Source organism: Rhizobacter sp. P2_G4, assembly GCF_056403575.1.
The window spans coordinates 1-57,671 of record NZ_JBFUFG010000016.1; the positions used below are offsets into that span (position 1 = coordinate 1).

A 57,671-nucleotide genomic window follows, 5' to 3' on the forward strand; every position below is an offset into this window, starting at 1 on the left:
GCGCGAAGTCAGTTGTGGATGCGCGCTTGCGCGCGCGCCGCAAAGCCCTGTGCTGCTCAGCTCGTCCGAAGGGGGAGACGAACACCAGATTCGGCTCGCTGCGCATCGCACGAGGACGCATCGCTTCGCTCGCGCCCGATGCGAAGCGAGGTGGAGGGATGTTGCGAAGCAACGACCGCATTGCTCTTGGGCCCCGTGGGTGGCGTCGAGGAGCGCAGGGTTTTGGGGCCGCGCGCGTCAGCGCGCTTCGTCAACTGACTTCGCGCCGTTTGTCTGAGCGCAGCGGCCAAAGGCCGCGAAGCGAGTTTGGCGCGGGCCCCAAAACCCGAGCACCGCAGAGTAGTCGGCCACCGGCCGACCGCCACCGTCGGGTCGCCTTTTCTTTGGTGACTTTCTTTTGGCGAAGCAAAAGAAAGTTACTGCCCTGTCGGGGGCACATCCCGACACGGCCTCACGCCAGTGAACACGGTACGACAAAGCGAGACTTCAATACCTCCGTCCCGAGCGTGGGCACATGGCATCACAGAAGCAAAGACTCAAACATCATCATCAAACGGATACCGCTCAGCCCAAAAATCCCCCAATCTCGGATCCGCATCCACCCGACGCACCACCGCCGACATCTTCGGCGCCACCTCATAAAAGCGCGGCCGCCAAGGCCCAAACCGCGACACCACCGTCACATACAAATCCAGCACACTGAGCTCATCGCCCAGCAGGTAGCGACCAGGCTGCAGCTGCGCATCCATGTGCCCCCAGCAGAAAGCAATGCGCTCGTGCACCGCATCGACCACCGAATCCCGTAACGACGGCGGCGCGCCAATGCGCTGCACGTCCGGCTTGATCCAGAGCAGAGCGTAGATGGCCGATGACACGTACGACATCCACCGCAAATACTGACGCCGCCGACTGTCAGATGGAGCTGGCGCAAGCCCAGCCTGCGGATAAGCATCGGCGAGGTAGAGCAGGATCGCCGCGCTCTCGGTCATCACCTCGCCATCGGCGAACACGAGCGTGGGAATCTGGCGCATCGGGTTCTTCGGCGCCACCCGCTCGCGTGCCGAGGGCTCAGCCCAGGTCGCACCTTCGATCAAGGTGTACGGAATGCCGAGCAGCGTGAACGCCGCCTCCACGGCAATCGATCCCGAGCCTGCTGCGCCGTACAGCGTGAGCGGCATGTTCATCGGCGAGGCGGCCTGCGCTGTCATGGCTACAACTCGCCGGCGTAGCGCGCCAGCATCTCTTCGTGCGTTTCTGCCGGTGCCGGCGAACCTGTGTGGCTCTTGAGCATCTGGCCCATGGTGGGCAGCACCGAGCGCGGCACCTGGGCCGATGCGTCCCACAGGCGTGAGCGCATTAGTGCCTTGGCGCAGTGCAGGTAAGCCTCTGCCACCTCGACGGCGATCACCACCTTCGGCCGGTGTTTCTCTTCGGCAAACACCGCGAGGTGCGCATCCAGCACCGACAGCCTCGCCCCACCGTTGATGCGCAAGGTTTCGTCGACACCGGGGATCAGGAAGAGCAGGCCGAGCTTGCCGGTGGCGATGATGTTTTCCAGCGTGTCGAGCCGGTTGTTGCCGGGCGCATCGGGAATGAGCAGCGTGCGATCGTCGAGCACCTTCACGAAGCCGGGCATGCCGCCGCGTGGCGATGAGTCCATCGCGCCATCGGCATTGCAGCTCGCCAGCGTGATGAAGGGCGAGAGCGCGATGAAGCTGCGGCAGTGCGCGTCCAGGGCCGAGAGCTGCTTCTTCACCGACCGCTCTTTGGGTGCGGCATACAAGGCCCGAAGCTGTGCGAGTGTGTCGATGTTCATCGAAGGGGTGTCCTCAAAGCGCCTTGCGGTAGACCAGGAAGCCGGACTTGTCAGCCACCTTGTCGTACAGCGTCATGGCGACGGTGTTGGTCTCGTGCGTTTGCCAGTAGACGCGCGGTGAGCCCGCTGCGGCGGCCCGGTCGTAGACCGCGTTGATGAGCGCGCGGCCGACGCCCTTGCCGCGCCCGGCCGGCACGGTGAACAGGTCCTGCAGGTAGCAGACCGGCGCGATCAGCGTGGTGCTGCGGTGGTAGAGAAAGTGCACCAGCCCGAGCAGCTCGCCGTCGCTCTCGGCGACCAGGGCGTGCATCGGTTCGTAGGCATCGAAGAAGCGCGACCAGGTCATCTGCGTCACCTCGGCCGGTAGCGCGGTTTCGCCGTGGCGGCCGTAGAAGGTGTTGTAGCCGTCCCAGAGCGGCTTCCAGCGTGGGAAATCTTCCTTGACGAGGGCGCGAACGGTGAGGGCGGTGGACATGGGCAGCCTGTGTGATGTGTGTGCCCTACTGTGCCACCGCTCTACGTCCCCCGCAGTGATGACCTCTAGCGAACGAGCTTGAGTTCGCCGGTGATGGCGCTCAGCGCCTCCGCGCTGGCGGGGCCGATGCCGAGGCAGGTTTGCGTGCCCGCGGCAATCACCGTGCGGCCTGCATCCTGGATCAGCGCACAGGGCAACCCGGCCGCCTGCGCCTTGGCCTCGAGCGCCAGCAGCTCGGTGAGCGAATCGCTGGCGAGCACGATCTTCGGCATGCCGACCTCGAACCACGCGCGCTGCGAGGACGCATCGGCATGCAGCAGCGACGCGACGGCGGCGTGAGCCACCTGCGCCGCCAGCTTGCCGCGTGGCAGCCGCAGCGCTTCGTTGACGACGATCACCTGCTTCATGGCCGCGTCACTGGATCACCGTTGTGCCGCGCACGGCGGTGTTCGCTCTTCGGACGGACGGCAGCGTCATGCCGCCTGGCTGACGGCCACGTGCTTGTCGCGCAGCTCGCGCTTCAGCACCTTGCCAATCGCGCTGCGTGGCAGCTCGTCGATGTAGTGCAGGCTTGCCAGACGCTGTGTCTTGCCGACCCGCTGGTTGAACCAGCCGAGCAACTCGGTCTCGCTCAGCACGCTGCCGGGCTTGCGGACGACGTAGGCGACGGGCGTCTCGCCCCACGCTTCCGAAGGCACGCCGACCACGGCCACGTCGGCCACGGCGTCGTGGTGGCGCATCTCGGCTTCGAGGTCGCTCGGGTAGATGTTGAAGCCGCCGCTGATCACCATGTCTTTCTTGCGGTCGAACAGCGTGAGGAAGCCGTCTTCGTCGAAGCGGCCGACGTCACCGGTGCGGATGAAGCGCAGGCCCTCGGGGCTGGTCCACTCGGCGTCGCGTGTCTTGCCGGGTTGCTGGTGGTAGCCGGTCATCATCGAGGCCGAGCGGCCGACCACCTCGCCCATCTCGCCGCGCTTCACCTCCTTGCCGTCTTCGTCGATCAGGCGGATGTCGTGGCCCTCGGCGGGTTGCCCCACGGTGTGCAGCTTGTGCGGGTAGGTGTGCGCTTCCAGGATGCAGCTGCCGCCGCCTTCGGTCATGCCATAGAACTCGACCAGCCCGCCAGGCCAGCGCTTGAGCACGTCGGCCTTCAGCGCTGCATTGAAGGGCGCACTGGTGCTGAACTTGAACTGGTAGGACGAGAGGTCGAAGCTGTCGAACTCGGGCAGCGCCATCAGGCGCTGGTACTGCACCGGCACGAGCATGGTGTGCGTGACCTTGTGCTTCTGCGCCAGCTCGAGGTAACCCTTGGCGTCGAACTTGGGCATCAGCACCGCGGTGCCGCCCCAGGCAAGCGTGGGGAAGAAGACCACCAGTGTGGTGTTCGAGTACAGCGGCGTCGCGAGCAGGGTGGTGCCACTCGGGCCGTAGTTGAACGAGCCGCCACCGCGGCGCACGTGCGCCCAGCGCATGACGTGCGGCTGCACGATGCCCTTGGGCGTGCCGGTGGTGCCCGACGAATAGATGATGTTGAAGGCCCAGTCGGGCTTTGGCGTCACGGCCTTGAAGGGGGTGCCAAACGGCGCGACCCATTCTTCGAGCTGGATGCCGATGGGCGAGCCGTCGATCGAGATGCGCGTGACGTCGGCGGCCTGCGCGGCGCTGATTGCTTCGGCGGCGTTGGCGTCGGTGAACAGCAGTTTGGCGTCGGCGTCTTTCAGCATGCCGGCGAGCTGCTCGATCGTCGAACCGGGGGCGAGCGGTGCCACCACCACACCGGCACGCAGCGCGCCGAGAAAAACTGCGGCGTAGTGCACCGACGCGAGGCCGCAAATGGCGATGGCCTGTTGCGGCTTGATGCCATCGCGCTTCAGCGCGGCGGCCACGCGGTCCATCATCGCGTCGAGCTGGCCGTAGGTGACGCGGACGGTCTTGTCGATGATCGCGGTGTGCGCCGGGTCCCGCTGGGCGTGGCGGTGGATCAGCTCGGCGATGACGCCGAAATCTTTTTCGAAGGCGGAGGCAATGGAGTCCATGGTGCTGGCGTTGCGCTTCAAGTTTGAAACCGCCCTTCGACAGGCTCAGGGCGAACGGGGTGCGAAGGGCAGGGTAGAGAGGCAGATCGTAAGACGGGACTGAATGTGCGCGCTGTTCAGTAGCCGGCGTGGCGGTCCACCGCCAAGGGTTGCGGCAAGCCATCGCGGGCGCGGCGCAATGCATCCACGCACTGCTGCGCCACGGTGTCGAACGAGGCTTGCGCGGCGATGTGCGGTGTGGCCACCACCTTGGGATGCGACCACACCCAGTTGTCGGGCGGTGGTGGTTCGCGTTCGAACACGTCGAGTGCTGCACCTGCAAGGTAGCCGCCGTCGAGCAGCGCCTGCAGGTCGGGCTCGATGAGCTGCTCGCCGCGGCCCACGTTGATGAGAAAGGCGCCACGCGGCAGCTGCGCGAGCGTGTGGTGGTTCAGCAGCCCGCGCGTCTCTTCGGTCAGCGGCAAGGCGCACACGAGGATGTCGGCCTGCGACAGGAACTGCGGCAGTTCTTCATTGCCGGCAAAGGTGGCCACACCCGGCACCATGCGCGGGGTGCGGCTCCAGCCACCGACCGGATAGCCCAGCGGCAGGAAGGCGCGCGCAATCGCCTGGCCGACCGCCCCCAGCCCCATCACGCCGACGCGGCACTGCATGGCCGTGCGCACGCGGTGGCGTTCCCATTTGGCGCGCGACTGCTGCTCGGCGTAGAGCGCCATGTCGCGCGTGATGTGCAGCGTGTTGGCGACGACGTACTGCGCGATCTCCATGCCCTGCATCGGGTCGACCACGCGTGTGACCGGCACGTGCTCGGGCAGGTCGTCCACGCCGAGCAGCTTGTCGGCGCCGGCGCCGGTGGAGCACAGCACGCGCAGATTGGGGTACTGCGAAAGAATGCCCGACTTCATGCGCCACGCGAGGATGGCTTCGACCGCCTCGGGCGGCGGGTCGTCCTGCTCGGTCCAGACGGGAATGCCGTGGGCGGCTTGACGCAGGGCGGCGGCGAAAGGTGCCGACGGGAGAGGGTTCGACAGCACCAGGATGGCCATGGGGTCCTTGCTTCTTAAATGTCGTACCCAGGGTTGCGGCGGTCGAGCCGGCGCAGCAGGCCCGGCCACACGAGGTTGGCGCCCTTGCCCTTCATGGCGGCCTTGGCCTGCTCGCGGTTGAGGTCGATCATCGACTGTGGCAGCTGCACCAGCTCGCCGCCGCCCGACTGCGCGAGGATCTGCGTGCGGCACGCGGTCTCGAGCAGGTACATCGCCTGGAAGGCCTCGGCCACCGTGCGGCCGCAGGTCAGCAGGCCGTGGTTGCGCAGGATCAGGTAGCTGTTGCTGCCCAGGTTTTTCACGAGGCGTGGCTTCTCGTCGTCGCGCAGCGCCACGCCTTCGTAGTCGTGGTACGAGAGCGAGCTGAGCGGGAAGGTGGATGTCTGCGACAGTGCGAGCAGCCCGTTCTTCTGGGCCGACACCGCCGTGCCATGCAGCGTGTGGGTGTGCAGCACGCAGTTCACTTCAGGGCGGCCCTCATGCACCGCGCTGTGGATCACGAAGCCGGCGGGGTTCACGTCGAACTTCGTCTCCATCATCGGCGCGCCTTGCTCGTTCACCTTGACCAGGCTCGACGCGGTGATCTCGTCGAAGAACAAGCCGTAGGGATTGATCAGGAACTGGTCGTGGTGGCCGGGCACGCGCGCCGAGATGTGGGTGAAGACCAGGTCGTCCCACCCGAACAAGGAAACAAGCCGATAGGCGGCCGCGAGGTCCACGCGCACCTGCCATTCCTCGGGAGACACCTCGTGGCGGATCGAAGGGATGCTCAATGCAGGTGCGCTCATGGGTGTCTCCTTGAGGATGGGTGGCTTCACGTTACCCGTTCGCACCGAGCTTGTCGAAGTGCTTGTAGAGAGCCGTTGCTGGCTCGGCCGAACGGGCGTTCTCAGAGTGTCAGAGGGCCTTGACCAACTCGGGCACGGCCGTGAAGAGGTCGGCTTCCAAACTGTAGTCAGCCACCGCAAAGATCGGCGCCTCAGGGTCTTTGTTGATGGCGACGATGACCTTGGAGTCCTTCATGCCGGCCAGGTGCTGGATGGCCCCCGAGATGCCGGCCGCGATGTACAGCTGCGGTGCGACGATCTTGCCCGTCTGCCCGACCTGCCAGTCGTTGGGTGCGTAACCCGCATCCACCGCTGCCCGGCTGGCCCCGAGTGCCGCGCCCAGCTTGTCGGCCAGCGGCGTCAGCACCTCGTTGAACTTGTCGCTGGAGCCGAGTGCGCGTCCACCCGAGACGATGATCTTCGCGGCGGTCAGCTCGGGCCGGTCGTTCTTGGCGATCTCCGAGCCCTGGAAGCTGGACTTGCCGCTGTCGGCGACTGGGCTGGTCGTTTCCACCGCGGCGCTGCCACCGGTGGCCGCCGCCGGGTCGAAGCCGGTGGTGCGCACGGTGATGACCAAGACCCGGTCCTGGCTCTGCACGGTGGCAATCGCATTGCCGGCGTAGATCGGCCGCTCGAAGGTGTCGGGGCTGATCACCTTGGTGATGTCGCTGATCTGGCCGACGTCGAGCTTGGCGGCCACGCGCGGCGCGATGTTCTTGCCGGCGGCGGTGGCGGCGAACAGGATGTGGCTGTAGTTCTGGGCTCCATCACCCACGAGCGTGAGGATCTGCGCCGCGACGTTCTCGGCCAGGCCGTGGTCGAGGTGSGGTGCGTCGGCGTGGATCACCTTGCTGACGCCGGCCACCTGGGTGGCGGCTTKGGCAGCGTCGCCGGCACTGTTGCCGGCGATGAGGATGTGCACCTCACCGCCGAGGGCGGTGGCGGCGCTGACGGTGTTGAGGGTGCCGCCCTTGAGGGCGTGGTTGTCGTGTTCAGCRATGACGAGGGTGGTCATGGTGTTGTTCTCCTCACAGGACCTTGGCGGTGTTCTTGAGCTTGTCGACCAGGGTGGCGACGTCGGGCACCTTGATGCCGGCGCTGCGCTTGGGCGGCTCGCTGACCTTCAGGGTCTTGATGCGGGGAGCGACGTCGACGCCCAGGGCCTCGGGCTTGAGGACCTCGAGGGTCTTCTTCTTCGCCTTCATGATGTTGGGCAGGGTGACGTAGCGCGGCTCGTTCAGGCGCAGGTCGGTGGTCACCACGGCGGGCAGGCTGAGCTTCAAGGTCTCCAGGCCGCCGTCGACTTCGCGGGTGACGCTGATGCTGTCGGCGGTGAGCTCGACCTTGCTGGCGAAGGTGGCCTGCGGCAGGTCGGCGAGGGCGGCGAGCATCTGGCCGGTCTGGTTGCAGTCGTCGTCGATGGCTTGTTTGCCGAGGATGACGAGGCCGGGTTGTTCCTTGTCGACCAGGGCCTTGAGCAGCTTGGCGACGGCCAGGGGCTGCAGCTCGAGGTCAGCGGGGGTCTCGACGAGGATGGCGCGGTCGGCACCGATGGCCATGGCGGTGCGCAGGGTCTCCTGGCACTGGGTGACGCCGCAGCTGACGGCGATGACTTCGGTGACGAGGCCCTTCTCCTTCAGGCGAACCGCCTCTTCGACGGCAATCTCGTCGAAGGGGTTCATGCTCATCTTGACGTTGGCTATGTCCACCCCGCTGCCATCGCTCTTCACCCGCACCTTCACGTTGTAGTCAACCACTCGCTTGACGGCTACCAATGCTTTCATGGGAGTCTCTTTCTCGGTTAAACAAATTCGATGCAGGCACCCGGTTGACCGCGGCCTCCGGGGCCGCGTGTCATTCTCGGATGGCTGTTACTTGGCGGCCAACCCCAGGCGGTCGATCAGCAGCTTGTCCTTGGCGTAGGCGGCGATCGCCCACGACTTGTACTGCTCACCGGTGCGGTACCACATGTCCTGGTTCAGCGTGGCCAGGACTTCGAGGTGCTTGGGGTCGTCCATTGCCTTCTTGAACGCATCGTGCAGCGTCTTCACGATGGCAGGGTCCATGCCCTTGGGGCCAACGAGGCCGTAAGGCGACTGCGACACGATGCCGTAGCCCAAGTCCTTGGCGGTGGGCACCTGAGGCCAGCGCTTGGTGCGGTTTTCGCCGAAGGTCAGCAGCAGGCGCATCTGGCCGGCGTCGACGAATTTGTCCCAGCCGGTGGCGTCGCTGGCGGCCATCACGTGGCCACCCATCAGGGCTTGCATCTGGTCGGCATTGCCCTTGAACGGGATGTGGTTCAGCTGGACCTTGGCGTTGTCGGACAGCTCTTCCATCAGCAGGTGCGGGCTGGTGCCGATGCCGGTGGAGCCGTAGTCGATCTTGCCCGGCTCCTTGCGCGCCGCTTCGATGTATTCCTTGAAGGTCTTGTACGGCGAGTCCGACCTCACGACGAAGCCGAAGGTGTAGCCCGACACGCCGATGATGAAAGTGAAGTCGTTGATCGGGCTCCACTGCACCTTCTGCATGTGCGGGATGCGCAGCATGCCCATCGGGTACTGCGAGATGGTGTAGCCGTCAGGCTTGGCGGTCAGCGCCATGGTGCTGGGCCCCAGCGTGCCGCCCGCGCCGGGCTTGTTCTCGATGATGATGTTCTGGCCCAGGTACTTGCTGGCGATTTCGGCCAGCACGCGGTGGTGGCGGTCGGTGGACCCGCCGGCCGGCCACGGCACGATCAACGTGATGGGTCGGCTGGGGTAGGCGTCGGCTGCGTGCGTGCTGCCAAAGGGGGCCGCCAGCGCCGCGCCGGCCGCAGCGAGCAACAGCGCGCGGCGCAGTGTCGGCAGGGAAGAAGTTTTCAAGGCTTGTCTCCGTTGAGTGAATTTTCGGTGGAAATTGAACTGAGTTGATGAGGCCGAGGCGTCAGGTCGATGCGGGCGCTGTTCGAGCGGCTTCCTGCTCCTGGAGTTCACGCCATTGCACCTTGCCGCTGCCCGATTTGGGCAGCGAGGCGACGAACTCCACGATGCGCGGGCTCTTGTAGGCCGCCATGTGTTCGTGCGACCAGGCCATGATGTCTTGCTCGCTGACGCGGCCCTGGAATTCCGGCTTCAACACGACCAGCGCCTTGACGGTCTCGCCGCGCTTCGCATCTCGCGTGCCGATGACGCAGGCTTCGTGGATAGCGGGGTGGCGGTACATGAGCGCCTCGACCTCGGCCGGCCACACCTTGAAGCCCGACGCGTTGATCATCCGCTTCAAGCGGTCGACCATGAAGAAGTAGCCGTCTTCGTCGACCTGCGCGAGGTCACCGGTGCGCAGGAAGCGCTTGCCGTCGAGCTCGATGAAGCTGTCTCGCGTGGCCTGTTCGTTGTTCCAGTAGCCGGCCATGACCTGCGGGCCGTGCACGATGATCTCGCCGGTTTCGCCTTGCGCCACTTCCTGCATCGTGGCCGGGTCGACCACGCGCGCGTCGACGTCGAACACCGGGATGCCGAGGCACTGCTGCTTGGGCCGCTGCGGCGGGTTGATGTGAGTGGCGGCCATGGTCTCGCTCATGCCGTAGCCTTCCACATAGTCGAGGCCGATCTTCTCCTTCAGCTTTGCGGCGATGGCCTGGGGCATGGCCGCACCACCGCCGCGGATGCCCTGCAGGCTCGACAGGTCGTACTCGTCGAGCCGCGGGTTGGAGAGGAAGTCGATCATCATCGTGGAGATGACCTGCCACACCGTCACGCGGTAGCGCTGCATGCACTCGGCCGCGGCGTCGCGGTCCCAGCGCGGCAGGATCACGATGGTGGCGCCGATGTAGAGCGGCCCGTTCATGCTGCCGGCCATGCCGGTCACGTGGAAGTAGGGCAGCACCGACAGGAACACCGCGTCCTGCGTGCGGCTGAACCACTGCACGCCCCCGACCAGCGTGCTCATCACGCTGCGGTGCGTGTGCATGCAGCCCTTCGGGTGGCCGGTGGTGCCCGAGGTGTAGGGCATCACGCACAGGTCGTCGGGGCCGGCGGTCAGCGGGCCGGGGCGCAGGTTCTTTGCCAGCACCTGGCTCCACAGGTGCGCGCCGGCATCGGTGATGTCGTCGCGCGGTGCGGCCACGAACTCCGGCAGCTTGAAGTCGGTGGGGCGTTTGATGTAGTCGCTGTAGGCCGCGACGATCAGGTGCTCAAGGCCTTCGCCGACCGAATTGCCAACCAGAGGCGCCATCTGCGCATACAGGTCGTGCGGCACGAAGGCAGTGGTCGCGCCGCTGTCCTTCACGTAGTGCCGCAGCTCTTCGGTCCGGTTCATCGGGTTGACCGGCACCACGACGGCGTTGGCCCGCAGGATGCCGTAGTACGCCAACACCCACTGCGGGCTGTTCTGCAGGTACAGCAGCACGCGATCGCCGGCCTTCACGCCGCACACCTGCTGCAGGTAGCCGGCGATGCGCTCCGCTTCGTCCTTGAACTCGGCGAAGCTGAGCGGCGTGTCGTAGAAGACGATGAACGGCTTGTCCGGGAAGCGCTGCGCCGAGACCTCGGCGTTGTAGAAGAGGTGGGTCTGCGGCAGCGTCAGGTGCTGGGGCAAACCTGGGGGCCAATGGGCAAGGTGGCGATCTGACATCGCTAGGTTCTCGTCAAGAAGAGCGTTCAAAAGAGGAAACCGCCAATGTCCGCTTCACCGTGACGCGTCGATCTCCTGCGCCAACGCCCACGCCTGCTCGGCCAGCGGCCGGGCGCGCTTGCCCGAGTCCACGGCGTGCTCGCTCGACGCGTTGCCTTGCTGCGCGCGGTGCGCGATGCCTTGCAGGATGGCAGCCAGGCGGAACATGTTGAACACCATGTAGTAGTTCCATTCGGCTGGCGACACACTGTTCTTGCGGCCGGTGCGTTGCATGTACTGCGCCACGTATTCCGACTCGAGCGGGATGCCGCGCGAAGGCAGATCGGCGTCGCCCATGCCGCGGCCGGTGGCAGGGCTCATGCGCCAGGTCATGCAGTGGTAGGCGAAGTCGACCAGCGGGTGGCCCAACGTCGACAGCTCCCAATCGAGCACCGCGAGGATGCGCGGCTCGGTGGGGTGGAAGATTACGTTGTCGAAACGGTAGTCGCCGTGGACGATGGCCACTTCATCGCCGGACGGGATGTACTTCGGCAGCCACTCGATCAACCGGTCGGCCGCATCGATCGTCTCGGTCTCGGCCGCCTTGTACTGCTTGGTCCAGCGTGCGACCTGGCGCTCGATGTAGTTGCCGGGCTTGCCGTAGTCGCCGAGTCCGATGGCTTCGGGGTTCACGCTGTGCAGCGCGGCCATCACGCGGTTCAGCTCGCTGTAGAGCTCGCCGCGTTGGGCGTTGTCGTAGTCGGGCAGCAGCGGGTCCCAGAGGATGCGGCCGTCCACGCAGTCCATGATGTAGAACGCGGTGCCGAGCACGGACGGGTCTTCGCACAGCGCGTAGGCCTTGGCGACCGGCACGTCGGTCTTCGCGAGGGCGCTGATCACGCGGTACTCGCGGTCGACCGCATGCGCCGAAGGCAGCAGCACGCCGGGCGGCTTGCGGCGCAGCACGTAGTTCTTGCCGCCGGCGCTTAAGCGGAAGGTCGGGTTCGACTGGCCGCCCTTGAACTGCTCCACCGCCAGCGTGCCGCTGAAGCCCGCCACGTGCTCGCGCATGTAGGCGTCGAGCTTCTGCACGTCGAACGCGTGCTGCGGCGTGACGGGCTTGGTGCCGCTGAACTGGGTGGCCGAAGTGTCTTTGCTCATGGGGATTGGAAGCTTCCGTCGCAGAGGATCAAACCACTTCGAACAGGCCGGCCGCGCCTTGCCCGCCGCCGACGCACATGGTCACGACCACGTACTTCGCACCGCGGCGCTTGCCTTCGATCAGCGCATGGCCGGTGAGCCGCGAGCCGGTCACGCCGTAGGGGTGGCCCACGGCGATGGCGCCGCCGTTCACGTTCAGGCGGTCGTCGGGAATGCCCAGCTTGTCACGGCAGTAGATCACCTGCACGGCGAAGGCTTCGTTCAGCTCCCACAGGCCGATGTCACTGACCTTGAGGCCCGCCTGCTTCAGCAGCTTCGGGATCGCGAAGACAGGGCCGATGCCCATTTCATCGGGCTCGCAGCCGGCCACCGCGAAGCCGCGGAAGATGCCCATCGGCGTGATGCCGCGCTGCTCGGCCAGCTTGCTGTTCATCAGCAGGCAGGCCGACGAGCCGTCGGAGAACTGGCTTGCGTTGCCGGCCGTGATCACGCCGCCCGGCAGGGCCGAGCGGATCTTCGAAACGCCTTCGATCGTCGTGTCGGCGCGAATGCCTTCGTCGGTCGAGATGGTCACCTGCTGCGTGGTCAGGCGGCCGCCGGCCTTGTCGGCCACGCCCATGATCGTGGTCATCGGCACGATCTCGTCCTTGAACTTGCCGGCCTCTTGCGCGGCCGCCGCACGCAGCTGGCTGCGCACGCCATATTCGTCCTGCAGTTCCTTGCTGATGTTGTAGCGCTTGGCGACTTGCTCGGCCGTCTGCAGCATGCTCCAGTAGATCTCGGGCTTCATCTCCAGCATGGCCGGATCGGCGCGCATGTGGCGGTTGCTCTCGTTCTGCACGCACGAGATCGATTCCACGCCGCCGCCGATGGCGACCTGCACACCGTCGACGATGATGCTGTGCGCCGCCATCGCGATGGCCTGCAGGCCCGACGAGCAGAAGCGGTTGATGGTGACGCCGGCGGCAGTGACCGGCAAGCCGGCGCGCAGCGCAGCCACGCGGGCGATGTTGCCGCCGGTAGTGCCTTCGGACAGCGAGCCGCCGAGGAACACGTCTTCCACTTCGGCCGCGTCGACGCCGGCGCGCTTGACCGCATGCTCGATGGAGTGGGCGGCCAGCGTGGCGCCATAGGTCATGTTGAAGGCACCCTTCCAGCTCTTGGCCAGGCCGGTGCGGGCGGTGGAGACGATGACGGCTTCGGTGGTCATGGTGAAGATTCCTTGTGTTCTGAAGACCGTTCGCCCTGAGCTTGTCGAAGGGCCTGCATGGCGCGATGCGAGGGCTTCGACAGGCTCAGCCCGAACGGCATGGGGAGATCAATTGAAGGTCTTGCCTTCTTCCGCCAGCTTCACCAGCAGCGGTGCCGGCTGCCAGGAGGCATCGGCCCCCGGCTCGGCGGCAAAGCGGCGCAGTGCGCGCACGACGTTGGGCAGGCCCACGATGTCGGCATAGAGCATCGGGCCGCCGCGGTGCACCGGGAAGCCGTAGCCGTTGAGGTAGACGAGGTCGATGTCGGACGCGCGAGCGGCGATGCCCTCGGCGAGGATGCGGGCGCCCTCGTTGACCAGCGCGTAGATGCAGCGCTCGACCACCTCGGCGTCGTCGATCTTGCGTGGCGTGATGCCGTTGGCCGCGCGGTACTCGGCGATGAACTGCTCCGTCACCGGATCGGGGATCGGATCGCGCTTGCCGGCTTCGTAGCGGTACCAGCCGGCACCCGTCTTCTGGCCGAAGCGGCCGGCTTCGCACAGCTTGTCGGCCACGATGGCCTTCATCTCGACGCCCGCTTCGGCGGCCTTGCGCTTGCGGGTGGCCCAGCCGATGTCGAGCCCAGCCAGGTCACCCATGCGGAACGGGCCCATGGCCAGGCCGAAGCCTTCCAGGGCCTTGTCGATCTGCTGCGGCAGCGCGCCGGCGTTGATGAGGCCCTGCGCGGCAGCGCCGTAGCGCGCCAGCATGCGGTTGCCGATGAAGCCGTCGCACACGCCGGAGATCACCGCGATCTTCTTGATCTTCTTGGCCAGCGCCATGCTCGTGGCCAGCACGTCGGGGGCGGTCTTGGCGCCGCGCACGATCTCCAGCAGGCGCATCACGTTGGCCGGGCTGAAGAAGTGCAGGCCGATCACGTCGCCAGGGCGCTTGGTGAAGCCGGCGATCTTGTCGATGTCGAGGTACGAGGTGTTCGAGGCGAGGATGGCGCCCGGCTTGCACACCTCGTCGAGCGTGCGGAACACCTGCTGCTTGACGTCCATGTTCTCGAACACGGCTTCGATGACCAGGTCGGCCTCTTTCAGCGCGTCGTAGCTCAGCGTGGGCGTGACCAGGGCCATGCGCTGTTCCACCTGTTCGGTGGTGAGCTTGCCCTTCTTGGCCGAGTTCTCGTAGTTCTTGCGGATGGTGCCGAGGCCGCGGTCGAGCGCTTCCTGCTTGGTCTCGAGCAGCACGACCGGAATGCCTGCGTTGAGGAAGTTCATCGTGATGCCGCCGCCCATGGTGCCAGCACCGATGACGCCCACGCGCTTTATGTCGCGCAGCGCCGTGTTCTCCGGCACGTCGGGGATCTTGGTCGCGGCGCGCTCGGCATTGAACACGTGGCGCAGCGCGCGCGACTCGGGCGTGTTCATCAGCGCCATGAACTGCTCGCGCTCGAACTTCATGCCTTCGTCGAAAGGTTTGGTGACTGAGGCCGCCACCGCCTCCACGCAGCGCAGCGGCGCGGGGAAGTTCTTCGACACCGCGCCCACGGTGTTGCGAGCGAACTGCAGAAACGCGTCGTTGCCCGGCAGCGCCGGCTTGACCTTCAGGTCGCGCACGCGCTTGAGCGGCAGCTTGTCGGCCACGGCCTTCTCGGCAAAGGCGATGGCACCTGCGAGCAGGTCGCCGGGAATGAGGGCATCGAGCAGTGGCGACCCTTCGAACTTGGCAGCCGGCGTCGGCGCGCCCGAGACGATGATGTTGAGCGCAGCCTCGAGGCCGATCAGTCGCGGCAGGCGCTGCGTGCCGCCGGCACCGGGCAGCAGGCCCAGCTTCACCTCGGGCAGGCCGAGCTGCGCATCGGGTTTCGCTAGGCGGAAATGCGCGCCCATCGCCAGCTCCAGGCCGCCGCCGAGCGCCATGCCGCCAATGGCTGCGACCACCGGCTTGCTCGAGCTCTCGAGCGCCTTGATCACACTCAGCAGGTTGGGCTCCATGCTCGCCTTGGGCGTACCGAATTCCTTCACGTCGGCCCCGCCCGAGAAGGCGCGGTCGCTGCCGATCAGCACCAGCGCCTTGACCTTGTCGTCAGCCAGTGCCTTGTCCAGCCCCTCGAGGATGCCGACGCGAAGCGCATGGCCCAGGCCGTTCACCGGCGGGTTGGCCAGCGTGACGACGGCCACGCTGCCGCGAACTTCGTACTGGGTGGAGGTCGATGGGTTGCTCATGTGCAAAGGCTCCTGGATGGCGCTGGCGGTGGCGGCGATGAGGTGAAAAGCGGGGCGTCTTTTCCCGGCTTGTCCCACAGCGGTTCAATGTTCTGCAATGCGGAACATTTCAGGCAAAGGGCAACCATCGTAGCCAGCAGGGAGCACCTTGTAAACAAGGTGAATCCCGCGCGCTCACCCGCGCCTGTCACCGGTGTGACAGGCGATTGGCGGCGATTCCCTCAAGGTGCTTGGTAGAAGTTCCGATTTCAAAATCTGCGTTTTGCCATGCAGAATCGAAATCCCCATTCGGTCACGTGACGCCGCAGGAGCCACCCATGAATCTTGATTACAGCCCCGAAGAGCAGGAGTTTCGCGATGAAGTGCGCAGCTTCATCCAAGCCAATCTGCCGGCCGACATTCGCGACAGGGCGAAGACCGGCGGGCGTGGCGGCAAGGACGACATCGTTCGCTGGCAGAAGATCCTGTACGAGAAGGGCTGGGGCGCATCGAGCTGGCCCGAGCAGCATGGTGGCCCGGGCTGGAATGCGGTGCAACGCCACATCTTCGAAGACGAGTGCGCCGAGGCCGGCACGCCGATGCAGCTGCCCTTCGGCCTGAAGATGGTGGCGCCGGTGATCATGCGGTTCGGCAACGAGGCGCAGAAGAGCTACTTCCTGCCGCGCATCATCTCCGCCGAAGACTGGTGGTGCCAGGGCTACTCGGAGCCGGGCGCCGGCTCCGACCTCGCCTCGCTGAAGACGCGCGCGGTGCGCGGCACCGACGCCGAAGGCGAGCACTACATCGTCAACGGCCAGAAGACCTGGAACACGCTCGGCCAGTACGCCGACTGGATCTTCTGCCTGGTGCGCACCTCGACCGAAGGCCGCCAGCAAGAGGGCATCAGCTTCCTGCTGATCGACATGAAGACGCCCGGCATCACCGTCAAGCCGATCATCATGCTCGACGGCGAGCACGAGGTGAACGAGGTCTGGTTCGACAACGTGCGCGTGCCGGTCGAGAACCGTGTGGGCGATGAGAACAAGGGCTGGACGTACGCCAAGTTCCTGCTCGGCCACGAGCGCACCGGCATCGCCGGCGTGGGCCGCTCGAAGGCGGCACTGCGCCGCCTGAAGTCCCTGGCACGCCGCCAGGCCGGCGACAACGGCAAGCCGCTGATCGAAGACCAGCGCTTCCGCGACCGCATCGCCCAGGTCGAGATGGAGCTGATGGCGCTGGAGATCACCAACCTCAAGCTCATCTCCGAAGAAGGCAAGGCCCACGCGCCCGGCCCCGAGGCATCGATGCTGAAGATCAAGGGCTCGGAGATCCAGCAGACGCTGACCGAGCTGTGCATGCAGGCGCTCGGGCCTTACAGCGTGCCGTGGCTGCACGACGGCCAGGACCTCGCCGGCAGTTCGCAGCCCTTGGCCGAGAGCTTCACGGTGCGCGATGCCGGTACCAGCGGGGCGTACTTCAACACGCGCAAGACAACGATCTATGGCGGTTCTTCGGAGATCCAGAAGAACATCATTTCGCAAATGATCCTCGGCCTCTAGAAATGTGAGCCCCAAGGCCGCCGCCTCGCGCCGTCCGCCCCCCAGGGGGAGCCAAGGAAACTTGGGAACGGCCCGGCGTTTCCCTGGAGCCAACGAACAAAGGAAAACACCATGGACTTCAATCTCACCGAAGAACAGACCGCCATCCAGGACAGCCTGAAGCGCTACCTCGCCAAGGACTACGCTTTCGAGCAGCGCCGCGCGCTCACCAAGACGCCGCTCGGCCACAGCGCCGAAGCCTGGACCACCTATGCGGAGCTGGGCATCCTGGCGCTGCCGTTCCCTGAATCGGCAGGCGGCCTGGGCGGCAACGCCGTCGACACGATGCTGATCGCCGAGACGCTGGGCGCGAGCCTGGCGCTCGAGCCCTTCCTGTCGACGGTGGTGCTGGCTGGCAGCCTGATCAACGAGATCGGCACGCCGGCGCAGCGTGACACGCTGCTTGCCGGCATCACTCAAGGCACGCTGCAGGTCGCGCTCGCGCACAGTGAACCTAGCGCGCGCTATGCCACCAACCACGTGGCCGCCACGTCCAAGAAGGACGGCGCGGGCTGGTCGCTCAGCGGGCACAAGGCCGTGGTGCTGGGCGCGCCGTCGGCCGACAAGCTGCTGGTCTCCGCACGCACCTCGGGCTCGGCCTTCGACGCCAACGGCGTGTCGCTCTTCGTCGTCGATGCCAAGGCGGCGGGTATCACGGTGCGTGCCTATGCCACGCAAGACAGCCAGCGCGCCGGCGAGGTGCTGCTGAAAGACGTGAAGGTCGGTGCGGATGCGCTGGTGGGCGCGGTGAACCAGGCGCTGCCCGCCATCGAGCATGCGATCGACCGCGGTATTGCCGCGCTCTGCGCCGAAGCCGTCGGCGTGATGGCGGCACTGAACGCCGCCACGCTCGAGTACCTGAAAACACGCAAGCAGTTCGGCCAGCCGATCGGCAAGTTCCAGGCGCTGCAGCACCGCATGGCCGAGATGGCCATTGCGACCGAACACGCGCGCTCGATGGCGCTGCTCGCGGCGGTGAAGGTCGAATCGGCAGACGTGGCCGAGCGCCGCCGCAATGTGTCTGCTGCCAAGGCCTACATTGGCCAGTCCGCCCGCACGGTGGGGCAGGGCGCGGTGCAGATGCATGGGGGCATGGGCGTGACCGACGAGCTGATCGTGTCGCACTTCTTCAAGCGGCTCACGGTCATCAACGCCACCTTCGGCGACGCCGACCACCACCTCGGCAAGTTCAGCGATTCCTTGCTGGCTGCCTGATGAGCGAGGGCGCCGTTCCCGAGGGCTACACGCCGCTGATCCCCGGCGGCCCGTATCTGGCCAGCTCCGGCCCGCTGTACCAGCGCCCGGCGCCGGACGGCGGGGTCGTCATCGCGCTGCGCGTGGCCGAGAAGCACACCAACATGCGCGGCATCGCCCATGGCGGCATGCTGGTCACGCTGGCCGACAGCGCGCTCGGCCGCAACCTGCACCTCACCCGCAAACCATCGGAGCCGATGGTGTCGGTGAACCTGTCCACCGACTTTCTCGGTGCGGTCAAGGTGGGCGACTGGCTCGAGGCGCATGTCGAGGTGCGCAAGCACGGGGCGCGACTGTCGTTCGCCGAATGCCAGCTGCGGGTGGGCGACCACGTGGTGCTCCGCTGCAGCGGCGTGTTTGCCGTGGTGGGCCCGGCGCTCGTCAACAAGGAAGTCCCTGAGGGCTGAGGCTGCAACCCGGCAGTAGAGTGTCCGCATAGAGGACACCGCCATGATCCCGACCCTGCCAGCCGATGCCGACGGCGTGCTCAAGCTCGCCGCGCAAAGCATGTTCGACACGCTCGCGCAGTCGGCGATGGGGATGTTCGTCATCGACCGCAATCACCGTATCGTGTGGATCAGCGAAGGCTACAAGCAGTTCTTGCCGAGCCTCGGCCATGAAGAGTCCGACTTCGTCGGCCGGCGTGTCGAAGAGGTCGTGCCCAACACGCTGATGGCGCATGTGGTCGATACCGGCCAGCCCATGCTGGTCGACCTGCTGACCAACCACGCCGGCACCTTTCTCGTGAGCCGGCTGCCGCTGCGCAATGCGCAGGGCGAGGTGATCGGTGCGATGGGCATGGTGCTGCTCGACCACCCCGAGACCACGATGCAGCCGCTGATGGTGAAGTTCAGCCGCCTGCAGCGCGAGCTCGACGACGCGCGCCAGCAGCTGGCCGCGCAACGCCGGCCCAAGTACACCGTGGCCAGTTTCATCGGCGCCAGCCCGCAGGCGATGGAAGTGAAGCGCCGGGCGCGCCGCGTCGCGCAGACCGACAGCACGGTGCTGCTGCTCGGCGAAACCGGCACCGGCAAGGAGCTGCTCGCGCACGCCATCCATGCGGCGAGCATGCGCGCGTCTCGGCCCTTCGTCGGCGTGAACATCGCCGCCGTGCCCGACACCTTGCTCGAAGCGGAGTTCTTCGGCGTGGCGCCGGGTGCGTACACGGGGGCCGACCGAAAGGGCCGCGAAGGCAAGTTCAAGCTGGCCGACGGCGGCACGCTCTTCCTCGACGAGATCGGCGACATGCCGCTTGCCTTGCAGAGCAAGCTGTTGCGCGTGCTGCAAGAGCAGGAGGTCGAGCCGCTCGGCAGCAACACGGTGCAGCACGTCGACGTGCGCATCATCGCGGCCACCAGCCGCGACCTGCCCGCCATGGTGGCAGCCGGCAGCTTCCGCGCCGACCTGTTCTACCGGCTCAACGTGCTGCCGCTTCGCCTGCCCGCGCTGCGCGAACGCATGGCCGACCTGGAAGCCCTGGTCGAGACCCTGGCCGAAGACATCGCCCGCCGCAGCGGCCTGCCGCACAAGGGGCTGACGGCCGATGCGCTCGACCTGCTGGGCCGACAGACCTGGCCCGGCAACATCCGCGAGCTGCGCAACGTGCTGGAGCAGGCAACCCTGATGACCGACGACATGGTGCTCGACGCGGTGCACTTCAGGAGCCTGATGTCGGGTGAAGCGCGAACACCGGGGGCCATCGAGCGCCGTGCGCAGCCGCAGGCCGTGGCCTACGCTGGCCCGGCAGCGAACAGCGCGCCGGCGGCCATCCGCCCACTGCCGCAGGCCATCGCCGAGCTCGAAGCCCGCGCGATTCGCGAGGCACTGGCCGCCACCGGTGGCAACAAGCTGGCGGCGTCGCGGCTGCTCGGCATCTCGCGCGCGACGCTGTACGAAAAGCTGCCCCTGCTGCAAGCGACCGGCTGAGGCGGCGTCTTTACCTTGCGGAAACCTTTTCCGTGAGTTTTGCTGGGTACCAGGCGCTGCGTTCCAGGCATGCTTCGGGGCTTTTGTTTTCTGATTCACCATGCCCGCCCGCGTACCACTCCGCCGACTCCGATCACATGCCCTGCTGCCTCGACACCTGAGTGTGCTGGCCTTGCTGGCTTCCGCTGCCAGCCACGCGCAGACTGAACCCGCAGCCACGCCGCCCACCCAGGCTGTGCCTGAACCCGCGCCGGCTGCGAAAGAGGCGGCCAAGCTGGCACCGGTCGAGATCACCGGCACACGTGCCAGCGACATGCAGGAGCGGCGCCAGTCCACCGCCGCGAAGATCGTCTTCGGTCGCGAGGAGATCGAGCGCTTCGGTGACAGCACGCTGGGCGAGGTGCTCAAGCGTCTGCCGGGCGTCACCACGCAGGGCGCGCCAGGGCGTGGCGGTGCGATTCGCATGCGCGGGCTGGGCAGCGGCTACACGCTGATCCTGCTCGACGGGCAGCGCGTGCCGCCGGGCTTCAGCATCGACTCGCTCGAGCCCGACCAGGTGGAGCGCATCGAGGTCATGCGCGCACCCACCGCCGAGACCGGGGCGCGGGCGATCGCCGGCGTGATCAACATCGTCACACGAGAAGGCTTCCGCAAGAAGCTCAACAACTTGCGCGTGGGCGCCTCGATGGAAGATGGCCGCGTGCACCCTGGCATCTCGTGGACGCGCAACGACAGCATCGACAACTGGATCTACAACTTCTCGCTCTCCGCCAGCCGGCAAGACCGCGAGACCGACAGCGTCACCACCACCGAAGAGACGGACCTGACGGACGGCACGACCACGCTGTCGCAGCGCGAGACCGCGTGGTCACGCGAGAAGCGCAACTCGCTGCATGCCACGGGCCGGCTGCAATGGCGCGGTGACAAGGGCACGTCTCTGATGCTGCAGCCCTTGCTGGTCTATTCCAGCGGGCATTCCGAGCGCAGCAGTCGCATCGAGAAGTTCGAGGGCACGGCGGCGTACGACCACAGCAGCGGCTCGGGCGAGAGCAGCTCCGGCATGGCGCGGTTGAATGCCGAGTGGCGGCAGCAGATCGAGGGGGCTGGTCGCTTTGAGTTGAAGGCCGGCGTGGGGCAGGGCAGGCTGAATTCCGATTCGCAGCGAATCGACCGCGACGCGGCCGACAGCGTGCTGCACACCCGCGTGGATCACACCGACACGCATGACACCAGCTTCACGCTGAACGGCAAATACACCTCATTGCTCGGCGGAGACCAGAACCTGGTCTCCGGTGCCGAGATCGAATCCAACCGTCGCACCGATGCTGGCCACACGCTGTACGACGACAAGCCATTGCTCAGCGACACAGGCGACAACCTCTCGGCGCGCTCGATCCGCATCGCCGCCTTCATGCAAGACGAATGGACTCTCACGCCCAACTGGGCCGCCCACGCCGGCCTGCGCTGGGAAGGCATCCGCACCCGAAGCGACGGCTTCGACGCCGGCGCGGCATCGTCCAACGTCTCCAACAACAGCAGTGTGTGGAGTCCCTTGCTGCATGCCGTCTGGAAGCCCGACCCCAAGGGCAGCGACCAAGTGCGCATGAGCCTCACGCGCACCTACCGCTCGCCTTCGCTGCAGAACCTGATCGCGAGGCCGAGCGTCAACAGCCGCGCCCCGCTGATCGACAAGAACGACATCCCGCAGGAGAACTCACCGACCTCGGCCGACCGCGTCGGCAACCCGGGCCTGAAGCCCGAACTGGCTACGGGTCTCGACCTGGCGTTCGAACGCTACATCCAGAGCGGCGGCATCCTCAGCGCCAACGTCTTCTACCGCCAGATCAGCAACTACATGCGCAGCGTCACCTCGCTGCAGACCGTCAACTACACGAGCACGCCGCGTTATGTGTCGCGCACCGAAAACATCGGCGACGCGGTCACCCAGGGCATCGAGCTCGAAGCGCGCTTCCGACTCAGCGACGCGATCGAGGGTGCGCCGAAGATCGACGTGCGCACGAACGCCAGCCTGTTCTGGTCGCGCGTGAAACCCATTCCCGGCCCCGACAACCGGCTCGACCAGCAACCCGATGGCACCGCCAACGTCGGCCTGGACTACAAGTTCGTGGGCCTGCCGCTCACCATCGGCGGCAACATCAACTGGACGCCGGGCTACACCACCCGCATCAGCGAAGTGCAGTGGGCCGAGCAGCAGCGCAAGCTGGTGGGCGATGCCTTCGCCGTCTGGACGATCAACCCCTCGGCCCAGCTGCGCTTGGCAGCCAGCAACTTCGCGCCGCGCGACTACGTGACCGGCAGTCGCTTCGAAGATGCCGACTCGCGCGACGTCACGCAGACCACGCAGCCGTCGTACATCAACTGGCAATTGCGCCTGGAGTTGAAGCTCTGAGCCGAGTGCCTTGAAGGCGGACACTGCCTGGAATCAAGGCAGTCGTGACTTCGATTGCCTGGAGTGCAGGCAGTCGTCTGCACAGCAGGGGCTCGCTTTCTCCCAGCAAGCTCGGTGTTTGCCCTGATCTGGTGCCGTTGGGCACAGGCTTTGCGCTGTTCTGGCCACGAGCCGCCCAAGCGGCCAACCCCTGAACAGGAGACACCATGCTTGTTGCTTCGCGCCGCGCTGCGCTCTTCGTCGCCCTTTCTGCCTTGACGGTCGCGTGTGCGCCGACCGCCTTCGCCCAGTCCAAGAACGAGATCCGCATCGCCCACGTCTACGGCAAGACCGGCCCGCTCGAGGCCTACGGCAAGCAGACGCAGATCGGCCTGACCATGGGCCTCGACTACGCCACCGGCGGCACGATGACGGTTGCCGGCAAGAAGCTCGTGCTGATCGAGAAAGACGACCAGGGCAAGCCCGACATCGGCAAGAGCCTGCTCGCCACCGCCTACGGTGACGACAAGGCCGACATCGCCGTGGGCACCACCGGCTCGGGCGTGGCGCTGGCCATGCTGCCGGTGGCCGAGGAGTACAAGAAGATCCTGCTGGTGGAGCCGGCCGTGGCCGACTCGATCACCGGCGACAAGTGGAACAAGTACATCTTCCGCACCGGCCGCAACAGCTCGCAAGATGCAATCAGCAACGCGGTCGCGCTCGACAAGGCCGGCGTCAGCATCGCCACGCTCGCACAAGACTATGCCTTCGGCCGCGACGGCGTGAAGGCCTTCAAGGACGCGATCAAGAACGCCAAGCTCGTGCACGAGGAGTACCTGCCCCCGACGACCACCGACTTCACCGCCGGCATCCAGCACCTGATCGACGCGCTCAAAGACAAGCCCGGCCGCAAGATCGTGTGGGTGGTGTGGGCCGGCGCCAATTCGCCGTTCACCAAGTTCGCCGACCTCGAACTGCAGAAGCGCTACGGCATCGAGCTCGCCACCGGCGGCAACATCCTGCCGGCGATGGCGGCGTACAAGCAGTTCCCCGGCATGGAAGGCGCGGCGTACTACTACTTCGGCATCCCGAAGAACCCGGCCAACGAATGGCTGGTGGCCAACCACTACAAGAAGTACCAGACGCCACCCGACTTCTTCACCGCAGGCGGCATGAGCGCCGGCATCGCATTGGTCGAGGCGCTGAAGAAGACGCAGGGCAACACCAACACCGACAAGCTCATCGCCACGATGGAGGGCATGAGCTTCGACACCCCCAAGGGCAAGATGACCTTCCGCAAGGAAGACCACCAGGCCATGCAGAGCATGTACCACTTCAAGATCAAGGTGGACCCGGCCTTCACCTGGGGCGTGCCCGAGCTGGTGCGCGAGATCAAGCCGGAAGAGATGACCATCCCGATCAAGAACAAGCGCTGACCCACAGACGCTGAATTGTTCCGTGGGAGGGAATCCACGCCCGTCAGAGGCACACCCGGAGACAACCCATGAGCTTCAAACTTCTCTGCACCGCTGCGGTTGTTGCAGCCTTGTCGGTGACGACGGCGGCTGACGCTGCCGTCCCGCTGCCCGCGCTCAACGTCGACACCAGCCAGATCACCGTCTCCGGCCTGTCCTCGGGCGGTTTCATGGCCAACCAGCTGGGCTACGCCTATTCGGCGACGTTCAAGGGCGTGGGCGTCTTCGCCGGCGGCCCCTACATGTGCGCAGGCCACAGCAACTACACCGCCTGCATGTACAACGCGACCATCAGCGCCAGCATGCTGAGCACCATGCAGGCCGACATCAACAACTGGAGCGGCGGCGCCAACGACAACAAGGCCAACGTCGCCGGCCAGAAGATCTTCATGTTCGTCGGCACCAGCGACTTCACCGTCGGCCCCAACCCGATGAACGCGGTGCAGACGCAGTACACCAACAACGGCGTGCCGGCCGCCAACCTCGAGTACGTGACGCGAGCGAGCACGGCACATGTGTTCCCCACCGACTTCGACGGCGCCGGCAACAACGCCTGCAGCAGCAGCGCCTCGCCCTACATCAGCAACTGCGGCTACGACGGCGCCAAGGCCGCCTTCACCAAGTTCTACGGCGCCTTGAATGCGCGCAACAACGCGCCTGCGGCGGCCAACTACATCGAGTTCGACCAGACCGCCTTCACCACCAACGCCGGCGTGGCACCCACCGGCTGGGTCTACGTGCCGGCGAGCTGCGCGGCCGGCACCGTGTGCAAGCTGCACGTGGCGCTGCACGGCTGCCAGCAGGGCTACGCCACCATCGGCGACAAGTTCATCAAGAACACCGGCTACACACGCTGGGCCGACACCAACAACATCATCGTGCTGTTCCCGCAGGCGCGGGTCGACAACAGCAGCCACCCCACCTCGGCCAGCGGCTCGCTCGCCAACCCCAACGGCTGCTGGGACTGGATCGGCTGGTACGGCAACAACTTCGCGCAGAAGGCCGGCACGCAGCAGACTGCCATCAAGGCGATGGTCACGCGGCTTTCGTCGGGGGCCGGCTCCGGTGGTGGTGGCGGTACGCTGCCGGCACCCACGGGCGTGACCACGTCCAACGCCACGGCCAGCAGCATGACCATCGGCTGGAGCGCGGTGAGCGGTGCAGCGAGCTACAACGTCTACCGCAACGGCAGCAAGGCGAACGCATCGGCCATCACGGCGACGAGCTTCAACGACACCGGCCTGGCCGCAGCCACCACCTACAACTGGACGGTGCGGGCCGTCGACGGCAGTGGCGTCGAAGGCGCGGTCTCGTCGCCCGCCAGCGGCACGACGACGGGCGGCAGCGCAGCGGTGTGCTTCACCGCGTCGAACTACGCCCACACCACCGCCGGCCGTGCCCACCAGAGCGGCGGCTATGCGCTGGCCAACGGTTCCAACCAGAACATGGGCCTGTGGAACACCTTCGTGACGACCACGCTCAAGCAGACCGGCACGAACTACTACGTGATCGGCACGTGCCCCTGACGGGGACGGATCGGCACGTTCCCTGAAGCGAACTCGATGCTCGAAACCAAGAACCTCACCATCCGCTTCGGCGGCCACGTGGCGGTGGACCGCGTGAGCTGTGCCTTCACACCGGGCACGCTCACGGCCATCGTCGGCCCCAACGGTGCCGGCAAGACGACCTACTTCAACCTGATCTCGGGCCAGCTGCCCGCCAGCGAAGGGGCGGTGCATCTCGACGGCGTGGACATCACGCGCGAAGCCGCCTCGGCCCGCACCCACCGCGGGCTGGGCCGCGCGTTCCAGCTGACACAGCTGTTCCCCAATCTCTCCGTGGTGGAGAACGTGCGCCTGGCCGTGCAGTCGCGCCGCAAGGAAGGGCTCAACCTGTGGTCGGTGTGGCTGGACCGGCGCAACACGCTGGAGCGTGCGCACGCGCTGCTCGAGCGTGTGCGGCTGGGCGACAAGGCCGATGCAGTCGCGAGCAGCCTCCCGCATGGCGACCAGCGCAAGCTCGAAGTCGCGATGCTGATGGCGCTGGACCCGAAGGTTTTCATGTTCGACGAACCCACCGCCGGCATGAGCGTCGACGAGGTGCCGGTGATCCTCGACCTCATCCGCGACCTGAAGGCCCGGAGCGACAGCATCATCCTGCTCGTCGAGCACAAGATGGACGTGGTGCGCGAACTCGCCGACCGCATCATCGTGCTGCACAACGGCCAGCTGGTGGCAGACGGCGAGCCGGCCGAAGTGATTGCATCGCCGGTGGTGCAGCAGGCGTATCTGGGGGTGGCCGCATGAGCGCCTTGCTGACGCTCGAAGGCGTGCACACGCACATCGGCGCGTACCACATCCTGCACGGTGTCGACTTCGAGGTGCCCACCGGTCAGGTGACCATGCTGCTCGGCCGCAACGGCGCCGGCAAGACCACCACGCTGCGAACCATCATGGGCTTGTGGAGGGCATCGAAAGGCCAGGTGCATTTCGACGGCCAAAGCATCGTCGGCCGCTCGACCCCCGACATCGCGCAACTCGGCATTGCCTACGTGCCCGAGAACATGGGCATCTTCTCTGACCTGTCGGTGCGCGAGAACCTGCTGCTCGCTGCGCGCAACGCACGCACCGTGGAGCAGATGGACACGAAGCGGCTCGAGTGGCTGTTCGAACTCTTCCCGGCGGTGAAGAAGTTCTGGCTCTACCCGGCCGGCAAGCTGTCGGGTGGGCAGAAGCAGATGCTGGCGATCGCGCGTGCGATGGTCGAGCCGCGGCGCTTGCTGCTGATCGACGAGCCGAGCAAGGGTCTCGCCCCCGCCATCATCCAGAACCTCATCGCCGCGTTGCGCGAGCTGAAGCGCACGCAGACCACCGTGCTGCTGGTGGAACAGAACTTCAGCATGGCGCGCGCACTCGGCGACAAGGTGGCGGTGATGGACGACGGCCGCGTCGTGCACCGCGGCGCCATGGCCGCACTGGCGGAAGACGAAGAACTGCAGCACCGGCTGCTGGGCCTGTCTCTGGGAGCCCACCAATGAGCGCCACGATGCCTGCCTTGGGCACTGCCTTCCCGAAGGTCAGCTTCGACTGGGTGCCGCTTGCCATGGTGCCGGCGCTCGCAGTGCTCGCTCTGCCGGCCATCGGCTCGCCGTCGTCATGGCTCACGCTCACCGTGGCCGGCCTCGCGATGGGCATGATCATCTTCATCATCGCCTCCGGCCTCACGCTGGTGTTCGGCCTGATGGACGTGCTGAACTTCGGCCACGGCGTGTTCATTGCGCTCGGTGCCTTCATCGCCACCAGCGTCTTCGGGCTGATGGCGGACTGGACGGCGTCCGACAGCCTGTGGCGCAACCTCGCGAGCGTGTTCAGCGCGATGCTGGTGGCGATGGCGGTGGCCGGTGCGGTGGGCTGGGCCTTCGAGCGGGTGCTGGTGCGGCCGGTCTATGGCCAGCACCTGAAGCAGATCCTCGTGACGATGGGCGGCATGATCATCGGCGAAGAGCTGATCAAGGTGATCTGGGGCCCGACGCAGATTGCGCTGCCGCTGCCCACCGCGCTGCGCGGCGCGCTGATCTTCGGCGATGCGGCGGTCGAGAAATACCGGCTGGTGGCGATGGTGATCGGCGCGCTGGTGCTGGTTGCGATGCTCTTCACGCTCAACCGCACCAAGCTCGGCCTGCTGATCCGCGCCGGCGTGCAAGACCGCGAGATGGTCGAGAGCCTGGGCTACCGCATCCGCCGGCTCTTCGTCGGCGTGTTCGTCGCCGGCTCGGCACTCGCCGGCCTGGGCGGCGTGCTGTGGGGGCTGTATCAGCAGAACGTGATTCCGCAGATGGGCGCACAGGTCAACGTGCTGATCTTCATCGTGATCATCATCGGCGGGCTGGGCTCGACCTTCGGGTGCTTCGTGGGTGCGCTGCTGGTGGGGTTGCTGGCGAACTACAGCGGCTTTCTTGCGCCGAAGCTGGCGATGTTCTCCAACATCGGGCTCATGGTCGCGATTCTGTTGTGGCGCCCGCAGGGCTTGTATCCGGTGACGAATCGATAGTTATGAAGCCCCCACGCTCACATTCGTTCACTGCCCCCCGAGGGGGCTCGGCCTTCCTTGGGGCGGCCCGGCGGAAGGTCGCTCCATGCTGAACCGCCTCCTCTCCCACGACCTGCCGCGCAACCGCTGGCTGTCGGCGCTGCTCATCGTGCTGGTGCTCGGCCTAGCGCTCACGCCCTTCCTCTTCCCGAGCACCAAGGCGCTCAACGTCGGCGCGAAGATCCTCGTCTTCATCGTGCTGGTGGCGAGCTTCGACCTGCTGCTGGGCTACACCGGCATCGTCAGCTTCGCGCACACCATGTTCTTCGGCATCGGCGCCTACGGTGTGGCCATTGCCAGTACACGTCTCGGGCCGGGGTGGGGCGCAGTCATCGTCGGCGTGATCGCGGCTGTGGTGGTCTCGTTGCTGCTGTCGCTGCTGATCGGGCTCTTCAGCCTGCGGGTGAAGGCCATCTTCTTCGCGATGATCACGCTGGCCGTGGCCTCGGCTTTCCTGACGCTCGCCTCGCAGCTGTCGGACTTCACCGGCGGCGAAGACGGCCTCAACTTCAAGGTGCCCGAAGCGCTGCAGCCCGGCACGCAATACCTCGAAGAGCCCTTCCTCGGTGCCAGCATCGACGGGCGCTTTGCGAGCTATTACCTGCTGTTCGTGGTCGCGCTGTTGCTGGTGCTGGCCTTGCTGCGCATCGTCAACTCGCCCTTCGGCCGGGTGCTGCAGGCCATCCGCGAAAACGACTTCCGCGCCGAGGCCATCGGCTACCGCGTGGTCGTCTACCGCACGCTGAGCAACGTGCTGTCGGCCCTGTTCGCCACGCTCGCGGGCTGCCTGCTTGCGCTCTGGCTGCGCTACAACGGGCCCGACACCTCGCTCAGCTTCGAGATCATGCTCGACATCCTGCTCATCGTCGTGATCGGCGGCATGGGCACGGTCTACGGCGCGGTGGTGGGCAGCGTGCTCTTCGTCATCGCGCAGAACTATTTGCAAGACCTGCTCAAGCTCGGCGCCAGCGCCTTCGAAGGCGTGCCGCTGCTGTCGCAGGTCGTATCGCCCGACCGCTGGCTGCTGTGGCTGGGCATTCTCTTCGTGCTGTCGGTCTATCACTTCCCGAGCGGGGTGGTGGGCCGGCTGCGTGCCATGCGGCGCCGCTGAGGCGGTGCCGCGAGATTCGATGTGTTCAACGGCCATGCGGACGGCCCTTCAACGATCTGAAGAGGAGACAACGATGAAACAAGACAAGCGCTTCAAGACAATTCTCGCGAGCTGGGCGGTCCTCGCCCTGGCGGCCTGCGGTGGGGGCGGTGCTGACGACAGCACGCCCACTGCAGCCGCCGCGTCGACGCAGCCCACCGAAACCTCGGCGAGCTTCAAGCAGGACCTGGCACAGGCCCTGGGCCCGCGCAGCCTGTTCAACCACCGACCCGACTTCGTGCGCGGCGAAGTGCGCAGCACCGAGTACGACGGCGTCACCGACGACCTGCTCACCGCCGGCCTCGGCAAGACTGGCATGGCCGGTGCACTGCCGCCATTCGCCAGCCCGCTCGCACCCACGGCGGTGGAGCTTCGGCGCGCCGTCATCTACAACAGCTACCGCGCCATCGTCGACATGACGGCGGCCGGTGGCTACGGCAGCCTGTATGGCCCGAACGTCGATGCCGACGGCAACATCACCGCTAGCGAAGGGCTTGTCGCCGGCACGGAGTACCTCGCCTTCAGCGACGATGGCAGCGGCCAACGCAACGTGGTGTTGATGGTCCAGGTACCGGCCAACTTCAACCCGCGCCACGCCTGCATCATCGCGGCCACCTCGTCGGGCTCGCGCGGCGTGTACGGCGGCATCAGCACCGGCGAGTGGGGCCTGAAGCGCGGCTGCGCAGTCGCCTACACCGACAAGGGCACCGGCAGCGGCCCGCACGACCTGGCCACCGACACCGTGCCGCTGATCGACGGGCTGCGCGCCACCTCGGCAGCGGCCGGCGATGCAGCGCAATTCCGCGCGCCGCTCACACCCGAACAGCTCGCCGCCGTCAACGCGGCCACGCCGAACCGCCTCGCCTTCAAGCACGCCCACTCGCAACGCAACCCCGAGAAAGACTGGGGCCGCTTCACGCTGCAGGCGGTGGAGTTCGCGTACTGGGCGCTGAACGAGCGCTACGGCATTGCGCTCGGCCACGGGCTGCGTCTGCGCACCGTCCGCCCCGGCAACACGCTGGTCATCGCGTCCAGCATCTCCAACGGCGGCGGCTCGGCCATCGCAGCGGCCGAGCAAGACCGCGAGCGCTTGATCGATGGCGTGGCCGTCTCCGAACCCGCGGTCGAGATGCCGGCCGACCCTGGCATCACGGTGCGTCGCGGCAGCGTGGTGCAGCCCACCACCGGCAAGACGCTGTACGACTACACCACCTACGCCAACGTCTACCAGAGCTGCGCGTCGCTCTCGCCACAGGTGGCGGGCGCACCCGGTGCGGCCTTCGTGATCGCGGCCTTTGCGGCCAACCGCTGCGCTTCGCTGAAGGCCAAGGGCCTGCTGACCGCCGACACCTTGCCGGCCCAGGCCGACGAAGCACTGGCGAAGCTTGCCGCCTATGGCTGGGAGCCTGAGGCCGCGGTACTGCACCCATCACTCGCGGCATTCGAGGTGGCGCCTGCGGTGAGCGTGACCTTCGGCAACGCACTCGCGCGCGCCAGCGTCGCCGACAACTTGTGCGGCTACAGCTTCGCCGCCACCGCCCCCACCGGCCTGGTGACGCCGCTGGCCGATGTGCTGCTGGCCTCCATGGCGGCCACCGGCAACGGCGTGCCACCTTCGGCCGGCGTTCAGCTCATCAACAACCTGAACCCCGGCGCGCCCCTGCGCGACCTGTTCTCGTTCTCGCCATCGACGTTGACTCAAGACTTCAACCTCGACGGCGCGCTGTGCCTGCGCAACCTGCTCAGCGGCAGCGATGCCGCTGCACGCTCGCTGCAGCACGGCATCGACGAGACGCGCCGCAACGGAGACCTGCACGGCAAGCCGGCGCTCATCGTGCACGGCCGCTCCGATGCGCTGCTGCCGGTGAACCACACCTCGCGTCCCTACACCGCTCTGAACAAGCGCGTCGAAGGGCGCGACAGCCGGCTCTCGTACATCGAGGTGACGAACGCGCAGCACTTCGACGGCTTCATCGGCCTGCCCACGGTGCTGCCGGGTTACGACACACGCTACATCCCGCTGCACGTGTACCTCAACCGCGCGCTCGATGCGATGTATGCGCACCTGCGCCAAGGCAAGCCCTTGCCGCCGAGCCAGGTGGTGCGCACCCTGCCGCGTGGCGGCACGCCCGGTGCGGCGCCTGCCATCACCAGCATCAACGTCCCACCGATTGCGTTGCATCCCTCGGACGCCGACGCCATCACCTGGCGTGGCCGCACCCTGACCGTGCCCGACTGACATGACGGCCCCCCAGTCGCTACGACGCTCCTGCCCCCAAGGGGCGCCACCCCAGGGGCCCGGCAAAGCCGGTTCCCCGGGGCGTTCCTTGAGGGGTGCTTCACTTCGCTTGCACGGCGCCCAAGGATGCGATGACGAATCCGGGCGTCGCAAAGGTTTCTGATGAGCTTCACCTCGAACTACCTGCGCTGCGAAAGCCGCGAGCTCCACTACACCGAGTGGGGCGCGCAGCATGACGAGACGGTGATCGCATGGCACGGCCTCGCGCGCACCTGCCGCGACATGGACGACATCGCCGAGCACCTGTCCAAGCGCTACCGCGTGGTCTGCCCCGACACCATCGGCCGCGGGCTGAGCGAGTGGAGCCCGCAGCCGAAGACCGAGTACTGCCTTGCGTTCTACGCGAAGCTCGCGGTGTCGCTGGTCGATCAGCTGGGGCTGGAGCGCTTTCACTGGCTGGGCACGTCGATGGGCGGTGCCATCGCCTTGCGCGCGGCAGCTGCGTTGCAGGGGCGGCTGCAGAAGCTCGTGCTCAACGACATCGGCCCCGAGGTGGCCACCGCGGCCACCGACCGCATCCGCTCGTACGCTGGTAGCCCCGCAGCGTTTGCGACGGTGAGCGAGCTCGAGGCCTACTTCCGCACCATCTACGCACCGTACGGCTGGCTCAGCGATGCCCAGTGGCGCCGCCTCGCCGAGACCTCAACCCGCCGCCTGCCTGATGGCCGCGTGACGCCGCACTACGACCCGGCCATGGCGATGCAGTTCATCCACCACCCCGACGACTATTCGCAATGGGATGCGTGGGACCAGCTCGACATCCCCGTGCTCTGCCTGCGCGGCGAAAGCTCTGACCTGCTGCTGCCCGACACCGCCGAACAGATGCGCCAGCGCGGCCCCCGCGCCGTCGTCGCCACCATCGCAGGCTGCGGCCACGCGCCCGCGCTCAATACGCCCGATCAGTTCGCGCTCGTGGAGCGATTCTTCGCCAGCTAAGCAGAACCCCAAAGCGAGCGCAGCGAAGCGCACATCAAGCAACGCCCGCGGATCCGGCTCCGCCGGTCCGCTGGGTGGCGCCCCCTGGGGGCAGGAGCAAAGCGACTGGGGGGCCTATGTCACCGGCGAAATTTGCCGTCCGGCCCAATGATGGACAGGTCGGCAAACACCAGCCCCGTGTGGTCCGCAGGACTGAAATTCACCTCCATGCCACCGATGTCCAGCTTCTGCAGGCTGTTCAGCGCCGCGAGCAGCTTCTCGCGCGTGGGGTTCGGTCCCGCCTTGCGCAGCGCAGCCACCAGCACCTTGGCGGACGCGAAGCCTTCCATCATGGCGGGCGAGACGCCGTCCTGCTCTTTCAGCTTGGCCAGGTCAACCGCTTCCTTCACGATCGGTGCCGACAGCGAGCGCTCGTAGGGGAACACCTGCGTCACGATCACACCGCGTGCGTTTTCGCCCATCTGCTTGACGAAGCCGCCCGAGGCGTTGTTCGACAGCGTGACGATCTGCGCGCGCGAGCCGCTGGCGCGAATCGCGTTGGTGCCTTCGACCAGTGCCGCAGCCGTGCCGATGATCAGCACGGCCTGCGCATCGGCCTTGGCCAGCGCCGGCGCGATGGCGCTGAAGTCGGGCTTCTCGCGGTTGAACTTCTCCATCAGCAGCGGCTTCTTGGCCGAGGCCTCGAAGCCCAGCGTGGCGCCGGCGGCTGCGTCGGCACCGAAGGCATCGTCCACGTGCCAGACGGCAATGCGGTCCATGCCGATCAGGCTCAGGTGCTTGACCGCGCGCTCGGCCTCGCGCTGGTAGGTGGCGCGCACGTTGAACACGTAGGGCTGCACCGGCTTGTGCAGCACCATCGCGCCGGTGGACGGGCCTACCAGCGGCACCTTGAACTCATTCAGCGCGGGCAGCATGGCCTGGGTGTGCGGCGTGCCGCGGCTGAGGAAGAGCGCAATCGCCTTGTTCTCGGTGATGAGCTTGCGCGCGTTCTCGCCAGCTAGCTTGGGGTCGAACTTGTCGTCCAGCGACACCAGCTCGATCGTCTTGCCATGGATGCCACCTGCGGCGTTGACGGAGTCGAAGTAGAGCTTCGCGCCGGCCGTGGTCTCTTGCACGCCGGCCGCCACCGGGCCGGTGAACGCGGCCGTCTGGCCTATGACGATTTGCGCCTGCAGCGGCAGCGCAGCCAGCAGGGCAACGGCCAGGGCCGCACGGCCCGCAGCATGGAGGGATTTGAACGACGACATGGATCAGGGCCTTATAGGTCGAACGCCGGCGAGAGGCCGGCGCTTCGAGGGAGGGGAAGCGGCTTGCTCAGCGGCGGAATTTGCCGTCGGGGCCGACGATGGACAGATCGGCGTAGTCGAGACCCGAGTGATCGGTGGGTGAATAACCCACTTCGATGCCACCCAGGTCGAAACGATGGAAGGTTTCGAGCGCACGGCGCAGCTTGTCGCGCGTCGGGTTGGGGCTGGCGCGGCGCAGCCCTTCGACGACCACCTTGGCCGACACGAAGCCTTCCAGCATGATCGGCGTGAGCTCGAGGCCCTTGGCCTTGGCCAGCTCGATCGCTTCCTTGACCACCGGTGAGGCAATCGACCGCTCGTACGGGAAGACCTGGCTGAACACCACGCCGTGGGCAATCTCGCCGAGCTCTTTCACGAAGCCAGCCGATGCGTTGTTCGACAGCGTGACCATCTGGGCGCGCGAGCCGGTGGCGCGCAGGGCCTTCATGCCGTCGGTCACGGCGGTACCCGAGCCGATGAACATCACGGCCTGCGGGTCGGACGCCACGATCTTCGGCATGATGGGTGCGAAGTCGGGCTTCGCGCGGTCGTACTTCTCGTGGGCAACGGGTTGCTTGTTGACGGACTTCAGGCCCTTGAGAGCGCCCTGCACCGCGTCACTGCCGAAGGTGTCGTCCACCTGCACGATGGCGATGCGGTCGATGCCGATCAGGCTCAGGTGCGAGATGGACCGCTCGGCCTCGCGCTGGTAGGTGGCGCGCACGTTGAAGAGCCATGGGTGTACCGGGTTATGCAGCACCATCGCGCCCGTCGATGGGCCGATGAGCGGCACCTTGTGCTCGGTGAGCAGCGGCATGATGGCCTGCGTGTGCGGCGTGCCACGGGTCAGGAAGATCGTGATCACGCCCTGGTCGATCAGCTGGTTGACATTGGCCACAGCCAGCTTCGGGTCGAACTTGTCGTCCAGCGACACGAGTTCGATGGTCTGGCCGCCCACCCCGCCGCGCGCGTTGACCGCATCGAAGTAGAGCTTCGCGCCCTCGGTGGACTCTTTCACCGAAGCGGCCACCGCGCCGGTGAATCCGGACGTCTGGCCGACCTTGATCTGTGACCATGCCGGTGAGCTGAAAAGACCAGCCAACACGGCGCTCAACAACAGGAGCTTTTTCATCGCAGTCCCTTGGAATGGGCAATGCGAAATGGTAGGCGCCGGCCATGCATCTGCGCACCAGCTTGCTGCCAGCCGGTGTGCCATACGACACGCAAGCCCCGGCTTTGCAGCAGCTCTTGGTGCGGTACCGCTGTAAGAAGGTGCGTCTCAGTGCCGATTCAACGGAGAGCAACGCCCCGGCAGAGACGCGCTACGTCACGCCGCTGTCACAACCCGAGCTCACAGCCCGAGCCAGGCGCCGATGGCCAGCATCTCGGCCTCGTCATACGTGGCGAAGCCCTGGTACTTGGTGGCCTCGAGCTTCTTCTTTCCTTCGTCGGTGCTGTCCAGCGTCAGCAGATAACCGCGCACCTTGTCGACCTGGTCTTCCGTCAAGACGGGGCTCGCGATGATGTGCTTGATCGGCACAGGGCGCGACTTGGCCAGCACCTTGCCCCCCTTGGCCTGCCATGCCTTCACGACGCTTGCCGACGCGGTGGACCCGGCCTTGGTGAGGTTGTTGTCGACGAAGAAGGGAACGGCCTCTTGGTAGCGCGTGTAGACCAGCTTGGTCTGCATCCCGTCGCCGAGTGCATCGCGCAGCGTGGCCCGCGTCATCCATGAGGTGATGGAGTCTTCGTCGGGCATACCGAGCGTGCTGTCCCTCAGGTCCGCCAGAGACTTCATGGGCGAGTCCGCCTTCACCAGGATGTTGGCGGTGTACTGCTGGTAGCCCTTGGTCACGGCGATCAGCTTGTAGCCGCTCTTCTTCATGGCCTCGATGGACAGGTGCGCCGGGTGCACGAGCGCAAGGTCGTACTGCTTGGCCGCGAGGCCGCGCCTCAGCGAGGGGTAGTCGGCCACTGGCTCCACCGTCACCGGCTGCTTCAGCAGCTTGGCAAGATCGGCCGCGATGGCGGTGTACTTGGCGCGGATCTCATCGTTGCCGACGCGATAGGTCACCCCTTCGTTGACGGCGAACACCAGCGCGTGGCTGCAGGTGGCGGCAAGTGCCGTCAACAAGCCGATGGCCCAACGCATCACATGCAAACCCATGAAACCTCCTGTTGTTATGAGCAGAGAGTAAGTGTTTCTAACCGCTTTGCGGACTGTTGACCATTGCAGGTGGGCTCGTTGACCACACCAATCTTTGTGCAAATCTCCACGTATGGTGTGTGGGCCGACCCTCACTCCTAGAATTCCTGCCCCTTCGTCCAAAGGCCCCGCCCCCAATGTCATCCGGACTCATCCGCATCCGCGGCGCTCGTCAGCACAACCTCAAGAACCTCGACCTCGACATCCGCACCGGTGAGATGACCGTCGTCACCGGCCCCAGCGGCTCCGGCAAATCAAGCCTGGTATTCGACACGCTGTATGCCGAAGGGCAGCGCCGCTACGTCGAAACCTTCAGCGCCTATGCGCGGCAGTTTCTCGACCGCATGGACAGGCCGGCGGTGGACCGCGTGGACGGCGTGCCACCCGCCATCGCCATCGACCAGACCAACCCCGTGCGCACCTCACGCAGCACGGTCGGCACGATGACGGAGCTGAACGATCACCTGAAGCTGCTGTATGCACGCGCTTCGGAGTTGTTCGACAAGAAGACGGCGCAGCTGGTGCGGCACGATTCGCCCGAGACCATCTACGCCGAGCTGATGCAGCGCACGAAGGAAGGTGACCCGCGTCTCGTCTTCACCTTCCCGGTGGAGCTGCCGGCGAACACCAGCGCCGAAGAAGTCGAACAGTGGCTCGCGGCCAGCGGCTTCACGCGTGTGCAGGCCGAGCGCGAGGTGGCGTCGCCCACCGGCCCGCGCAAGCTGCTCGATGTGGTTGCCGATCGCTTCCGCATTCAGGGCACGGAGAAGGTGCGTGCGGTCGAAGCCATCGAGACCGCACTCAAGCGCGGCAGTGGGCGCGTCAACATCTACGTGCTGAACGAAGGCGAGGAGCCGGTGCTGTGGCGCTACTCCACCGGCCTGCACTGCCCCGACAGCGACATCCGCTACCAAGACCCGCAGCCTGCGTTGTTCTCGTTCAACTCGGCCATGGGTGCGTGCGAAACCTGCCGCGGCTTCGGGCGCGTGATCGGCGTCGACTACGGGCTCGTGATCCCCGACCAGCGCAAGACCTTGCGCTCGGGCGCGATCAAGACACTGCAGACACCGGCCTGGCAAGAGAACCAGGACGACCTGCTGCGCTACGCCGGCGAGGCCGGCATTCCGCGCGACACCTCGTGGGCCCAGCTCACCGAGGCGCAGCGCGAGTGGGTCATCAACGGCTCGCCCAACTGGACGGGCAAGTGGGGCAAGCAGTGGTACGGCGTGAAACGCTTCTTCGAGTACCTCGAATCCAAGGCCTACAAGATGCACATCCGCGTGCTCTTGTCCAAGTACCGCAGCTACACGCCGTGCCCAACATGTGCGGGCGCACGCTTGAAGACCGAGGCGCTGCTATGGCGCATGGGCACCAAGGCCGATGCCGATGGTGTGCTGCCACCCGAGAAGCGCTTCTTGCCGAGCGGTACCGACTGGTCGCGTGCGCAACTCGAAGCCCTGCCGGGCCTCACCGTGCACGACCTGATGCTGATGCCCATCGACCGCATCAAGCGCTTCTTCGACGGCATCAGTCTGCCCAGCAGCATGCTCGACGATGCGCTCAAGCTGCTGCTCGACGAGATCCGCACGCGCCTGAAGTACCTGTGCGACGTCGGCATCGGCTACCTCACGCTCGACCGCCAGAGCCGCACGCTGAGCGGCGGCGAAGTGCAGCGCATCAACCTCACCACCGCGCTCGGCACCTCGCTGGTCAACACCATGTTCGTGCTCGACGAGCCGAGCATCGGCCTGCATCCTCGCGACATGAACCGCATCGTCGTGGCGATGCACCGCCTGCGCGACGCGGGCAACACGCTGGTGGTGGTCGAGCACGACCCGGCCGTGATGTTGGCTGCCGACCGCCTGATCGACATGGGCCCCGGCCCCGGCGAGCGCGGCGGCCAGATCGTGTTCGACGGCACGCCCGAAGCCATCCGCCAGGCCGACACGCTGACCGGCGCCTACCTCGGCGCACGCAAGCAGGTGGGCATGGGGCTCAAGCGGCTGGTCACGCCGAGCACGCCCAAGCTCATTCTGCAGGGCGCGCGCGACCACAACCTGAAGAACGTGACGGTCGAGTTCCCGCTGCAGCACCTGGTGTGCGTGACGGGCGTTTCCGGCTCTGGCAAGAGCACGCTGATGCAGGACGTGTTGTTCCCTGCATTGGCGCGCCACTTCGGCAAGCCCACCGAAACGCCAGGCGAACATGACGCACTGCTCGGTGCCGACTGTCTGACCGAAGCGGTGTTCGTCGACCAGTCGCCCATCGGCAAGACGGCGCGCTCCAACCCCGCGAGCTACGTCGGCGCGTTCGACGAGATCCGCAAGCTCTTCGCGCAGTCGCCGCTCGCGGCGCAGCGCGGCTACAGCGCCAGCATGTTCAGCTTCAACGCCGGTGACGGCCGCTGCCCCACCTGTGGCGGCTCGGGCTTCGAGCATGTGGAGATGCAGTTCCTGAGCGACGTGTACCTGCGCTGCCCCGATTGCGATGGACGCCGCTACCGCGCTGAACTGCTGGAGGTCAAGATCGACCGCCGCCTGCCCGGCGACGTGATTCGTGAACTCAGCGTGGCCGATGTGCTGGAGCTCACCGTGAGCGAGGCCGTGCAACTCTTCGCCAACGACCGCGAGGTGCTGCGCGTGCTGCAGCCCATCATCGACGTGGGCCTCGAGTACGTGAAGCTCGGCCAGCCGGTGCCCACGCTCAGCGGCGGCGAAGCGCAACGCCTGAAGCTCGCCGGCTTCCTGGCCGAAGCCGCGCAAAGCGCCACCGCCAGCCGCCAGCCGGTGGCGAGGAAGGGCACGCTCTTCATGTTCGACGAGCCCACCACCGGCCTGCACTTCGACGACATCGCCAAGCTGATGCGCGCCTTCCGCAAGCTGCTGGATGCAGGGCACTCGCTGATCGTGATCGAACACAACCTCGACGTGATCCGCGCCGCCGACTGGCTGATCGACCTCGGCCCCGAAGGCGGCGAGGGCGGTGGCCTGGTGGTGTGCACTGGCACGCCGGAAGACGTGAAGCAGCACCCCACCTCGCACACAGGCAAGGCGCTGGCCGACTACGACAAGTCGATGGGCCTGAACGGCCATGTGGTCGGGGCTGAAGAAGAGCGAGGCCGGCCGTTGCAGTCGCTGCTGAAAGCGGCGCGCGAAGAGCGGCAGGCGAACGACGAGTTCATCCGCATCGTCAATGCGCGTGAGCACAACCTCAAGTCGATGGACGTGTCGATCCCGCGCGGCAAGTTCAGCGTGATCACCGGCGTGAGCGGCTCAGGCAAGAGCACGCTCGCGTTCGACATTCTGTTCAACGAAGGCCAGCGCCGCTACCTCGAGTCGCTCAACGCCTATGCGCGCAGCATCGTGCAGCCCGCGGGCCGGCCCGAGGTGGATGCGGTGTACGGCATTCCGCCCACCGTCGCCATCGAGCAGCGGCTGAGCCGCGGCGGGCGCAAGAGCACGGTGGCCACGACCACCGAGGTGTGGCACTTCCTGCGCTTGCTTTACGTGAAGCTCGGCCTGCAGCATTGCGTGAAGGAGGGCTCACCCGTCAAACCGCAAAGTGCCGAGAGCATTGCGGCGCAGATCTTGCGCGACCACAAGGGCGAGCACGTGGGCCTGCTCGCGCCGCTGGTCGTCAGCCGCAAGGGCGTCTACACCGATCTCGCGAAATGGGCCAAGGCACGCGGCCACACGCACCTGCGCGTCGACGGTGAGTTCTTGCGCGTCGACCCGTGGCCGCGGCTCGACCGCTTCAAGGAGCACACGCTGGAGCTGCCGGTGGGCGACCTCATCGTCAGCGCCGACAACGAAGCCGTGTTGCGAGACCTACTGGCCAAGGCACTCGACGTGGGCAAGGGCGTGATGCACCTGCTGTCGCCCTTGAAGGGCTTGCAAGGCGCCATGCTCGCCGGCACGCCCACGCGCAAGGTCGGTACGGTGAAAGTGTTCTCGACCAAGCGCGCCTGCCCGACCTGCGGCACGAGCTACCCCGAGCTCGACCCGCGCATGTTCAGCTACAACAGCAAGCATGGCTGGTGCACCACCTGCGTGGGCACTGGCCTGGCGCTCACGCGCGAGCAGCGCAAGGCGTACGACGACTCGGTGCAAGACGACGACAACAAGGGCCGCGAACAAAGCTTCCCGTCGGAAGAAGCCGAAGTGGAAGGCGTGGTCGACGAGCCGTGCCCCGATTGCGCCGGCACCCGGCTCAACCCGGTGTCGCGCGCCGTCACATTCGAAGGTCATTCCATTGCGTGGATCGCGCAGTGGTCGGTGGCCGAATGCCGCAAGTGGGTCGAGGCACTCGCGCTCACCGGCCGCGACGCCGAGATCGCACGCGACGTGATCGTCGAGATCAGGAACAGACTCGAGTTCCTCGAAGAGGTGGGCCTTGGCTACCTGACACTCGACCGCGCGGCGCCCACGCTCAGCGGCGGCGAAGCCCAACGCATTCGCCTGGCCGCGCAACTCGGCAGCAACCTGCAGGGCGTGTGCTACGTGCTCGACGAGCCCACCATCGGCCTGCACCCGCGTGACAACCAGGTGCTGCTCAACGCGCTGCACAAGCTGGGCGACAAGGGCAACACGCTGGTGGTGGTGGAGCACGACGAAGACACCATCAGACGTGCGGATCACATCATCGACATCGGCCCCAGCGCCGGCAAGCGCGGCGGGCGGCTGGTGGCGCAGGGCACGGTGACGGAGGTGTCGTCACAGGCCGAGTCAGTCACCGGCCGCTTCCTCGCGCACCCGCTGCTGCACCCGCTGCAGGCACGCCGTGTCATCTCAGACGAGGTGTTCACGAAAGACCGCGAGAAGAAGGGCCCGCTCACCATCCACAACGCCTCGCTGCACAACCTGCAGCAGGTGACGGTGGACGTACCGCTGCGCCGACTGGTGGCCGTCACGGGAGTCAGCGGCTCCGGCAAGAGCACGCTCGCACGCGACGTGCTGCTGGCCAACCTGCAGTTCATCAACACGCGCGGTGGCAAACCCAAGTGGCAGGGCTGCGACAAGATCGAAGGCTGGGGCTTCATCGACCGCGTGCTCGAAGTCGACCAGACACCCATCGGCAAGACACCGCGCTCGTGCCCGGCCACCTACATCGGCTTCTGGGACGTGATCCGCAAGCTCTTCGCCGACACGCTCGAATCGCGTGCGCGCGGCTACGCCCCCAACCGCTTCAGCTTCAACACCGGCGAAGGCCGCTGCCCCGCCTGCGAAGGGCAGGGCATGCGCACCATCGAGATGAGCTTCCTGCCCGACGTGAAGGTGCCCTGCGACGTGTGCCACGGCCAGCGCTTCAACGCCGAGACGCTGGCAGTCACGTGGCGCGGCAAGAGCATCGGCGACGTGCTGCAGATGGAGATCGACGAAGCCGTGGAGTTCTTCGCCAGCATGCCGCACATCGCGCACCCGCTGCAGCTGATGAAAGACGTGGGCCTCGGCTACCTCACGCTCGGCCAACCGTCACCGACATTGAGCGGTGGTGAAGCGCAACGCATCAAGCTCGTCACCGAACTCACCAAGGTGCGCGATGACGTGGGCCGCCGCGGCAACAAGGCGCCGCACACGCTCTACGTGCTCGACGAGCCCACCGTGGGCCTGCACATGGCCGACGTGGAGAAGCTCATCCGCGTGCTTCACCGCCTGGTCGACGGCGGGCACAGCGTGGTGGTGATCGAGCACGACCTCGACGTCATCGCCGAGGCCGACTGGGTGATCGACATGGGACCGGAAGGCGGCGGAGCCGGCGGTACGGTGGTCGCGGCGACCGACCCGGTGGCCTTGGTGAAGGTCAAGGCGAGTCACACGGGGGCGGCGTTGGGGCCGGTGCTGGCGCGCTGAGAAAGCCATCAGTGAAAACGCCGACCCCAGGGCCGGCGTTCAACTGTCAGCGTGCCGATTGATCAGAACGAAAAACGTGCGCCGACGGTAATGGCTCGCACATCGTTCTTGGCGCCTTGCAGCTCAGCCTTGCTGGCGTCAATGCCGGCCTCCACGGCTACTTCCTTGGACACTGCGTAGCTCAGGCCGAGCCCGTAGTAAGCCTTGGCTTTGGTCTCGGATGCGCTTGAGTTGAAGAAGGAAGAGGTGGTGGTGACCTTGGTCTTCACGCTGGCAATGCCCAGGCGTGCATGCACTGCAAAGTCAGGCGTGAAGTTCGCCTTGAAGGCGCCGCCGAGAGTCACGGCCGACGCCGAAGCCTCGGCGTTTGCTCCAAAAGCGAAGGCCTTGGCCTTTCCGAAGTTCAGGTAGCCGAGTTCCAGGCTGAAGACCTCGGCGATGCTGTAGCCGCCAACGACCTTGAGCGCGGTGCCAGTGTCGTCACACGACGAGATGCCGGAACAGGTATCGACAAATTTGCTCTGACCGGCCGCGAAGCTCACATACCCTTGGGCCATGGCACCGCCAGACAACAGCAGTGCCGAGACACTGACCAATCCTCCTACCCACTTCTTCATTGAATTCCCCGTTCTAGTTCAAATTGACGTATCCGCAAGCCTGCGGCGAAGCGCATTGTCCGTGAAGATGGTGTGTTAGGCACTCGCGGCGCCTGATGGTGCCGATGAGGAGCGTGATGAAGGCCACGCTCGGGCGATGAAAGCGAGCGCGGCTCTAAGCGGTGAACGCCTGGTGAGGCGCAGCGCATCAAGCGCGTCACCGAGCTGACCTAGGTGCGTGACGACGTTGGGAGGCGTGGCAAGTCACCCGATCGGGCCAGTTTGGTGACGTAGCTCTGCGTCGCCGACAACGCCGCAGCAAGCGGCGGGTAGGCGACCCTTGCCCTGGCTCAACGGTTTGCGCAGTACCCGAATTGCGCGGTCGCTTGCGGGGCCAGCGTGGCGTTCCAGCTCACCCCCGACGCAGTCAGGGTCGCCCCGGACTGCTGCCACACGGCGTTCCACGCCGTATAGACCGCTCCTTCGATCGGCAGGTTGACGCGCCAGGTTTGTGCCGTGCTGGCACCGTTGGTCACGTTGACGTTGGCGCAGTAGCCGCCGCCCCAATCGTTCGTCTTGACGACACTGGTTGAGACACCGGGAGCTGGTGCTGGTGCTGGTGCTGGTGCTGGTGCTGGTGCTGGTGCAGGAGCAGGAGCAGGAGCAGGAGCAGGAGCAGGAGCAGGAGCAGGAGCAGGAGCAGGAGCTCCGCTCCAGAAGCTCGTCAGCATCGCCACCTTGTCTTGCCGCAGCGTGACCCAATCGTCCTGCAAGATGCCGCCGGTGTCGCCGCTGTTCGGGTTCCACGACCAGTAGAAGACGTTGGTGATGCCTTTGGTCTTGAGCCAGGCGAAGAGGGCATCCTGGAAGGTCTTGTCCTTGGGGTTGCCGGTGCCGTACTTGCCGCCGGTCTCGCCGATCGCCATGGCATAGCCCTGGCTGGCGAACTGGCCGAAGTGCGCGTTCCAGATCGCCGGCATGTTGCTCGGGAAATTGCTCGCGTTGAAGTAGCTCTGCACATACACGTCGGGCCCGTAAACGTGGGGCGCGAGCACCAGGCGGTTCATCGGGATGTTCAGGCCCTTGCAGGCCAGTGGCTCCAGGTTGCCGCCCCACCACCATCCTGGCGTGGTGCTGCAGGCGCTCTGGTCGCCGATGCCTTCGACGAATACCAGCGCATTGGGTGCGTCGGCCAGCACCGCTTGCGAGGCACGCTCGGCCGCGAGGTTCCAGTCGGTGGCGGTGTTGCCGCTGCCCCAGGTCGCCTGCCCGTGCGGCTCGTTCTTCAGATCGAGGCCGAGGAAGCGCGCGTAGCCCTTGTAGCGCTGCGCGACCAGGCGCAGGTCGCCGATCCACTGTGCCTCGGTGTAGCCGTTGACGTACCAGAGTTCGGAGATCGCATTGCAGTCCGGCCGGTGGTGGTCGATCAGGAAGTACATGCCGCGCCGGTCGAGCTCGGCCACCATCTTGTCCAACACCTGCAGGCTGTTGAGTCCCTGCAGATCGGCGTTGCGGCCATAGTCGATCGAGTTCACCGCGTCACCCCGCAGCGTGCCGGGGCACACCGGCAGGCGCACCGCATTGAAGCCCGCCGACTGCATCTGGTCGAGCATCTCTTTCCAGTTGCGCGCCCACAGGCCATGCACCACCCGGGTCTCGGTTTCGAAGCCGAACCAGTTCACCCCTTTGAGCGTGACGCGCGCGCCGGCGTTGTCGTAGATCTGCCCTCCCGACACCGAAAAGGCCTGGGCCGGGTTGCAGGTGGCGGCGACAAGTGTGGCGAGCACGGCGATGCGCGCCCAGCGGGGCTTTTGCGTCATGGAAATCTCCTTTGATGGGTGTTCGTCACGCTTGTCGTTTGCTTGTGCATGCGTGGCGGAGCCCATGGTGTCCCTGGCCTTCAGTGGTGCATGTCAGCGATCGCCAGGAATCCCTGTAGTAGCTGTCCTACGGGGTGCTCAGGCCGGGCCTCGTCTACGCTGAGTGGTGGCGAGGCGCAACGCATCAAGCTCGTTACTGAACTGATCAAGGTGCGCGACAACAGAGGAAGCAGCGGAGATGCTTTGACCCAAGCATTTCACCAGCGGCAACCGGCGTCCGCGCCCAGCGCACTGCTGGCGAGCGGCACGATGGCGAGCAGGCCCTTGTCGGCGTAGGCGGCGCGGCAGTCGGGCTTGCCGGCTTTCTCCATGTCGTCACTGAGCTTGGTCCGACGATCAGGTGGCGCCTTCAGCAGCGGCAGCAGCCCGGGTGCGCGGTTGGTGGCCAGCGGACCCGTTGAGCCGGAGCGAGGCAGCGTCAGGTTCAAGGGGGCTGGTGGCCCGCTGGCACTTGCATCCGGTGGTGGGGCGCTGCTTCGTTCGCCCGGCGCAGCAGACGGGGCATCTGGATCGAACCCGGGCACGCCGGGCAAGGCTTGCCGGGGCGCGCTTGGCGTGATCGGGCTGGCAGGTGGGAGCGCTGGCGGCGGGGTGGGTGTGGGAGCGCGCGCAGGCGTTGGCGCAGGCGCAGGGGGCGGGAGAGCTGCCGGCGCGGCCTGCGGCGGCGGCACGAGAGGCTCGGGCGGAGCTTGCCGCTGCAACTCCGCCCGAGGCTCGACGCGCTCCGGCGGCGGTGGCGGCGCTGTCGGCACGGGCTCGGGCGCGACGGGCACGACAGGCGAGGGTGGCGCCGCGTCTGGCACGCGGGCGGCCGGCGCGGTGACGGGCGGCGGGGGTAAAGGCTCCGGCTTGGTTGCGGCCGGCGTGGGCTCCGCAGTCGGCAAGGCTGGCGTGGCGGTGGGGTTCGCGGGAACGGGTGCTGGTGCTGGTGCTGGTGCTGGTGCTGGTGCTGGTGCTGGTGCTGGTGTTGGTGCGGGTGTTGGTGCGGGTGTTGGTGCGGGTGTTGGTGTTGGTGCTGGTGCTGGTGCTGGTGCGGGTGTTGGTGTTGGTGTTGGTGACGGTGACGGTGACGGTGACGGCAGAGGCTTGTTTAACTCGGGCAGCACCGGCGCGGGTCGCTCGAATCGCTCAGGTGCGGCGGGCGCTGGCAGCACCAGCTCACGTATGGGTTGCGCGGGTTGGCTGGGCACGGGCTCAACCGGACTGGGCGATGGCGCGTTGCCGCGTGAGTCTGACTGCATCGGCGCCGGTGTTACGCGCGCCGCATCGGCGACTGCCGTCGTGCGCGCGGGAGCCGGTGCTTGCGGCAGAGGTGGTGCGGGCTCGACGGCCGGCCCGGTGGGGCGTGGTGCCATGGCAATCAGCAACTCCGCGGCGGCAGGCCGGCGACCCGTTGCTGTGGTCGACGCAGCGCGCGCCGGTGCACGAGCGCCCTCCAACACCACCTGCAGCGGCGGTGCGCCACCTGCGCCGTGCCGCGAACCGGTACCGGGCGCGGTTCCGACGAGCAACACCACCAGCAGGTGCAGCAGCACCGCCAGGGTCAGGCATTGGGCAAAGGAAGACTCCCTTGCCGAGCCGGGTGGCCAGGATTCGACCCGACCGGCGCTGGTGCGTGAGGGGAGGCGGCGTATGCGCATTTTTCAACGGGCTCAGCGGGCTCAGAAGGTTAGATCGTTGAATACACGCCGGACACGACGTCGGCCGCATCACCCCACGCGGGCCGTCAGCACCACTGTGAGGTGATCATCTTCACTGCCACGCGGATACGGCGGTTTGGGCCAGACCAGCGGTCCGAGCTGAAGAGCGTGCGCATCGCGTTGATGCCGCAGTGGCAGGGCGGGCCCACCACCGATGCCGGTGACGGCGGTGCCGCGTGAGGCCAGCAACATGAGATCGCGGCCGGTGCCGCAGCCAGGCACGAGCACGAGGGCGTCTTGCGCGCCGAGCGTGCCATTGTTCAGCCTCGCGACGAGCTCGGGGTCATCCGCGCCGTCGTCCCACGGTGTCTGGTGGCTCAGGTAGCGGTCTTGCCAGAAGGGGATGTCGGGGCCGGGCATGCGTTCCTCCGGAGGGGCAGCGCACCCCCTGAAGACGGAGGTGGCTCGCAGGGCGAGGCTTGCCTAGTACGCGCCCATGTAGTCGCGCTTGCCGATCACGATCCCGTTGTGCCGCAGGATGGCGTAGGCGGTGGTGACATGAAAGAAGAACTGCGGTGAGCCGTAGTTGGCGAGATAGGTCTGGCCGCTCAGCTTCTTCTCTTTCGGTGTACCGGGGCGCAACACGATCTCCCGGCTTTCGCTGCCATCGAACTGAGTAGCGCTCAGGCTGTCGAGGAACCCCAGGGTCCGCGCCAGCAGCGCGTCGAGATCGGCGAAGCTTTTCTCACCGCCTTCGTACGCGGGCACGTCCACGCCCGCCAGCCGCGCAGAGACCCCGCGAGCGAAATCGGCGGCAATCTGCACCTGCCGAGCCAGCGGAAACATGTCTGGAAAGAGGCGCGCTTGCAAGAACGCATCGGGCTCCACCGACTTGGCCACCACATGGGCGTCGACCTGCACGAGCATGGTCTTCAAGGCCGTCAGTAGTTGCTTGAAGACGGGAACGGAGTGGGTGTACATCGGGCTGGTCATGGCTTGGCTCTCGGTTGTGTTGGGGGAGTATGTCCTGAGCCACGCATGCGCCGAGCGCACCCGCACTCAATCGCTCGCGCGCCGCCGCCAGAACTCGGCATCGAACAACTGCTCCGCCCCCGTCCGTTCGTTGGTGAGCCAGAACTGCCGGCCGTCTGCGCTGAGGCGGGTCACCTCGCCGGTGTGCCGCCCGGCGGTGACGCGTTGGCCCAGCGCATTGGCCGGGAAGCCGGGCTGTCGGGCCAGCTGTTGCAAGGGCAGCGCCTCGCGCGTGTCGCCGGCCAGGCGCAGGCGTTGCACGATGGGCGCGAGCAGGGGGCTGGCCGCATCGGTGGGCGAGAGGTAGACCACCACCTTGGCCTGCGCGCGGCTCAGGGCCACGTTCACCAGCCGTTGCGCGCTTTCGGTTTGCAAGAAGGGCTGCGCGCCGTCGACGGGGTCGAACAGCACCACCGCGGCCTCGCTGCCCTGGGCGCGGTGCACGGTGCTGACCTTCACCGTCTCAGGCACGCCCAGCGCGCGCAGGCGCTGGCGGATCAGCGCGCGCTGCGCGCGAAACGGCGTGAGCACGATGAGCTCGTGCGGCTGCCATGGCTCGCCACCTTGATCGTCATCACCAGCCACCGTGGGCGCCAGCGCGGCGGCCACGGTATCGGCGATGGCCTGGGCCGATTCGCGGCGCACGGGCCCGCGCTCTGCGGCCGACCACGCGCCATCGGTTTTCAGGCGGTGCACGTGCACGTGGGTGTCGGCACCGATGAGGCCGAGCGAGCGCCGGCGCGCTGCATGCCATTCGGGTGAGGCCTGTGCGTCGGTGGCCACGCGCAGTGCCCCGTCGTAATAGAGGTCGCTCACGAGCTGGCTGATCGGCCCGGCCATGCGCGATTGCTCGTCGAGCAGCGCCACCGAGGCGGCCCGGCGCGGCATCTCTGCAAACGCCGAGCGGCCCAGCCAGCGCTGCGCGCTGCGGTCGGTGCTGCGCAGCACGGGCGAGAGCTGTTGCGGGTCGCCGGCAAACAGCCGGGCGCGCCCCAGCGGCATGAGCGCAAGGGCATGGGCCAGGCTCACCTGGCTGGCTTCGTCGAAGACGAGCAGGTCGAACGGCGGCGCACCCTCGGGCGACAGCTCACGCAGCGTCTTCAGCGTGAAGGCGGCGCGTGTGGTGGTCATGCTGGCCAGGCGGCAGCGCTTCAGCACCTGCAGTGATGCGGCTCGCAGTTGTTCGCGCAGCGCAGCCACGCGGTCGGCCCACGCTTTCAGCGCGGCCATGTTGGTTGAAGACGCGTTGGATGACACACGCGATGGCGCCCGCACCGGCGGGCGGGCCGCCTCGGCGCGGGCAAGCTGGCCGATCAGCCCCTGGTCGTCGGTGGGGATGAGGTGCTCGCGGCCGGTGTAGGCCGCGGCGTCGAAGCGTGTGCCCAGGCGCTGCACGGTGCTGCGCAGGGTGTCGCGCCGGCCCTTCTGCAGCGCCTTGTCGACGGCGATCGTCGCCAGGTCGACGGCGTGGTTGGTGGTCGACAGCAAGAGCACGCGCGCCTGCGGCCGCCGCTCGAGGTACTCGGCCAGCAGCACGCCCAGCGTGGTGGTCTTGCCGGTGCCGGGCGGGCCCCACAAGAAGGCGCTGCTGTGCTGCACCAGCGAGAGTGCCGCGCGCTGCGCTGGCCGTAACCAGCGAAAAGGCTCACCCGTGAGTGCCGGGCCGTCGTGCACCGGCTGCGGGTGGGCCAGGTCGGGCAGGCAGGCCATGGCACGCTCGGCCCACGGGGTGTCCCACCACGCATCGGCCACTGCGTTGAGAAAACGCGTGGGGTAGAGACGGATCAAGAAGTCGGGCCCCGGTGGCGGGGCGCTGGCGTTCTGCAGCACCAGCTGGTCGTCTTCGGCCACCACGGCAAGCACGCTGGCACCGCCTTTCGTGGGCGCACCCCACCAGACCGAGGCGCCGTCGAGACTGTCGTCGAGCAGCGCCTGGGCCGAGGCCTCGCCGGGCCGCTGGCCCTCGGCATACACGTAGCCCGGCTCGAGCGTCACGCGCCACAGCGGGCCTTCGCGTTCGCTGCGCTGCACCTTGAAGTCGTAGTACTCGGGTGTGGCGCTGAGCTCGGCATTGAGCGCGGTGCGCAGGTCGGCGAGGCTCATGGGTCAGGGCGGGTAGGGCGGTGCGCAGGCGGTGCGAAGGGCGCGACTGTAGCCGCCCGCTCGGCGACTGAGAGGGTCGCGGTCGCCGAAACTACCGATGCCCCATAGCTAACGCCACGGCTTCATCGAGTTAGCAAAATCCACGAACGCCCGCAGCGGCGCCGCCAGGTGCTGGCGACTGGGGAAGTAGAGAAACGGGCCCGAGAAGCTGAGCCACCAGGGCTCGAGCACCGGCTCCAGTTCTCCTCGGTCCATGTAGGGGCGCAGCCAGTCTTCGAACAGGTAGATGATGCCGCTGCCGCCGATGGCTGCGTCGACTGCCAGGTCGACGGTGGCGCCGATCCTCACGATCAGCGGGCCTTTCGCGTCCACCTTCACATGCTCTCCGTCGCGCTCGAACTCCCAGGCGGCCATGCTGCCGCTGGCGTGGCGCGCGCTCAGGCAGGCGTGATCGAGCAGGTCGCGCGGGTGTTCCGGGCGGCCGCGCTGGTCGAGGTAGGCGGGTGACGCCGCGGCGGCAAAGCGTTGCTTCGGTGGGCCGATGGGCACGGCGACCATGTCCTGCTCCAGCCGCTCTTCATAGCGAATGCCGGCATCGAAGCCTTCGGCCACCAGGTCCGACAAGCGGTCTTCGGCAACCACCTCCAGCGTGATGTCGGGGTACGCAGCCAGGAAGGCGGGCACGATGCGCGGCAGCACGAGGCGCGCTGCACTTACCGGCACGTTGAGCCGCAGCTTGCCGGCCGGGCGGTCCCGAAAACCGTTGACCACATCGAGCGCCGACTCCACCTCGGCCAGCGCAGGGCCCAGCCGTTCGAGGAGCCGTGCGCCAGCATCGGTGGGCGCCACGTTGCGCGTGGTGCGGTGGAGCAGCCTCACGCCGAGCCGCGTCTCCAGCCGGCGCAGTGCCTCGCTGAGGCGTGAGGCGCTCGTGCCCGTTGCGCGCGCAGCGCCGCGGAAGCCGCCTTCGCGGGCAACCGCCATGAACGCCGCCAAATCTTCAAGGTCAGCCATTGTTCTGATTTCCGCACGGCCCGTGCCGATCGCGACGGATTGTCTGCCAGTCCCGCGCTTCCTACAGTGAAGACATCCTTTTGACAACGGAGTGCGACATGAACGACATCAGTACCGCTGGAACATTCAAGCTCGGTGACCGCACCGTGAACCGCATGGGCTACGGCGCCATGCAACTGGCCGGCCCCGGCGTGTTTGGGCCGCCGAAAGACCGCGCCGCTGCATTGCAGGTGCTGCGCGCCGCACTGGAGCGCGGCGTCAACCACATCGACACCAGCGACTTCTACGGCCCGCACATCACCAACCAGCTGATCCGTGAAGCGCTGCACCCGTACCGCGACGATCTGCTGATCGTCAGCAAGATCGGCGCGGCGCGCGGCGCCGATGCGTCGTGGCGCCCCGCCTTCACGGCGGCCGAGCTGGAGGCAGCGGTGCACGACAACCTTCGCAACCTCGGGCTCGAGGTTCTCGACGTAGTGAACCTGCGCATCATGTTCGACGTGCACGGCCCAGCCGAAGGCTCGATCGAAGCGCCGCTGACGGCGCTGGCCGAATTGCAGCGCAAAGGCCTGGTGAAGCACATCGGCCTGAGCAACGTGACGCGCGCCCAGGTGGCCGAGGGCCGCTCGATCGCCGACATCGTCTGCGTGCAGAACCAGTACAACCTGGTGCACCGCCAGGACGATGCGTTGATCGACGAACTCGCGGCCACCGGCACTGCCTACGTGCCGTTCTTCCCGCTCGGCGGGTTTACGCCCTTGCAGTCGACGGCGTTGAACGAGGTGGCTGCGAGCCTCGGCGCCACGCCGATGCAGACAGCGCTTGCATGGCTGCTCCACCGCGCGCCGAACATCCTGCTGATTCCAGGCACCTCATCGGTGTCGCATCTCGAGCAGAACCTGGCGAGTGCCAGCTTGAAGCTGCCCAGCGCTGCGCTCGAAGTGCTGGATCGGCTCTCTGCCGAGAGCGTGCCGCATTGAGCGCAGAGACCGCGGCGATCTGCAAATCGCTGCGGTTAATCAGGGTCCGCCTCAGCGCCCGGGTCCGCCTGCCGACCCGCGGCGCGACTGCGACTGGTTGCTGCTGCCCACGTTCGACTCGCGGTCGTGGCGACTGTTGGGCGTGCGCTTGCCTTGGTTGAGCTGGGTCGCGTCCTGCTCGCCCATCTTGTTGGTGTCGTTCTCGACCTTCCCCGCCCTCGGGGCCTGCTCATCGCGCTGATTCTGTTTGCGGGTCATGGTGTGCTCCTGCTGTGTTGCCTCAGGGTGCGCCGCACCACACCGATGGAGGGATGCAGGCGCATGCAAACCATTCTTGCCAGCTGCGCAGGCCTTGCCTGTAGGACGAGGCCGCGTTCAAGGGCCATGAAACTCCACGCTGCTGCAGCGTGCTCACCCTCGGTAGCTCAGTACTGCAGCTTCGGATACCAATCGGTCCCGCGCCCCTCGGGCGTGAGGTCGAGCACCGACCAGAGGGATGCGATGTCGGGCGCGTCGCGCGGGTCTTGGCCGGGGTCGGCCATGTCCTTCGTCATCTCGCTGGCCCAGAAAAGCCGCACGGTGTCGCCGTCGCGTTTGAAGACGACGAGCGCCGGGTACTCGTTGCCGTCGGGCGTGAGGATGCCCAGGTCCTTGGCGTAGTCGTCGCCGATCGTCTGCACGAAGTTGAGGTCGCGCCAGCCGCGCTCCTGCGCGAAGGCGTATTGCCGATCCACCGGTGAGCGCCCGAGGATCTTGAGCGCGACGCGTTGCTTGATGTCGGCCGCATTGCCGTTCACAGCACCGAGCCAGTTGGTGCACATGGGGCAGGGCCGCTGGCGCTGCGGGCCGTACATCCAGAAGTAGGTCACCAGCGTGTTCTTGTCGCCGAAGAGATCGATCAACCCCACCTCGAAGGCCTGTTCATCCTTGAAGCGGTAGTTCTTGCTGATCACCGGCCCCGGTGGCAAGGCGCGGCGCCGCTCGGTCAGGCGCGTCATGCTGCGGCGGAACTCGATCTCATCGGCCAGCAGCGCCGTGCGGGCTGCGTTGTATTCGGCTGAAGCACCAGGGAACGGCGTCTTGCCCAGTGCGGCAAGTTGGGCGGCAGGCTTGAGATCAGCAGGCATGGGGCACTCCTTCGGTTGAGGTTCGCATGTCTGGGTGGCAACGGGATCGAAGCCAGCGGCCCAATCGCCCGCTCACCCGTTCTTGAACAGGCCCCGCTCCTTCATGCGCATCAGCCGTGATCGTGTGGCTGGCTTGTGCGACAGGGCAGTCACGTGGAGAGGAGGCTCGGGCGGGCCATCGACGTCGTCGTCGGCATGTTCGATCGACAGCGCCGGCACGTCGTCGGGGTAGGCATTCATCGAGGCCCACGGCGCCGGCTCCAACAGATCAGGCGTGTGGGGCGGGTGGTCGTCGCCGTGCTCGTCCAGCGGGCTCACGTCGGGGACCACGTTGACGCTGCTGAGGTCGGTGACCACGTCCATCAACACAGGCAGCTCGCGGATGGCCTGCTCGACGTCCTGGCGGCTGGGCGTCACGCGGCGTCGCTCGGGGCGGGGCTCCGGCACGGGCCTCGGCTCGGCGTTGATGGCCAGGTCGACGACCTCGCGGTCGCTGGCGCGGCGCTTGGGTGACGTGGGGCGAGCGCGCTTGGCCGCGGCCATGCGGCGCTCGATCGCGGGCAAGGGGTTGGCCTCCGGCGCGACCACGTCGGCGCGTGTCACCACGCTTGGCCGTTCTTCGGCCACGGGCGCAGCCGCCGCGCCGTGGAGGCGCACCTTCTCCCACACCAGCCCCGTGGCCGCGAGCTGGCGCAGGCGCTCGGCGCGCGACCGCGCACTGCGCATGGAGGTGAGGGCGGCGTGGAGCTCGGGGTAGACCTCGCTGTCGAGCTCGATTTCCAGTCGCACGGTGGACATGGGCGGCGTGAGCAGTGGTCGCGCGCTCAGGCCTCGGCGAGCGCCTCGCCGATCATCTGGAAGCCCCGCACATTGGCCGCCATCGACTCGGGCATCACGAACACCGGGATGGCCGGGAAGCGCTTGGCCAACACATCGCGGAAGCGCTCGGGGTGGCCGCCCACCAGCACCACCAGGTCGATGATTTCGTGCGCATCGCGCAGGCCATCGACCATGCGGTTCACCGAGTCTTCGACCACGCTCATCACCACCGGCTCGAAGCGGTTCAGGTCGTGCGCCGTGCCCGCCAGCTTCACCGGCTTGCCGTGGCGCAAGGCCTCGTTGATGCGCGGCATGACGGCCGGGCCCAGTGGGCGCCCTACGTCGGCGGCCAGCGATTCCTGCACCGCCCGCACCACGCGGTGCCGGCCGGCGTCAGACGCAGCGCCGCTGGCGCGCGGGTTGATCGAACCTTGCTGGATCAGCAGCCAGTCGAGTGTGTGTTCGCCGGGGTCGACCATCAGCACCGAGAGGTCGTCCAGGTCGTCGGCGTCGGCCAGCGGCTCCAGCGCACCGTTGGTCTGCGTGATGACGGTATTCAGTTGTTCGAGGTGTTCGCCGATGGCAGCGTAGCCGCCCATGGGCTGCGCCTGCACGATCACCTTGGCGATGGTCACGCTCTTGCCGTCGCCCACGTCGATGTTGCCTTCGTAGTGCGAGCGCAGGTAGTCGCGGCGGGTCGCGTCGTTGTACTGGTTGACCGGCAGGCCCAGCACCAGCAGGTCGATGCGCGTGTCGCCCGCTTCCACCATGTAGCGCAGCGCGCCCTTGGTCAACGCCTCGTAGATGGTGCCGCGGTAGAACTCGTCGGTCACGTCGCGGCCGAAGCTGCCGCCGGCCTGGGCCAGCCCGACGTCGCGGCCCACTTCATACAGCGCGCCGTTGACGGGCACGTCGAAGGTGTCGCGACGGCGCGTGCCGAGCGTGCGCACGGCGCTCGCGTCAGCCGGAATGGCCATGGACGGAAAGTGGACGATGGACACACCTTCGTCGTCGCCGACGGTGAGCTTGACGAGACCGAAGCCGACGTCGATGGCACGCACGACAGGCGCCGAGGTGGCGTGCGGTGCGGCCACCTGCCGCAGCTTGGAAGAGGAAGAAGGGGTCGGCATGGAGATCTCCATTCGTGAGAGGGGGCGGAGCCGGTTATAGCCCTTGGTCGGCCCGTTCGCGGCCATGCCAATGCCCGCGTCAAGGGCATGGGTGGGAGGCCAGACGACCTGGCTGCCGGCTGCTGCGCCGCGGGTAATTCCCACTGCAAAAAAGTGAATCGCGGAACGCCGATTGCTGCGCTTCTGCGCGTCTCTACCGAGCGCCCCAACAACAGGAGGTTCCCATGCGCCTACCCGTACTCTCGCGCGCTGTTGCGGCAGCAGCGATTGCGCTCGCTTCGGCGAGCGCCCAGGCCACGCTCATCACGTTCGACGAACTCCCCTGGGTGCCCATCGACTCGTTCTCGGATAACCCCGTCACCACGCAGTACGCGTCGCTGGGCGTGACCTTCGAGTCGGGTTACCTAGCCCAGACGTACTACAGCGGCACGCCACCGCCTCACCTCAACCAGTACCTGCTGGGTGGCCACGACCTGCAGGTGAGCTTCAGCGGCGTGCTGCCGCACTACGTTAACTTCAACATGAGCTCGCCCTATGGTGAATCGTCGGAGTCGTATGTGACGGCGTTCGACGCTGCCCACCACGTCGTCGCGCAAGGCCGCACCGGCGGCTACTACCCAGACGGCAGCCAAGATCCGCCGTGGCGGCAAGACCTGCCGTACAAGGAGAACCGGCCCATCTTCCTGTCATCGAGCACAGGCATCGCCTTCCTGCAATTCGGCGACGCCTACGGATCGAGGTTGAGCTCCTCCATCGACAACCTGTACTTCTCCGCCGTCCCGGCCGTGCCCGAGCCCGCGACCCTCGCGCTGCTGGGTGCCGGTCTCGTCGTGCTGGTGGTGGGGCGAAGGCGCTTGCCTCGCTAGCCGCCGAGGGATCAGGCCTTCGCCGCGAGCGCGCCCGGGTAGGTCAGCGAGCTGGAGCCCGCTGCCACGGTGAAGACCGCGGCGGTGGTGTTCGTCTGCTGCATCAGCGACGCGTACATCGACATCACGCCCGACTTTCCGCCGTAGCGCGCAGCCTGCGAAATGGCGGCAGTCTGCTGAATGGTCGCCGAGAGCTTGAGGGCGTCTTGTGCCTGCGTGGCAATGCGTGCGGCAAAACCCGGCTTGCTGGTATCGGCTTTCAGAAAGGCCGTCATCGCGGCCTTGTCGGCGTCGCTTCCCTTGGTGCTCACGGCGCCATTGCTGCTCACCGAGAACTCGACAGGGCCGGACAGCTTGATGCCCGCCTTGCTCATGGCGGCTCGCAGGTCACCGGCCAGCGCCGTCTGTTGCTTGTCGAGCGCGCGCCCGGCCACCGATGCATCGTGCCGGCCGGCCGCAGCCTGGAGCGACGCCTGCGTCACGGTGGCCACCTTGGTGTTCGCGTTCGCACTGCCGGTGGCCGAAGCCGTGTTGCTGCCTGCCGACCCGGCGTTCTGCGAGGCCTGGGCGGTCAGGTAGTTCAGAAGCGAGTTGCTGCTGGAAAGTGAAATCAAGGAGTTCTCTCGGGGCCGCCGAGTCCGGCGCAGAGCGCCATCGTGAGGGGACAGGCGGCGGCTTGATCGGAGCTGGAGGCGKGGGTTCGGGCTGCACTTCGGGCTTGACAGGCCGAGCGAGAGCGCGCGGCGAAGAGCTTCCCGTGTGATGAATCAGGCTGCTCGAATATCAGTGAGCCGGCACATAACTGACCGCTGACCGCGATTTCTCAAATGCTCCTGTCAATGAGTCAATCAGCGTCGTTGACCTTCACTCCACCAGCTGTTCGGATGAGCGCCGCATAGGTGTGAATTGACGAGAAGGGCGAGTTGTGAATTTGCTCATGGGTAAGGCGAGAGATGACACTTCCGGGAAACTCAAGTGTGTTTGGCTCTCGTTTTGCCAGCTCCCTTTTTGTCATTTTTGAGTATTCCGTGTAGCGGACGAACCATTCCGCCGATGTCATCCTTGCCTTGCTTTGCTGCCCATCTACATTGGACTTCGCGTACGCGAAATCGCCCCTTACACCTGCCTTACCAGCAAGCTTGCTAATCCGATTGGCATGGTCCGCCTTGTCAGCTGTTATGAAATCGTCGAAAACCTCAACGCCGCCCTCGTGTAGCAGTGCGGCTAGGAAAAATAGATAAAGCGTATGTATGGCCCAGTTGCTTGAGCCCGCGGGCTCAGAGATGGCAACGGTAGCGGCGTCTGCGTACTCAAAGACTTGCTTTTGAGAGCGAGGATTTAGATCGAAAGCCTGGGCGACGAAGACAAAGCTTCGGGCTATTCGATCAGCTGTTGTGGCTTCGCTGGGCGGGGGCAGTCCGTCAAACACCGGCAGCCCGCGGGCAACAATGTCAGATGCCGCTGTCAGTTGAGCCGCTAGGCCAACTGGACTTGCGGTTGGTAGCAGGTACTCAAAATTGAAGAAGCGTTTAAGGTACCGAGGCGCATCAAAGCTGGCGCCGTAAATTGCCTGTGTCGATGCGGCTAGCTGTTTCAAGTTCGTAGAGAAGATGAAACAAACTCCTGGCGCATCAAACAGGTGCTTGACCCCTTCTAGTAGACGCACGGCGTAGTCAGGACGGCAGCGATCCAGTTCGTCTACGAAAACGAACATTGGTAGTTGTGTTTGACGTTGAGCACTGAGATAAGAGAGCAACGTGTCAATCGATGCTTTCAACCCAGCGACTGCGGTCTGCCGATCCGAATGTGACTTGATCGTAAGTTCAAGAAATTTCTCTAACGCCGGACCAGCAATGGATTTCATATCAGTTGCTAGATCCTGCGAAGGTGCCTTGGACCGCAGATCGTCAGTGATGATGGCCGAAATTTCCTCGAGTGCGCCTGGCGCATAGCGGTTGACTGCGCCGCGGGCCAGGGCTCCCAATGCCGGAACGACGGCCTTGCGTCCCTGTTGCATTACCTTCGAGAATTTTTGTTTAGTGTTTTGTCTAACCCTGTTTGCGATCGGTAGCCGCTTTATCCACGGAGCCAGTTCGTCATGAAGATTGGAAAGAAAGGCAATTAGTGGGTCGTCCGAAAGGTCGTTCTTCCAAGCGTCGAAACGGACAACTAGGTGGTCTTGGTCCTCAACGTCTCTGCTCCAGCGGTTCACAAAGAACGACTTTCCAGCGCCCCATTGAGCGTCTAGAGCAACGCACAGAGCCCGAGAATCTTCCCCCGAGTGGTGGCGCGAATAGCGACTCATCACGAGCCTATAGAGAAAGTCTGCCGTGGGCTTTCTCTCGCACTTGTCATCTCCCCAGTTGTCGTCGGTAGGCTTAACGTCAGTCACCGCTGTTTCTCCTTGAGCGGTGGTCGCCAGTTACGCGTGGAACGGAACTGTTGCCAGAGCCATCAGCTGCGCGCGATCGGCAGATCAAGTCGCACACCTGTGTCTCAGTGCTTGCTGCGCCGCAGAGGCTGCCCAAACCAGCAGCGAGGCCGGCTTGGCCTTCACGAAGGCGCTGTAGTCGTAGGGCAGTGTCTTGGTCGCACAGCCGTCCCGCATGAGGAGCGATGGTGCGAACGCGCAGATGATCGATGAAATCCATCCCATCCTCCCTGTTGCGAGCT

The 57,671-nt window shown here is 66.3% G+C and carries 46 protein-coding genes and 1 pseudogene; 17 read left to right on the plus strand and 30 right to left on the minus strand.

Annotation, left to right across the window (positions count from 1 at the left end):
* Positions 1-536 precede the first annotated feature (536 nt).
* The 14 genes from AC1DYS_RS29940 to AC1DYS_RS30005 all read right to left on the minus strand — a co-directional run bounded on the left by AC1DYS_RS29940 (position 537) and on the right by AC1DYS_RS30005 (position 15,375).
* Complete coding sequence (locus AC1DYS_RS29940) at positions 537-1,208, minus strand: glutathione S-transferase family protein (protein WP_477905370.1); 672 nt, start codon at positions 1,206-1,208, stop codon at positions 537-539.
* Positions 1,209-1,210: 2 nt separating this feature from the next.
* Positions 1,211-1,816, minus strand: a complete 606-nt coding sequence (locus tag AC1DYS_RS29945; protein ID WP_477905372.1) for a pyridoxamine 5'-phosphate oxidase family protein — start codon at positions 1,814-1,816, stop codon at positions 1,211-1,213.
* A 13-nt stretch (positions 1,817-1,829) separates the two neighbouring features.
* Positions 1,830-2,291 carry a GNAT family N-acetyltransferase gene (locus AC1DYS_RS29950; RefSeq protein WP_477905374.1) on the minus strand — a complete coding sequence of 154 codons (462 nt, stop codon included), beginning with the start codon at positions 2,289-2,291 and terminating at the stop codon, positions 1,830-1,832.
* Between the two features lie 65 nt (positions 2,292-2,356).
* Complete coding sequence (gene pth2 / locus AC1DYS_RS29955; protein WP_477905376.1) at positions 2,357-2,698, minus strand: peptidyl-tRNA hydrolase Pth2; 342 nt, start codon at positions 2,696-2,698, stop codon at positions 2,357-2,359.
* Between the two features lie 66 nt (positions 2,699-2,764).
* Positions 2,765-4,327 (minus strand): class I adenylate-forming enzyme family protein, encoded by a 1,563-nt coding sequence (locus AC1DYS_RS29960; protein ID WP_477905378.1) that lies wholly within the window; start codon positions 4,325-4,327, stop codon positions 2,765-2,767.
* Between the two features lie 116 nt (positions 4,328-4,443).
* Positions 4,444-5,373 carry a 2-hydroxyacid dehydrogenase gene (locus AC1DYS_RS29965; protein WP_477905380.1) on the minus strand — a complete coding sequence of 310 codons (930 nt, stop codon included), beginning with the start codon at positions 5,371-5,373 and terminating at the stop codon, positions 4,444-4,446.
* A 14-nt stretch (positions 5,374-5,387) separates the two neighbouring features.
* The gene (locus AC1DYS_RS29970) at positions 5,388-6,161 is read right to left on the minus strand and encodes a class II aldolase/adducin family protein (protein WP_477905382.1); all 774 of its coding nucleotides are present in this window, start codon (positions 6,159-6,161) and stop codon (positions 5,388-5,390) included.
* A gap of 109 nt (positions 6,162-6,270) precedes the next feature.
* Complete coding sequence (locus AC1DYS_RS29975; protein ID WP_477905385.1) at positions 6,271-7,215, minus strand: electron transfer flavoprotein subunit alpha/FixB family protein; 945 nt, start codon at positions 7,213-7,215, stop codon at positions 6,271-6,273.
* A gap of 13 nt (positions 7,216-7,228) precedes the next feature.
* Positions 7,229-7,984, minus strand: coding sequence for an electron transfer flavoprotein subunit beta/FixA family protein (locus tag AC1DYS_RS29980; RefSeq protein ID WP_477905387.1), 756 nt, complete (start codon positions 7,982-7,984; stop codon positions 7,229-7,231).
* A gap of 87 nt (positions 7,985-8,071) precedes the next feature.
* Positions 8,072-9,061 carry a tripartite tricarboxylate transporter substrate binding protein gene (locus tag AC1DYS_RS29985; RefSeq protein WP_477905389.1) on the minus strand — a complete coding sequence of 330 codons (990 nt, stop codon included), beginning with the start codon at positions 9,059-9,061 and terminating at the stop codon, positions 8,072-8,074.
* Positions 9,062-9,122: 61 nt separating this feature from the next.
* Positions 9,123-10,811 carry a long-chain fatty acid--CoA ligase gene (locus tag AC1DYS_RS29990; protein ID WP_477905391.1) on the minus strand — a complete coding sequence of 563 codons (1,689 nt, stop codon included), beginning with the start codon at positions 10,809-10,811 and terminating at the stop codon, positions 9,123-9,125.
* A gap of 54 nt (positions 10,812-10,865) precedes the next feature.
* Positions 10,866-11,951: a phosphotransferase gene (locus AC1DYS_RS29995; RefSeq protein WP_477905393.1), complete on the minus strand. Its 1,086-nt coding sequence runs from the start codon at positions 11,949-11,951 to the stop codon at positions 10,866-10,868.
* A 28-nt stretch (positions 11,952-11,979) separates the two neighbouring features.
* Entirely contained in the window at positions 11,980-13,161 is a 1,182-nt protein-coding gene (locus AC1DYS_RS30000) for an acetyl-CoA C-acyltransferase (protein WP_477905395.1), read from the minus strand.
* 108 nt (positions 13,162-13,269) lie between these two features.
* Positions 13,270-15,375: a 3-hydroxyacyl-CoA dehydrogenase NAD-binding domain-containing protein gene (locus AC1DYS_RS30005; RefSeq protein ID WP_477905397.1), complete on the minus strand. Its 2,106-nt coding sequence runs from the start codon at positions 15,373-15,375 to the stop codon at positions 13,270-13,272.
* Positions 15,376-15,692: 317 nt separating this feature from the next.
* Between AC1DYS_RS30005 and AC1DYS_RS30010 the strand changes: the two genes are divergently transcribed.
* The 13 genes from AC1DYS_RS30010 to AC1DYS_RS30070 all read left to right on the plus strand — a co-directional run bounded on the left by AC1DYS_RS30010 (position 15,693) and on the right by AC1DYS_RS30070 (position 32,470).
* Positions 15,693-16,913 carry an acyl-CoA dehydrogenase family protein gene (locus AC1DYS_RS30010; RefSeq protein WP_477905399.1) on the plus strand — a complete coding sequence of 407 codons (1,221 nt, stop codon included), beginning with the start codon at positions 15,693-15,695 and terminating at the stop codon, positions 16,911-16,913.
* Positions 16,914-17,024: 111 nt separating this feature from the next.
* Positions 17,025-18,167: an acyl-CoA dehydrogenase family protein gene (locus tag AC1DYS_RS30015; RefSeq protein ID WP_477905401.1), complete on the plus strand. Its 1,143-nt coding sequence runs from the start codon at positions 17,025-17,027 to the stop codon at positions 18,165-18,167.
* Positions 18,167-18,613: a PaaI family thioesterase gene (locus tag AC1DYS_RS30020; protein ID WP_477905403.1), complete on the plus strand. Its 447-nt coding sequence runs from the start codon at positions 18,167-18,169 to the stop codon at positions 18,611-18,613. Before AC1DYS_RS30015 ends, AC1DYS_RS30020 begins: the two co-directional genes overlap by 1 nt.
* Before the next feature lie 43 nt (positions 18,614-18,656).
* The gene (locus AC1DYS_RS30025) at positions 18,657-20,132 is read left to right on the plus strand and encodes a sigma-54 interaction domain-containing protein (RefSeq protein ID WP_477905405.1); all 1,476 of its coding nucleotides are present in this window, start codon (positions 18,657-18,659) and stop codon (positions 20,130-20,132) included.
* Positions 20,133-20,304: 172 nt separating this feature from the next.
* On the plus strand, positions 20,305-22,542 hold the full coding sequence (locus tag AC1DYS_RS30030) for a TonB-dependent receptor plug domain-containing protein (protein ID WP_477905407.1): 2,238 nt from the start codon (positions 20,305-20,307) through the stop codon (positions 22,540-22,542).
* 206 nt (positions 22,543-22,748) lie between these two features.
* Positions 22,749-23,957 carry a substrate-binding domain-containing protein gene (locus AC1DYS_RS30035; RefSeq protein ID WP_477905409.1) on the plus strand — a complete coding sequence of 403 codons (1,209 nt, stop codon included), beginning with the start codon at positions 22,749-22,751 and terminating at the stop codon, positions 23,955-23,957.
* 68 nt (positions 23,958-24,025) lie between these two features.
* On the plus strand, positions 24,026-25,522 hold the full coding sequence (locus AC1DYS_RS30040) for an extracellular catalytic domain type 2 short-chain-length polyhydroxyalkanoate depolymerase (RefSeq protein ID WP_477905411.1): 1,497 nt from the start codon (positions 24,026-24,028) through the stop codon (positions 25,520-25,522).
* A 36-nt stretch (positions 25,523-25,558) separates the two neighbouring features.
* Positions 25,559-26,302, plus strand: coding sequence for an ABC transporter ATP-binding protein (locus AC1DYS_RS30045; RefSeq protein WP_477905413.1), 744 nt, complete (start codon positions 25,559-25,561; stop codon positions 26,300-26,302).
* Positions 26,299-27,033 carry an ABC transporter ATP-binding protein gene (locus AC1DYS_RS30050; protein ID WP_477905415.1) on the plus strand — a complete coding sequence of 245 codons (735 nt, stop codon included), beginning with the start codon at positions 26,299-26,301 and terminating at the stop codon, positions 27,031-27,033. Before AC1DYS_RS30045 ends, AC1DYS_RS30050 begins: the two co-directional genes overlap by 4 nt.
* Before the next feature lie 8 nt (positions 27,034-27,041).
* Positions 27,042-28,046 carry a branched-chain amino acid ABC transporter permease gene (locus AC1DYS_RS30055; RefSeq protein ID WP_477905417.1) on the plus strand — a complete coding sequence of 335 codons (1,005 nt, stop codon included), beginning with the start codon at positions 27,042-27,044 and terminating at the stop codon, positions 28,044-28,046.
* Between the two features lie 85 nt (positions 28,047-28,131).
* The gene (locus AC1DYS_RS30060) at positions 28,132-29,196 is read left to right on the plus strand and encodes a branched-chain amino acid ABC transporter permease (RefSeq protein WP_477905420.1); all 1,065 of its coding nucleotides are present in this window, start codon (positions 28,132-28,134) and stop codon (positions 29,194-29,196) included.
* Positions 29,197-29,269: 73 nt separating this feature from the next.
* Positions 29,270-31,474 carry a D-(-)-3-hydroxybutyrate oligomer hydrolase gene (locus tag AC1DYS_RS30065; RefSeq protein ID WP_477905422.1) on the plus strand — a complete coding sequence of 735 codons (2,205 nt, stop codon included), beginning with the start codon at positions 29,270-29,272 and terminating at the stop codon, positions 31,472-31,474.
* Positions 31,475-31,636: 162 nt separating this feature from the next.
* A complete protein-coding gene (locus AC1DYS_RS30070) occupies positions 31,637-32,470 on the plus strand; it encodes an alpha/beta fold hydrolase (protein WP_477905424.1) in 834 nt (277 codons plus the stop codon).
* 119 nt (positions 32,471-32,589) lie between these two features.
* Here the strand turns inward: AC1DYS_RS30070 and AC1DYS_RS30075 are convergent, their stop codons facing one another.
* From AC1DYS_RS30075 to AC1DYS_RS30085, 3 genes are all read right to left on the minus strand, one after another.
* A complete protein-coding gene (locus AC1DYS_RS30075; protein WP_477905426.1) occupies positions 32,590-33,717 on the minus strand; it encodes an ABC transporter substrate-binding protein in 1,128 nt (375 codons plus the stop codon).
* 67 nt (positions 33,718-33,784) lie between these two features.
* Positions 33,785-34,888 (minus strand): ABC transporter substrate-binding protein, encoded by a 1,104-nt coding sequence (locus tag AC1DYS_RS30080; protein ID WP_477905428.1) that lies wholly within the window; start codon positions 34,886-34,888, stop codon positions 33,785-33,787.
* Positions 34,889-35,107: 219 nt separating this feature from the next.
* The gene (locus AC1DYS_RS30085) at positions 35,108-35,923 is read right to left on the minus strand and encodes a phosphate/phosphite/phosphonate ABC transporter substrate-binding protein (RefSeq protein ID WP_477905430.1); all 816 of its coding nucleotides are present in this window, start codon (positions 35,921-35,923) and stop codon (positions 35,108-35,110) included.
* A gap of 176 nt (positions 35,924-36,099) precedes the next feature.
* Here AC1DYS_RS30085 and uvrA point away from each other — a divergent pair, with 176 nt between their 5' ends.
* Positions 36,100-41,811, plus strand: a complete 5,712-nt coding sequence (uvrA, locus tag AC1DYS_RS30090) for an excinuclease ABC subunit UvrA (RefSeq protein ID WP_477905432.1) — start codon at positions 36,100-36,102, stop codon at positions 41,809-41,811.
* Between the two features lie 62 nt (positions 41,812-41,873).
* Here the strand turns inward: uvrA and AC1DYS_RS30095 are convergent, their stop codons facing one another.
* Together AC1DYS_RS30095 and AC1DYS_RS30100 are read right to left on the minus strand one after the other, a co-directional pair.
* On the minus strand, positions 41,874-42,428 hold the full coding sequence (locus tag AC1DYS_RS30095; protein ID WP_477905434.1) for an outer membrane beta-barrel protein: 555 nt from the start codon (positions 42,426-42,428) through the stop codon (positions 41,874-41,876).
* Between the two features lie 329 nt (positions 42,429-42,757).
* Entirely contained in the window at positions 42,758-44,227 is a 1,470-nt protein-coding gene (locus AC1DYS_RS30100; RefSeq protein WP_477905436.1) for a cellulase family glycosylhydrolase, read from the minus strand.
* 141 nt (positions 44,228-44,368) lie between these two features.
* On the opposite strand from AC1DYS_RS30100, the pseudogene AC1DYS_RS30105 reads away from it, so the two are divergent.
* Positions 44,369-44,464 (plus strand): annotated as a pseudogene (locus tag AC1DYS_RS30105) (ABC transporter); the annotation flags it as partial.
* Between the two features lie 20 nt (positions 44,465-44,484).
* Here AC1DYS_RS30105 and AC1DYS_RS30110 read toward each other — a convergent pair.
* From AC1DYS_RS30110 to AC1DYS_RS30130, 5 genes are all read right to left on the minus strand, one after another.
* Entirely contained in the window at positions 44,485-44,715 is a 231-nt protein-coding gene (locus AC1DYS_RS30110; protein WP_477905541.1) for a hypothetical protein, read from the minus strand.
* A 1,281-nt stretch (positions 44,716-45,996) separates the two neighbouring features.
* Positions 45,997-46,347 carry a class I SAM-dependent methyltransferase gene (locus AC1DYS_RS30115; RefSeq protein ID WP_477905438.1) on the minus strand — a complete coding sequence of 117 codons (351 nt, stop codon included), beginning with the start codon at positions 46,345-46,347 and terminating at the stop codon, positions 45,997-45,999.
* A gap of 63 nt (positions 46,348-46,410) precedes the next feature.
* Positions 46,411-46,920 carry a DUF1993 domain-containing protein gene (locus AC1DYS_RS30120; RefSeq protein ID WP_047492697.1) on the minus strand — a complete coding sequence of 170 codons (510 nt, stop codon included), beginning with the start codon at positions 46,918-46,920 and terminating at the stop codon, positions 46,411-46,413.
* Positions 46,921-46,986: 66 nt separating this feature from the next.
* Complete coding sequence (locus AC1DYS_RS30125; protein WP_477905439.1) at positions 46,987-49,062, minus strand: DEAD/DEAH box helicase; 2,076 nt, start codon at positions 49,060-49,062, stop codon at positions 46,987-46,989.
* 108 nt (positions 49,063-49,170) lie between these two features.
* The gene (locus AC1DYS_RS30130) at positions 49,171-50,076 is read right to left on the minus strand and encodes a LysR family transcriptional regulator (protein WP_477905440.1); all 906 of its coding nucleotides are present in this window, start codon (positions 50,074-50,076) and stop codon (positions 49,171-49,173) included.
* A 98-nt stretch (positions 50,077-50,174) separates the two neighbouring features.
* Here AC1DYS_RS30130 and AC1DYS_RS30135 point away from each other — a divergent pair, with 98 nt between their 5' ends.
* Positions 50,175-51,056: an aldo/keto reductase family oxidoreductase gene (locus tag AC1DYS_RS30135; RefSeq protein WP_477905441.1), complete on the plus strand. Its 882-nt coding sequence runs from the start codon at positions 50,175-50,177 to the stop codon at positions 51,054-51,056.
* 51 nt (positions 51,057-51,107) lie between these two features.
* Here the strand turns inward: AC1DYS_RS30135 and AC1DYS_RS30140 are convergent, their stop codons facing one another.
* The 4 genes from AC1DYS_RS30140 to AC1DYS_RS30155 form a co-directional block, all read right to left on the minus strand.
* Entirely contained in the window at positions 51,108-51,314 is a 207-nt protein-coding gene (locus AC1DYS_RS30140; protein ID WP_477905442.1) for a hypothetical protein, read from the minus strand.
* Between the two features lie 167 nt (positions 51,315-51,481).
* Entirely contained in the window at positions 51,482-52,183 is a 702-nt protein-coding gene (locus AC1DYS_RS30145) for a DUF899 family protein (protein ID WP_477905443.1), read from the minus strand.
* A 72-nt stretch (positions 52,184-52,255) separates the two neighbouring features.
* On the minus strand, positions 52,256-52,981 hold the full coding sequence (locus AC1DYS_RS30150) for a hypothetical protein (RefSeq protein ID WP_477905445.1): 726 nt from the start codon (positions 52,979-52,981) through the stop codon (positions 52,256-52,258).
* A 26-nt stretch (positions 52,982-53,007) separates the two neighbouring features.
* Positions 53,008-54,132 (minus strand): ParM/StbA family protein, encoded by a 1,125-nt coding sequence (locus AC1DYS_RS30155; RefSeq protein ID WP_047492662.1) that lies wholly within the window; start codon positions 54,130-54,132, stop codon positions 53,008-53,010.
* Between the two features lie 224 nt (positions 54,133-54,356).
* Between AC1DYS_RS30155 and AC1DYS_RS30160 the strand changes: the two genes are divergently transcribed.
* Positions 54,357-54,998 carry a PEP-CTERM sorting domain-containing protein gene (locus tag AC1DYS_RS30160; RefSeq protein ID WP_477905447.1) on the plus strand — a complete coding sequence of 214 codons (642 nt, stop codon included), beginning with the start codon at positions 54,357-54,359 and terminating at the stop codon, positions 54,996-54,998.
* A gap of 11 nt (positions 54,999-55,009) precedes the next feature.
* Here AC1DYS_RS30160 and AC1DYS_RS30165 read toward each other — a convergent pair whose 3' ends face one another.
* Both AC1DYS_RS30165 and AC1DYS_RS30170 read right to left on the minus strand, forming a co-directional pair.
* Complete coding sequence (locus tag AC1DYS_RS30165) at positions 55,010-55,612, minus strand: hypothetical protein (RefSeq protein WP_477905449.1); 603 nt, start codon at positions 55,610-55,612, stop codon at positions 55,010-55,012.
* A gap of 230 nt (positions 55,613-55,842) precedes the next feature.
* Positions 55,843-57,390 (minus strand): KAP family P-loop NTPase fold protein, encoded by a 1,548-nt coding sequence (locus tag AC1DYS_RS30170; protein ID WP_477905451.1) that lies wholly within the window; start codon positions 57,388-57,390, stop codon positions 55,843-55,845.
* Between the last annotated feature and the right edge of the window lie 281 nt (positions 57,391-57,671).

Coding starts and splice junctions, on each gene's coding strand:
- AC1DYS_RS30125 (WP_477905439.1), bottom strand. CDS start 49,062: ATGAGCCTCGCCGACCTGCGCACCGCGCTCAATGCCGAGCTCAGCGCC.
- AC1DYS_RS30005 (WP_477905397.1), bottom strand. CDS start 15,375: ATGAGCAACCCATCGACCTCCACCCAGTACGAAGTTCGCGGCAGCGTG.
- pth2 (WP_477905376.1), bottom strand. CDS start 2,698: ATGAAGCAGGTGATCGTCGTCAACGAAGCGCTGCGGCTGCCACGCGGC.
- AC1DYS_RS29950 (WP_477905374.1), bottom strand. CDS start 2,291: ATGTCCACCGCCCTCACCGTTCGCGCCCTCGTCAAGGAAGATTTCCCA.
- AC1DYS_RS30130 (WP_477905440.1), bottom strand. CDS start 50,076: ATGGCTGACCTTGAAGATTTGGCGGCGTTCATGGCGGTTGCCCGCGAA.
- AC1DYS_RS30140 (WP_477905442.1), bottom strand. CDS start 51,314: ATGACCCGCAAACAGAATCAGCGCGATGAGCAGGCCCCGAGGGCGGGG.
- AC1DYS_RS30150 (WP_477905445.1), bottom strand. CDS start 52,981: ATGTCCACCGTGCGACTGGAAATCGAGCTCGACAGCGAGGTCTACCCC.
- AC1DYS_RS30000 (WP_477905395.1), bottom strand. CDS start 13,161: ATGACCACCGAAGCCGTCATCGTCTCCACCGCCCGCACCGGCCTGGCC.
- AC1DYS_RS30115 (WP_477905438.1), bottom strand. CDS start 46,347: ATGCCCGGCCCCGACATCCCCTTCTGGCAAGACCGCTACCTGAGCCAC.
- AC1DYS_RS30040 (WP_477905411.1), top strand. CDS start 24,026: ATGAGCTTCAAACTTCTCTGCACCGCTGCGGTTGTTGCAGCCTTGTCG.
- AC1DYS_RS29990 (WP_477905391.1), bottom strand. CDS start 10,811: ATGTCAGATCGCCACCTTGCCCATTGGCCCCCAGGTTTGCCCCAGCAC.
- AC1DYS_RS30035 (WP_477905409.1), top strand. CDS start 22,749: ATGCTTGTTGCTTCGCGCCGCGCTGCGCTCTTCGTCGCCCTTTCTGCC.
- AC1DYS_RS30085 (WP_477905430.1), bottom strand. CDS start 35,923: ATGGGTTTGCATGTGATGCGTTGGGCCATCGGCTTGTTGACGGCACTT.
- AC1DYS_RS29960 (WP_477905378.1), bottom strand. CDS start 4,327: ATGGACTCCATTGCCTCCGCCTTCGAAAAAGATTTCGGCGTCATCGCC.
- AC1DYS_RS29965 (WP_477905380.1), bottom strand. CDS start 5,373: ATGGCCATCCTGGTGCTGTCGAACCCTCTCCCGTCGGCACCTTTCGCC.
- uvrA (WP_477905432.1), top strand. CDS start 36,100: ATGTCATCCGGACTCATCCGCATCCGCGGCGCTCGTCAGCACAACCTC.
- AC1DYS_RS29995 (WP_477905393.1), bottom strand. CDS start 11,951: ATGAGCAAAGACACTTCGGCCACCCAGTTCAGCGGCACCAAGCCCGTC.
- AC1DYS_RS30135 (WP_477905441.1), top strand. CDS start 50,175: ATGAACGACATCAGTACCGCTGGAACATTCAAGCTCGGTGACCGCACC.
- AC1DYS_RS30060 (WP_477905420.1), top strand. CDS start 28,132: ATGCTGAACCGCCTCCTCTCCCACGACCTGCCGCGCAACCGCTGGCTG.
- AC1DYS_RS30080 (WP_477905428.1), bottom strand. CDS start 34,888: ATGAAAAAGCTCCTGTTGTTGAGCGCCGTGTTGGCTGGTCTTTTCAGC.
- AC1DYS_RS29945 (WP_477905372.1), bottom strand. CDS start 1,816: ATGAACATCGACACACTCGCACAGCTTCGGGCCTTGTATGCCGCACCC.
- AC1DYS_RS30025 (WP_477905405.1), top strand. CDS start 18,657: ATGATCCCGACCCTGCCAGCCGATGCCGACGGCGTGCTCAAGCTCGCC.
- AC1DYS_RS29970 (WP_477905382.1), bottom strand. CDS start 6,161: ATGAGCGCACCTGCATTGAGCATCCCTTCGATCCGCCACGAGGTGTCT.
- AC1DYS_RS30050 (WP_477905415.1), top strand. CDS start 26,299: ATGAGCGCCTTGCTGACGCTCGAAGGCGTGCACACGCACATCGGCGCG.
- AC1DYS_RS30095 (WP_477905434.1), bottom strand. CDS start 42,428: ATGAAGAAGTGGGTAGGAGGATTGGTCAGTGTCTCGGCACTGCTGTTG.
- AC1DYS_RS30145 (WP_477905443.1), bottom strand. CDS start 52,183: ATGCCTGCTGATCTCAAGCCTGCCGCCCAACTTGCCGCACTGGGCAAG.
- AC1DYS_RS30070 (WP_477905424.1), top strand. CDS start 31,637: ATGAGCTTCACCTCGAACTACCTGCGCTGCGAAAGCCGCGAGCTCCAC.
- AC1DYS_RS30155 (WP_047492662.1), bottom strand. CDS start 54,132: ATGCCGACCCCTTCTTCCTCTTCCAAGCTGCGGCAGGTGGCCGCACCG.
- AC1DYS_RS30015 (WP_477905401.1), top strand. CDS start 17,025: ATGGACTTCAATCTCACCGAAGAACAGACCGCCATCCAGGACAGCCTG.
- AC1DYS_RS30055 (WP_477905417.1), top strand. CDS start 27,042: ATGCCTGCCTTGGGCACTGCCTTCCCGAAGGTCAGCTTCGACTGGGTG.
- AC1DYS_RS30020 (WP_477905403.1), top strand. CDS start 18,167: ATGAGCGAGGGCGCCGTTCCCGAGGGCTACACGCCGCTGATCCCCGGC.
- AC1DYS_RS30010 (WP_477905399.1), top strand. CDS start 15,693: ATGAATCTTGATTACAGCCCCGAAGAGCAGGAGTTTCGCGATGAAGTG.
- AC1DYS_RS30120 (WP_047492697.1), bottom strand. CDS start 46,920: ATGACCAGCCCGATGTACACCCACTCCGTTCCCGTCTTCAAGCAACTA.
- AC1DYS_RS30075 (WP_477905426.1), bottom strand. CDS start 33,717: ATGTCGTCGTTCAAATCCCTCCATGCTGCGGGCCGTGCGGCCCTGGCC.
- AC1DYS_RS30100 (WP_477905436.1), bottom strand. CDS start 44,227: ATGACGCAAAAGCCCCGCTGGGCGCGCATCGCCGTGCTCGCCACACTT.
- AC1DYS_RS29980 (WP_477905387.1), bottom strand. CDS start 7,984: ATGAAAGCATTGGTAGCCGTCAAGCGAGTGGTTGACTACAACGTGAAG.
- AC1DYS_RS29940 (WP_477905370.1), bottom strand. CDS start 1,208: ATGACAGCGCAGGCCGCCTCGCCGATGAACATGCCGCTCACGCTGTAC.
- AC1DYS_RS30160 (WP_477905447.1), top strand. CDS start 54,357: ATGCGCCTACCCGTACTCTCGCGCGCTGTTGCGGCAGCAGCGATTGCG.
- AC1DYS_RS30065 (WP_477905422.1), top strand. CDS start 29,270: ATGAAACAAGACAAGCGCTTCAAGACAATTCTCGCGAGCTGGGCGGTC.
- AC1DYS_RS30045 (WP_477905413.1), top strand. CDS start 25,559: ATGCTCGAAACCAAGAACCTCACCATCCGCTTCGGCGGCCACGTGGCG.